At 61.3% G+C, this 57,671-nt stretch carries 47 protein-coding genes, 6 tRNA genes and 3 rRNA genes (1 of these 56 only partly in view); 9 read left to right on the top strand and 47 right to left on the bottom strand.

Annotated elements, in window-relative coordinates; all coding sequences use genetic code 11:
• The 28 genes from rplC to tyrS form a co-directional block, all read right to left on the bottom strand.
• On the bottom strand, positions 1-127 hold the start of the coding sequence (gene rplC, locus ACY8GK_RS18165) for a 50S ribosomal protein L3 (protein ID WP_196178309.1). Its footprint begins 509 nt before the window's first position; only the first 127 of its 636 coding nucleotides appear in the window; its start codon is at positions 125-127; its stop codon lies off the left edge, out of view.
• A gap of 80 nt (positions 128-207) precedes the next feature.
• Positions 208-519 (bottom strand): 30S ribosomal protein S10, encoded by a 312-nt coding sequence (gene rpsJ / locus ACY8GK_RS18160; protein ID WP_003186070.1) that lies wholly within the window; start codon positions 517-519, stop codon positions 208-210.
• Positions 520-660: 141 nt separating this feature from the next.
• Positions 661-1,854, bottom strand: a complete 1,194-nt coding sequence (gene tuf, locus ACY8GK_RS18155; protein WP_462401758.1) for an elongation factor Tu — start codon at positions 1,852-1,854, stop codon at positions 661-663.
• Between the two features lie 30 nt (positions 1,855-1,884).
• Entirely contained in the window at positions 1,885-4,029 is a 2,145-nt protein-coding gene (fusA, locus tag ACY8GK_RS18150) for an elongation factor G (RefSeq protein ID WP_196178313.1), read from the bottom strand.
• Positions 4,030-4,059: 30 nt separating this feature from the next.
• On the bottom strand, positions 4,060-4,530 hold the full coding sequence (gene rpsG / locus ACY8GK_RS18145; protein WP_003246741.1) for a 30S ribosomal protein S7: 471 nt from the start codon (positions 4,528-4,530) through the stop codon (positions 4,060-4,062).
• Between the two features lie 106 nt (positions 4,531-4,636).
• The gene (gene rpsL / locus ACY8GK_RS18140; protein ID WP_003186084.1) at positions 4,637-5,008 is read right to left on the bottom strand and encodes a 30S ribosomal protein S12; all 372 of its coding nucleotides are present in this window, start codon (positions 5,006-5,008) and stop codon (positions 4,637-4,639) included.
• 211 nt (positions 5,009-5,219) lie between these two features.
• Complete coding sequence (gene rpoC / locus ACY8GK_RS18135; protein WP_196178315.1) at positions 5,220-9,419, bottom strand: DNA-directed RNA polymerase subunit beta'; 4,200 nt, start codon at positions 9,417-9,419, stop codon at positions 5,220-5,222.
• 64 nt (positions 9,420-9,483) lie between these two features.
• On the bottom strand, positions 9,484-13,557 hold the full coding sequence (gene rpoB / locus ACY8GK_RS18130; RefSeq protein ID WP_196178317.1) for a DNA-directed RNA polymerase subunit beta: 4,074 nt from the start codon (positions 13,555-13,557) through the stop codon (positions 9,484-9,486).
• 220 nt (positions 13,558-13,777) lie between these two features.
• On the bottom strand, positions 13,778-14,149 hold the full coding sequence (gene rplL, locus ACY8GK_RS18125; RefSeq protein ID WP_196178319.1) for a 50S ribosomal protein L7/L12: 372 nt from the start codon (positions 14,147-14,149) through the stop codon (positions 13,778-13,780).
• Positions 14,150-14,229: 80 nt separating this feature from the next.
• Positions 14,230-14,730, bottom strand: coding sequence for a 50S ribosomal protein L10 (gene rplJ / locus ACY8GK_RS18120; protein ID WP_196178320.1), 501 nt, complete (start codon positions 14,728-14,730; stop codon positions 14,230-14,232).
• 199 nt (positions 14,731-14,929) lie between these two features.
• Positions 14,930-15,625 (bottom strand): 50S ribosomal protein L1, encoded by a 696-nt coding sequence (rplA, locus tag ACY8GK_RS18115; protein WP_196178322.1) that lies wholly within the window; start codon positions 15,623-15,625, stop codon positions 14,930-14,932.
• On the bottom strand, positions 15,626-16,057 hold the full coding sequence (gene rplK / locus ACY8GK_RS18110) for a 50S ribosomal protein L11 (RefSeq protein ID WP_196178324.1): 432 nt from the start codon (positions 16,055-16,057) through the stop codon (positions 15,626-15,628).
• Positions 16,058-16,177: 120 nt separating this feature from the next.
• The gene (gene nusG / locus ACY8GK_RS18105; RefSeq protein WP_012316525.1) at positions 16,178-16,711 is read right to left on the bottom strand and encodes a transcription termination/antitermination protein NusG; all 534 of its coding nucleotides are present in this window, start codon (positions 16,709-16,711) and stop codon (positions 16,178-16,180) included.
• 9 nt (positions 16,712-16,720) lie between these two features.
• Positions 16,721-17,089 carry a preprotein translocase subunit SecE gene (secE, locus tag ACY8GK_RS18100; RefSeq protein ID WP_196178326.1) on the bottom strand — a complete coding sequence of 123 codons (369 nt, stop codon included), beginning with the start codon at positions 17,087-17,089 and terminating at the stop codon, positions 16,721-16,723.
• Positions 17,090-17,133: 44 nt separating this feature from the next.
• Positions 17,134-17,209: transfer RNA gene (locus ACY8GK_RS18095), tRNA-Trp, on the bottom strand.
• A 55-nt stretch (positions 17,210-17,264) separates the two neighbouring features.
• Positions 17,265-18,458, bottom strand: coding sequence for an elongation factor Tu (gene tuf, locus ACY8GK_RS18090; protein WP_462401758.1), 1,194 nt, complete (start codon positions 18,456-18,458; stop codon positions 17,265-17,267).
• An 84-nt stretch (positions 18,459-18,542) separates the two neighbouring features.
• Positions 18,543-18,618 (bottom strand) — tRNA-Thr (locus ACY8GK_RS18085).
• Positions 18,619-18,644: 26 nt separating this feature from the next.
• Positions 18,645-18,718, bottom strand: a tRNA-Gly gene (locus ACY8GK_RS18080).
• A 23-nt stretch (positions 18,719-18,741) separates the two neighbouring features.
• A tRNA-Tyr gene (locus tag ACY8GK_RS18075) sits at positions 18,742-18,826 on the bottom strand.
• A 144-nt stretch (positions 18,827-18,970) separates the two neighbouring features.
• On the bottom strand, positions 18,971-19,393 hold the full coding sequence (locus ACY8GK_RS18070) for a hypothetical protein (RefSeq protein ID WP_196178328.1): 423 nt from the start codon (positions 19,391-19,393) through the stop codon (positions 18,971-18,973).
• A gap of 7 nt (positions 19,394-19,400) precedes the next feature.
• Entirely contained in the window at positions 19,401-20,147 is a 747-nt protein-coding gene (locus tag ACY8GK_RS18065; RefSeq protein ID WP_462401757.1) for a pantothenate kinase, read from the bottom strand.
• Positions 20,137-21,096 carry a bifunctional biotin--[acetyl-CoA-carboxylase] ligase/biotin operon repressor BirA gene (gene birA, locus ACY8GK_RS18060; RefSeq protein ID WP_462401756.1) on the bottom strand — a complete coding sequence of 320 codons (960 nt, stop codon included), beginning with the start codon at positions 21,094-21,096 and terminating at the stop codon, positions 20,137-20,139. The genes ACY8GK_RS18065 and birA overlap by 11 nt, the downstream gene beginning before the upstream one ends.
• 232 nt (positions 21,097-21,328) lie before the next feature.
• Positions 21,329-21,444, bottom strand: a 5S ribosomal RNA gene (gene rrf / locus ACY8GK_RS18055).
• 123 nt (positions 21,445-21,567) lie between these two features.
• Positions 21,568-24,459: ribosomal RNA gene (locus ACY8GK_RS18050) — 23S ribosomal RNA — on the bottom strand.
• 227 nt (positions 24,460-24,686) lie between these two features.
• Positions 24,687-24,762: transfer RNA gene (locus ACY8GK_RS18045), tRNA-Ala, on the bottom strand.
• A gap of 6 nt (positions 24,763-24,768) precedes the next feature.
• Positions 24,769-24,845: transfer RNA gene (locus tag ACY8GK_RS18040), tRNA-Ile, on the bottom strand.
• A 79-nt stretch (positions 24,846-24,924) separates the two neighbouring features.
• A 16S ribosomal RNA gene (locus ACY8GK_RS18035) occupies positions 24,925-26,460 on the bottom strand.
• The 16S, 23S and 5S rRNA genes sit together here with 2 tRNA genes alongside, the layout of an rRNA operon.
• Positions 26,461-27,024: 564 nt before the next feature.
• Complete coding sequence (gene tyrS, locus ACY8GK_RS18030; protein ID WP_196179197.1) at positions 27,025-28,224, bottom strand: tyrosine--tRNA ligase; 1,200 nt, start codon at positions 28,222-28,224, stop codon at positions 27,025-27,027.
• Positions 28,225-28,431: 207 nt separating this feature from the next.
• Between tyrS and ACY8GK_RS18025 the strand changes: the two genes are divergently transcribed.
• Entirely contained in the window at positions 28,432-29,838 is a 1,407-nt protein-coding gene (locus ACY8GK_RS18025) for a peptidoglycan DD-metalloendopeptidase family protein (protein ID WP_462401755.1), read from the top strand.
• Positions 29,839-29,841: 3 nt separating this feature from the next.
• Entirely contained in the window at positions 29,842-30,933 is a 1,092-nt protein-coding gene (locus ACY8GK_RS18020; protein ID WP_196179201.1) for an anhydro-N-acetylmuramic acid kinase, read from the top strand.
• A gap of 60 nt (positions 30,934-30,993) precedes the next feature.
• On the opposite strand, the gene erpA is transcribed toward ACY8GK_RS18020, so the two are convergent.
• Positions 30,994-31,344, bottom strand: coding sequence for an iron-sulfur cluster insertion protein ErpA (gene erpA, locus ACY8GK_RS18015; protein ID WP_196179202.1), 351 nt, complete (start codon positions 31,342-31,344; stop codon positions 30,994-30,996).
• 149 nt (positions 31,345-31,493) lie between these two features.
• Entirely contained in the window at positions 31,494-32,528 is a 1,035-nt protein-coding gene (gene argC, locus ACY8GK_RS18010; RefSeq protein WP_196179205.1) for an N-acetyl-gamma-glutamyl-phosphate reductase, read from the bottom strand.
• 143 nt (positions 32,529-32,671) lie between these two features.
• On the opposite strand from argC, the gene hemJ reads away from it, so the two are divergent.
• From hemJ to coq7, 4 genes are all read left to right on the top strand, one after another.
• A complete protein-coding gene (gene hemJ / locus ACY8GK_RS18005) occupies positions 32,672-33,097 on the top strand; it encodes a protoporphyrinogen oxidase HemJ (RefSeq protein WP_196179207.1) in 426 nt (141 codons plus the stop codon).
• Positions 33,098-33,230: 133 nt separating this feature from the next.
• Positions 33,231-34,055 carry an SDR family NAD(P)-dependent oxidoreductase gene (locus ACY8GK_RS18000; protein ID WP_196179209.1) on the top strand — a complete coding sequence of 275 codons (825 nt, stop codon included), beginning with the start codon at positions 33,231-33,233 and terminating at the stop codon, positions 34,053-34,055.
• Between the two features lie 21 nt (positions 34,056-34,076).
• Entirely contained in the window at positions 34,077-34,415 is a 339-nt protein-coding gene (locus ACY8GK_RS17995; protein WP_196179211.1) for a histidine triad nucleotide-binding protein, read from the top strand.
• 66 nt (positions 34,416-34,481) lie between these two features.
• Positions 34,482-35,129, top strand: coding sequence for a 2-polyprenyl-3-methyl-6-methoxy-1,4-benzoquinone monooxygenase (gene coq7 / locus ACY8GK_RS17990; protein WP_196179213.1), 648 nt, complete (start codon positions 34,482-34,484; stop codon positions 35,127-35,129).
• A gap of 42 nt (positions 35,130-35,171) precedes the next feature.
• Here the strand turns inward: coq7 and ACY8GK_RS17985 are convergent, their stop codons facing one another.
• A complete protein-coding gene (locus tag ACY8GK_RS17985; RefSeq protein ID WP_462401754.1) occupies positions 35,172-35,594 on the bottom strand; it encodes an OsmC family protein in 423 nt (140 codons plus the stop codon).
• A gap of 187 nt (positions 35,595-35,781) precedes the next feature.
• Between ACY8GK_RS17985 and crp the strand changes: the two genes are divergently transcribed.
• Positions 35,782-36,426: a cAMP-activated global transcriptional regulator CRP gene (gene crp / locus ACY8GK_RS17980; protein ID WP_196179218.1), complete on the top strand. Its 645-nt coding sequence runs from the start codon at positions 35,782-35,784 to the stop codon at positions 36,424-36,426.
• A 38-nt stretch (positions 36,427-36,464) separates the two neighbouring features.
• Here crp and ACY8GK_RS17975 read toward each other — a convergent pair whose 3' ends face one another.
• From ACY8GK_RS17975 to ACY8GK_RS17960, 4 genes are read right to left on the bottom strand one after another with little or no spacing between them, the layout of a single operon-like run.
• Positions 36,465-37,169 (bottom strand): lipoate--protein ligase family protein, encoded by a 705-nt coding sequence (locus ACY8GK_RS17975; protein WP_196179220.1) that lies wholly within the window; start codon positions 37,167-37,169, stop codon positions 36,465-36,467.
• 52 nt (positions 37,170-37,221) lie between these two features.
• On the bottom strand, positions 37,222-38,058 hold the full coding sequence (gene trpC / locus ACY8GK_RS17970) for an indole-3-glycerol phosphate synthase TrpC (protein ID WP_462401753.1): 837 nt from the start codon (positions 38,056-38,058) through the stop codon (positions 37,222-37,224).
• A complete protein-coding gene (gene trpD / locus ACY8GK_RS17965) occupies positions 38,055-39,104 on the bottom strand; it encodes an anthranilate phosphoribosyltransferase (protein ID WP_196179223.1) in 1,050 nt (349 codons plus the stop codon). Before trpD ends, trpC begins: the two co-directional genes overlap by 4 nt.
• Positions 39,105-39,113: 9 nt before the next feature.
• Positions 39,114-39,707 (bottom strand): aminodeoxychorismate/anthranilate synthase component II, encoded by a 594-nt coding sequence (locus tag ACY8GK_RS17960; RefSeq protein WP_196179225.1) that lies wholly within the window; start codon positions 39,705-39,707, stop codon positions 39,114-39,116.
• Positions 39,708-41,239: 1,532 nt separating this feature from the next.
• Here ACY8GK_RS17960 and estP point away from each other — a divergent pair.
• Positions 41,240-43,126, top strand: a complete 1,887-nt coding sequence (gene estP, locus ACY8GK_RS17955; RefSeq protein ID WP_462401752.1) for an esterase EstP — start codon at positions 41,240-41,242, stop codon at positions 43,124-43,126.
• An 80-nt stretch (positions 43,127-43,206) separates the two neighbouring features.
• On the opposite strand, the gene trpE is transcribed toward estP, so the two are convergent.
• The 9 genes from trpE to ACY8GK_RS17910 all read right to left on the bottom strand — a co-directional run bounded on the left by trpE (position 43,207) and on the right by ACY8GK_RS17910 (position 54,017).
• Positions 43,207-44,691: an anthranilate synthase component I gene (gene trpE, locus ACY8GK_RS17950; RefSeq protein WP_196179228.1), complete on the bottom strand. Its 1,485-nt coding sequence runs from the start codon at positions 44,689-44,691 to the stop codon at positions 43,207-43,209.
• A 69-nt stretch (positions 44,692-44,760) separates the two neighbouring features.
• On the bottom strand, positions 44,761-45,579 hold the full coding sequence (locus tag ACY8GK_RS17945; protein ID WP_196179230.1) for a phosphoglycolate phosphatase: 819 nt from the start codon (positions 45,577-45,579) through the stop codon (positions 44,761-44,763).
• A complete protein-coding gene (rpe, locus tag ACY8GK_RS17940; protein ID WP_196179232.1) occupies positions 45,576-46,250 on the bottom strand; it encodes a ribulose-phosphate 3-epimerase in 675 nt (224 codons plus the stop codon). The genes ACY8GK_RS17945 and rpe overlap by 4 nt, the downstream gene beginning before the upstream one ends.
• A gap of 131 nt (positions 46,251-46,381) precedes the next feature.
• Positions 46,382-47,209 (bottom strand): ABC transporter permease, encoded by an 828-nt coding sequence (locus tag ACY8GK_RS17935; protein ID WP_196179234.1) that lies wholly within the window; start codon positions 47,207-47,209, stop codon positions 46,382-46,384.
• Positions 47,210-47,221: 12 nt separating this feature from the next.
• Complete coding sequence (locus ACY8GK_RS17930; protein WP_462401751.1) at positions 47,222-48,469, bottom strand: ABC transporter permease; 1,248 nt, start codon at positions 48,467-48,469, stop codon at positions 47,222-47,224.
• A 76-nt stretch (positions 48,470-48,545) separates the two neighbouring features.
• Positions 48,546-49,580, bottom strand: coding sequence for an ABC transporter substrate-binding protein (locus ACY8GK_RS17925; protein WP_196179238.1), 1,035 nt, complete (start codon positions 49,578-49,580; stop codon positions 48,546-48,548).
• A 41-nt stretch (positions 49,581-49,621) separates the two neighbouring features.
• Positions 49,622-50,746, bottom strand: coding sequence for an ABC transporter ATP-binding protein (locus ACY8GK_RS17920; protein WP_230375965.1), 1,125 nt, complete (start codon positions 50,744-50,746; stop codon positions 49,622-49,624).
• Positions 50,747-50,988: 242 nt separating this feature from the next.
• Positions 50,989-51,621, bottom strand: a complete 633-nt coding sequence (locus tag ACY8GK_RS17915) for a response regulator (protein ID WP_196179478.1) — start codon at positions 51,619-51,621, stop codon at positions 50,989-50,991.
• A complete protein-coding gene (locus tag ACY8GK_RS17910) occupies positions 51,615-54,017 on the bottom strand; it encodes a PAS domain-containing sensor histidine kinase (protein ID WP_196179240.1) in 2,403 nt (800 codons plus the stop codon). Before ACY8GK_RS17910 ends, ACY8GK_RS17915 begins: the two co-directional genes overlap by 7 nt.
• Before the next feature lie 95 nt (positions 54,018-54,112).
• Between ACY8GK_RS17910 and ACY8GK_RS17905 the strand changes: the two genes are divergently transcribed.
• Positions 54,113-55,108, top strand: coding sequence for an alpha/beta hydrolase family protein (locus ACY8GK_RS17905; protein WP_462401750.1), 996 nt, complete (start codon positions 54,113-54,115; stop codon positions 55,106-55,108).
• 9 nt (positions 55,109-55,117) lie between these two features.
• Here ACY8GK_RS17905 and ACY8GK_RS17900 read toward each other — a convergent pair whose 3' ends face one another.
• Genes ACY8GK_RS17900 through ACY8GK_RS17890 form a run of 3 tightly spaced genes read right to left on the bottom strand, consistent with a single transcriptional unit; the run spans position 55,118 to position 57,580 of the window.
• On the bottom strand, positions 55,118-55,885 hold the full coding sequence (locus tag ACY8GK_RS17900; RefSeq protein WP_462401749.1) for a TerB family tellurite resistance protein: 768 nt from the start codon (positions 55,883-55,885) through the stop codon (positions 55,118-55,120).
• A 1-nt stretch (position 55,886) separates the two neighbouring features.
• Positions 55,887-56,558: an N-acetylmuramate alpha-1-phosphate uridylyltransferase MurU gene (gene murU / locus ACY8GK_RS17895; RefSeq protein ID WP_462401748.1), complete on the bottom strand. Its 672-nt coding sequence runs from the start codon at positions 56,556-56,558 to the stop codon at positions 55,887-55,889.
• Positions 56,555-57,580 (bottom strand): aminoglycoside phosphotransferase family protein, encoded by a 1,026-nt coding sequence (locus ACY8GK_RS17890; RefSeq protein WP_462401747.1) that lies wholly within the window; start codon positions 57,578-57,580, stop codon positions 56,555-56,557. Before ACY8GK_RS17890 ends, murU begins: the two co-directional genes overlap by 4 nt.
• Positions 57,581-57,671: the final 91 nt, after the last annotated feature.

Genomic DNA, 57,671 nt, shown 5'->3' with positions numbered 1-57,671 from the left:
TTTCTTCAGTTTTGAACTGGGTGACGCGATTCGGCTCGATCTCGATGACCGTGACCGGAACGGAGACACCTTCTTCGGTGAAAATGCGGGTCATACCGCACTTGCGACCGATTACACCAATAGTCATGTTATAAACCTCATGAGTGTACGGGGCTTTCACCCGCTATGGCCGCCCATTTCAGAGCGTTACACGACTAGACCGAAGTCTTAGCCGAGGCTGATCTGTACTTCCACGCCGGCCGCGAGGTCGAGCTTCATCAGCGCGTCAACGGTTTTGTCCGTTGGCTGGACGATGTCCAGAACACGCTTGTGAGTGCGGATCTCGTACTGGTCACGCGCGTCCTTGTTGACGTGCGGGGAAACCAGAACGGTAAAGCGCTCTTTGCGGGTAGGCAGTGGAATAGGACCACGCACTTGTGCCCCAGTACGTTTCGCGGTTTCCACGATTTCCTGGGTGGATTGGTCGATCAGGCGATGGTCGAAAGCCTTCAACCTGATACGGATTTGCTGATTTTGCATTGGATTTCAGACTCCAGGCTGTTCCCATCGGGCGCACTACGCCCGTTAAAAGGAGGCGTGATTCTATAGACGGCCCTATTGGGTGTCAACCCAATAAAAAAAGCCCCCGCTGAGCGGGGGCCTTTTCAATCAAGCGAGAAATTACTCGATGATTTTGGCTACGACGCCGGCGCCGACGGTACGACCGCCTTCACGGATGGCGAAGCGCAGACCGTCTTCCATGGCGATGGTCTTGATCAGGGTGACTTCCATCTGGATGTTGTCACCTGGCATTACCATTTCCACGCCTTCCGGCAGTTCGCACGAACCGGTCACGTCAGTGGTACGGAAGTAGAACTGAGGACGGTAGCCCTTGAAGAACGGAGTGTGACGGCCGCCTTCTTCCTTGGACAGTACGTAGACTTCCGCGGTGAACTTGGTGTGCGGCTTGACCGAGCCCGGCTTGGCCAGAACCTGACCACGCTCGACGTCGTCACGCTTGGTGCCACGCAGCAGCACGCCGCAGTTCTCGCCAGCACGACCTTCGTCCAGCAGCTTGCGGAACATCTCGACACCGGTGCAGGTAGTCTTGGTGGTCGGACGCAGGCCGACGATCTCGACTTCTTCCTGGATACGGACGATGCCACGCTCGACACGACCGGTTACCACGGTACCGCGACCGGAGATCGAGAACACGTCTTCGATCGGCATCAGGAACGGCTTGTCGATCGCGCGCTCTGGCTCGGGGATGTAGCTGTCCAGGGTCTCGACCAGCTTCTTGACGGCAGTGGTGCCCATCTCGTTGTCGTCCTGGCCGTTCAGGGCCATCAGAGCCGAACCAACGATGATCGGGGTGTCGTCGCCTGGGAAGTCGTAAGTCGACAGCAGGTCGCGAACTTCCATCTCGACCAGTTCCAGCAGCTCGGCGTCGTCAACCATGTCAGCCTTGTTCAGGAAGACAACGATGTACGGAACGCCAACCTGACGGGACAGCAGGATGTGCTCGCGAGTCTGAGGCATCGGACCATCGGCGGCCGAGCAGACCAGGATCGCGCCGTCCATCTGGGCAGCACCGGTGATCATGTTCTTGACGTAGTCGGCGTGGCCTGGGCAGTCAACGTGCGCGTAGTGACGAATGTCGGAATCGTACTCTACGTGCGCGGTGTTGATGGTGATACCACGAGCCTTCTCTTCCGGAGCGGAGTCGATCTTGTCGAAGTCGACCTTGGCCGAACCGAAGACTTCGGAGCAGACGCGAGTCAGAGCTGCGGTCAGAGTGGTTTTACCGTGGTCAACGTGACCGATGGTGCCGACGTTGACGTGCGGTTTGTTACGTTCGAATTTTTCTTTAGCCACGACAGTGAACCTCTTGCCTAAAGGGCTGGATTAGCCTTGTTTTTTAACGAGTGCTTCGACGATGTTCGACGGAGCTTCGGAGTATTTGGAGAATTCCATGGAGTAGCTCGCGCGACCCTGGGACATGGAACGAACGTCGGTTGCGTAACCGAACATTTCTCCGAGCGGAACTTCTGCACGGATAACCTTGCCGGAAACCGAGTCATCCATACCCTGGATCAGACCACGACGACGGTTCAGGTCACCCATCACATCGCCCATGTAGTCCTCAGGGGTCACTACCTCTACCTTCATGATCGGCTCAAGCACGACACCACCGCCCTTCTGGGCCAGCTGCTTGGTCGCCATGGAGGCAGCGATCTTGAACGCCATCTCGTTGGAGTCGACGTCGTGGTACGAACCATCGAACACGGTAGCCTTCAGACCGATCAGCGGATAGCCGGCAACGACGCCGTTCTTCATCTGCTCTTCGATGCCCTTCTGGATCGCCGGGATGTATTCCTTCGGAACCACACCACCCACGACTTCGTTGGTGAAGACCAGCCCTTCGGTGATGTTGCCCTTTTCGTCCTGATCCGGCTCGGAGAAGCGGATCCAGCAGTGACCGAACTGACCACGGCCGCCCGACTGACGAACGAACTTGCCTTCGATCTCGACGTTGGACTTGGTGATCTTCTCGCGGTACGAAACCTGCGGCTTGCCGATGTTGGCCTCGACGTTGAACTCGCGCTTCATGCGGTCAACGATGATGTCCAGGTGCAGCTCGCCCATGCCCGAGATGATAGTCTGGCCAGTCTCTTCGTCGGTCTTGACGCGGAACGACGGGTCTTCCTGGGCCAGCTTGCCCAGGGCGATGCCCATCTTTTCCTGGTCCTGCTTGGTCTTCGGCTCGACGGACAGGGAGATGACCGGCTCGGGGAAGTCCATGCGCTCGAGGATGATTGGCTTGTCGCCGTCGCACAGGGTTTCGCCGGTGGTGACGTCCTTCATGCCGATCAGGGCTGCGATGTCGCCAGCGCGAACTTCCTTGATCTCTTCACGCTGGTTGGCGTGCATCTGCACCATACGACCAACGCGCTCTTTCTTGCCCTTCACCGAGTTGATGACCGAGTCACCGGAGCTCAGCACGCCCGAGTAGACGCGAACGAAGGTCAGGGTACCGACGAACGGGTCGGTAGCGATCTTGAACGCCAGAGCCGAGAACGGCTCGTTGTCGTCGGCGTGACGCTCGTCGTGACGAACAGCCGGATCGTCCTTGGCCAGGTCCTTGTCGTCCGGGTTGATGCCCTGGATCGCAGGGATCTCGGTCGGAGCCGGCAGGAAGTCGATGACGGCATCGAGAACCAGGGGAACGCCCTTGTTCTTGAACGAGGAGCCGCAGACGGCAGGCACGATCTCGCTCGCCAGGGTACGGGCGCGCAGACCAGCCTTGATGTCTTCGACGGACAGGTCACCTTCTTCGAGGTACTTGTTCATCAGCTCTTCGTTGGCTTCGGCAGCGGCCTCGACCATGTTGCTGCGCCATTCGTTGGCTTGGTCGACGAGCTCGGCAGGAATCTCTTCCTCGCGATAGCTGGTGCCCTTGTCGTCTTCGTTCCAGTAGATGGCTTTCATCTTGATCAGGTCGACCTGACCCTGGAAGTTGTCCTCGGCACCGATGGCCAGCTGGATCGGAACCGGGGTGTGACCCAGGCGGTTCTTGATCTGGCCGACGACGCGCAGGAAGTTGGCACCGGCGCGGTCCATCTTGTTCACGTAGACGATACGCGGAACGCCGTACTTGTTGGCCTGACGCCATACGGTCTCGGACTGCGGCTCGACGCCGGAGGTACCGCAGAACACGACGACCGCGCCGTCGAGTACGCGCAGCGAACGTTCCACTTCGATGGTGAAGTCAACGTGGCCGGGAGTATCGATGACGTTTACGCGGTAGTTGTCGTACTGACCACGGGAGCCTTTCCAGAAGGTGGTAACGGCAGCGGAGGTAATGGTGATACCGCGCTCCTGCTCCTGCACCATCCAGTCGGTGGTCGCGGCGCCATCATGCACCTCGCCCATCTTGTGGCTCAGACCTGTGTAGAACAGGATCCGCTCGGTAGTGGTAGTCTTGCCCGCGTCAACGTGAGCACAGATACCGATATTACGGTAGCGGTTGATTGCTGTAGTACGAGCCATAAAGCCCTCGCAAAAAGATTGTTGCCTGATTTAGAAGCGGTAGTGCGAGAAGGCCTTGTTGGCTTCGGCCATACGGTGCACGTCTTCACGCTTCTTGACTGCAGCACCCTTGCCTTCAGCAGCATCCAGCAGCTCGCCAGCCAGGCGCAGCGCCATGGACTTCTCGCCGCGCTTGCGGGCGTAGTCTACGAGCCAGCGCATTGCCAGCGCATTACGACGGGACGGACGAACTTCGACCGGAACCTGGTAGGTAGCACCGCCTACACGGCGGGACTTGACTTCGACCAGCGGAGCGATGGCGTCGAGAGCTTTCTCGAAGATTTCCAGGGGGTCGCTGTTCTTGCGTGCTTTGACGGTATCCAGTGCGCCGTAGACGATGCGCTCTGCCACGGCCTTCTTGCCGCTTTCCATCACGTGGTTCATGAACTTGGCGAGAATCTGGGATCCGTACTTAGGATCGTCCAGGATCTCACGCTTTGCTGCTACACGACGTCTTGGCATGATAAGCCCTCAAACGGTCTTCAGGTTAGCCCGGGACCAGGTCTCTCGACCGCTGCCCGACCTTACTCTTATCGACTCAAATAAATGGATGTCTGCAAACGGCCGATTACTTCGGACGCTTGGTACCGTACTTGGAACGGCCCTGGTTACGGCCCTTGACGCCGGAGGTATCCAGAGAACCGCGAACGGTGTGGTAACGAACACCTGGCAAGTCCTTTACACGACCGCCACGGATCAGGACGACGCTGTGCTCTTGCAGGTTGTGGCCTTCACCACCGATGTACGAGGAAACCTCGAAACCGTTGGTCAGACGCACACGGCACACCTTACGCAGTGCCGAGTTAGGTTTCTTCGGCGTGGTGGTGTACACGCGGGTGCACACGCCACGACGCTGCGGGCAGTTCTGCAGCGCAGGAACGTCGGATTTCTCGACGATACGCTTGCGCGGCTGACGTACCAGCTGGTTGATAGTTGCCATCTACTAGCTCCACTGTTTGTCTTGCGACGCTATTGTCTTGCAAGAAAAGCCAAAAAATGGCGAGACAGAGCCTCACCAAATTTAAGGGTACAAAAGTCTAAAGAGGATCTTGCACCCAGTCAAGACGAGGCCCCGGCCCTCACTGCCCGGTCATCGACAACATTTCATGTCGCCAATGGCCACGCAGCTGCGCCGGGGCCTGCCCTGTTCCTTAGTTGCCGCTGGAGTTCAGCGCTTCGGTCAGTGCAGCTTCGACCTCGCTCGCGCTCACGCGCAGCGGCTTGTCGGCATCACGGCGACGCTTGCGCTCGCTGTGGTAGGCCAGACCGGTACCCGCCGGGATCAGACGACCGACGACCACGTTCTCCTTCAGGCCACGCAGGTAGTCGCGCTTGCCGGTCACGGCTGCCTCGGTCAGGACACGGGTGGTTTCCTGGAACGAGGCCGCGGAGATGAACGACTCGGTCGACAGCGAGGCCTTGGTGATACCCAGCAGCACACGCGAGAACTTCGAGACGAACTTGTCTTCGGCGGCCAGACGCTCGTTTTCTACCAGCACCTGGGTCAACTCCATCTGGTCGCCCTTGATGAAGCTCGAATCGCCCGCTTCGGTGATCTCGACCTTGCGCAGCATCTGACGCAGGATGGTCTCGATGTGCTTGTCGTTGATCTTCACGCCTTGCAGACGATAGACGTCCTGGATCTCGTTGACGATGTACTTGGCCAGCGCGCTGACGCCCAGCAGGCGCAGGATATCGTGCGGATCGCTCGGACCGTCCGAGATCACTTCGCCGCGGTTGACCTGCTCGCCTTCGAAGACGTTCAGGTGACGCCACTTCGGAATCAGCTCCTCGTACGGCTCGCTACCATCGTTCGGCGTGATCACCAGACGGCGCTTGCCCTTGGTTTCCTTGCCGAAGGCGATGGTACCGCTGACTTCCGCCAGGATCGAAGCTTCCTTCGGACGACGGGCTTCGAACAGGTCGGCAACCCGAGGCAGACCACCGGTGATGTCACGGGTCTTCGAAGTTTCCTGCGGAATACGCGCGATGACGTCACCGACACCGATCTGCGCACCATCAGCCACACCCACCAGGGCGTTCGCCGGCAGGAAGTACTGTGCAGGCACGTCGGTACCCGGCAGCATCAGATCCTTGCCATTGGCGTCGACCATCTTGATCGCCGGACGGATTTCCTTGCCCGCGGCAGGACGATCCTTGACGTCCATCACTTCGATGTTGGTCAGCCCGGTCAATTCGTCGGTCTGACGCTTGATGGTGATGTTTTCCTCCATGCCCACGAAGGTCACGGTACCCTTGAGCTCGGTGACGATCGGGTGAGTGTGCGGGTCCCACTTGGCGACGATTGCGCCGGCATCGACCTTATCACCTTCCTTGACCGAGATCACCGCACCATACGGCAGCTTGTAGCGCTCGCGCTCGCGACCGAACTCGTCGGCAATCGCCAGCTCGCCGGAACGCGATACCGCGACCAGATTGCCATCGGCACGCTCGACCTGCTTCAGGTTGTGCAGGCGAACCATGCCGCCGTTCTTCACCTGGACGCTGTCGGCTGCCGAGGTCCGGCTAGCCGCGCCACCGATGTGGAACGTACGCATGGTCAACTGGGTACCAGGCTCACCGATCGACTGGGCGGCGATGACACCGACTGCCTCACCGATGTTGACCTGATGACCACGGGCCAGATCGCGGCCGTAGCACTTGGCGCAGATGCCGTAGCGGGTTTCGCAGCTGATCGGCGAACGCACGACGACTTCGTCGATGCTGTTGAGCTCGATGAATTCGACCCACTTCTCGTCGACCAGGGTACCGGCCGGAACGGCCACCTCGTCGGTGCCCGGCTTGAACACGTCGCGGGCGACCACACGGCCCAGCACGCGCTCGCCGAGCGGCTCGACCACGTCACCGCCTTCGATGTGCGGGGTCATCAGCAGACCCTGGTCGGTACCGCAGTCGATCTCGGTCACAACCAGGTCCTGGGCGACGTCGACCAGACGACGCGTCAGGTAACCGGAGTTCGCGGTTTTCAACGCGGTATCCGCCAGACCCTTACGAGCACCGTGGGTCGAGATGAAGTACTGCAGTACGCTCAAGCCTTCACGGAAGTTCGCGGTGATCGGCGTCTCGATGATCGAGCCGTCCGGCTTGGCCATCAGGCCACGCATACCGGCCAGCTGACGAATCTGCGCAGCGGAACCTCGCGCGCCCGAGTCCGCCATCATGTACATGGAGTTGAAGGACTCCTGGTCGACCTCGTTGCCCTCGCGATCGATGACCTTCTCTTTCGAGAGGTTTGCCATCATCGCCTTGGACACTTCGTCGTTGGCCTTGGACCAGAGGTCGATCACCTTGTTGTACTTCTCGCCCTGGGTTACCAGGCCCGAAGCATACTGGCTCTCGATTTCCTTCACTTCCTCGGTAGCGGTACCGATAATGCGGGCCTTCTCTTCCGGAATGACGAAGTCGTTCACGCCGATGGAGACACCGGAAATGGTGGAATAGGCGAAGCCGGTGTACATCAGCTGGTCGGCGAAGATGACGGTTTCCTTCAGACCCACCACGCGATAGCACTGGTTGATCAGCTTGGAGATGGCCTTCTTCTTCATCGGCTGGTTGACGACGTCGAACGGCAGACCTGCCGGCACGACCTGGAACAGCAGCGCACGACCGACAGTGGTGTCGACGATGCGAGTGTTCTCGGTGATGCCGCCGTCACGATCCTTCACGGTCTCGCTGATACGAACCTTGATCTTGGCGTGCAGCGCAGCCTCGCCCGCGCGGAACACGCGGTCGACTTCCTGCAGGTCGGCGAACACGCGACCTTCACCCTTGGCATTGATGGCTTCGCGGGTCATGTAGTACAGACCCAGTACCACGTCCTGCGACGGCACGATGATCGGCTCACCGTTGGCTGGCGACAGGATGTTGTTGGTCGACATCATCAGCGCACGCGCTTCGAGCTGGGCTTCGAGGGTCAGCGGCACGTGAACGGCCATCTGGTCACCGTCGAAGTCGGCGTTGTACGCGGCACAGACCAGCGGGTGCAGCTGGATCGCCTTGCCTTCGATCAGCACGGGCTCGAACGCCTGGATGCCCAGACGGTGCAGGGTCGGGGCGCGGTTGAGCAGCACGGGGTGTTCGCGGATCACCTCGGCGAGAACGTCCCAGACCTCCGGCAGCTCGCGCTCGACCATCTTCTTGGCGGCCTTGATGGTGGTCGCCAGACCACGCATTTCCAGCTTGCCGAAAATGAACGGCTTGAACAGTTCCAGAGCCATCTTCTTCGGCAGACCGCACTGGTGCAGGCGCAGGGTCGGGCCCACGGTGATCACCGAACGACCGGAGTAGTCCACACGCTTGCCGAGCAGGTTCTGACGGAAGCGACCCTGCTTGCCCTTGATCATGTCGGCCAGCGATTTCAGCGGGCGCTTGTTCGAGCCGGTGATGGCGCGACCGCGACGGCCGTTGTCCAGCAGGGCATCGACCGCTTCCTGCAGCATGCGCTTTTCGTTGCGCACGATGATGTCCGGCGCCGACAGATCGAGCAGGCGCTTGAGACGGTTGTTACGGTTGATCACCCGACGATACAGGTCGTTCAGGTCGGAGGTCGCGAAGCGGCCACCGTCCAGCGGGACGAGCGGACGCAGGTCTGGCGGCAGAACCGGCAGAACGGTCAGGACCATCCACTCCGGCAGGTTGCCGGAGCCCTGGAAGGCTTCCATCAGCTTCAGGCGCTTGGACAGCTTCTTGATCTTGGTTTCCGAATTGGTCTGCGGAATCTCTTCGCGCAGGCGACCGATCTCGTGCTCCAGGTCAATGGCGTGCAGCAGTTCGCGAACGGCCTCGGCACCCATGCGGGCGTCGAAGTCGTCACCGAACTCTTCGAGCGCTTCGAAGTATTGCTCATCGTTGAGCAGCTGACCTTTCTCGAGCGTGGTCATGCCCGGATCGATCACGACGTAGCTCTCGAAATAGAGCACACGCTCGATGTCGCGCAGGGTCATGTCCATCAGCAGGCCGATACGGGACGGCAGCGACTTCAGGAACCAGATATGGGCGACTGGCGAAGCCAGTTCGATGTGCGCCATGCGCTCACGACGAACTTTCGCCAGGGCGACTTCGACGCCGCACTTCTCGCAGATCACGCCACGGTGCTTGAGGCGCTTGTACTTGCCGCACAGGCACTCGTAGTCCTTGACTGGACCAAAGATCTTGGCGCAGAACAGGCCGTCGCGCTCGGGCTTGAACGTACGGTAGTTGATGGTTTCCGGTTTCTTGACTTCACCGAACGACCACGAACGGATCATTTCAGGCGACGCCAGACCGATGCGGATGGCGTCGAACTCTTCGACTTGACCCTGGTTTTTCAGCAGATTCAGTAGGTCTTTCAAGGCCTTTCCTCCTGGCGGAGCAGGAAGCGGGCAGTACCTGCCCCGCTCCCCTTCGCGTCACGTGTTATTCGGTTTCCAGATCGATATCGATACCGAGCGAACGGATCTCTTTGATCAACACGTTGAAGGACTCGGGCATGCCCGGCTCCATACGGTGATCGCCATCCACGATGTTCTTGTACATCTTGGTACGGCCGTTCACGTCGTCCGACTTCACTGTGAGCATTTCTTGCAGGGTGTAAGCCGCGCCGTATGCTTCCAGCGCCCACACTTCCATCTCCCCGAAACGCTGACCACCGAACTGCGCCTTGCCACCCAGCGGCTGCTGGGTGACCAGGCTGTAGGAACCAGTGGAACGCGCGTGCATCTTGTCGTCCACCAAGTGGTTCAGCTTGAGCATGTACATGTAACCAACGGTCACAGGACGCTCGAACTTGTTGCCGGTACGGCCATCGAACAGCTCCATCTGGCCGCTCTCGGGCATGTCGGCCAGCTTGAGCATGGCCTTGATCTCGCGCTCCTTGGCACCGTCGAAGACCGGAGTGGCCATCGGCACGCCTTTCTTCAGGTTGTGCGCCAGGGCGAGGATCTCCGCGTCGGAGAACTCGTCCAGGTTTTCCTGGCGTCCGCCGATCTCGTTGTAGATCTCGGTCAGGAAGGCACGCAGTTCGGCTGCCTTGCGCTGCTCCTCGATCATGCGGTCGATCTTCTCGCCCAGACCCTTGGCCGCGAGGCCCAGGTGGGTTTCGAGAATCTGCCCGACGTTCATGCGCGAAGGTACGCCCAGCGGGTTGAGGACCACGTCGACCGGAGTACCGTTGGCATCGTGCGGCATGTCTTCGACCGGCATGATCACCGAGACCACACCCTTGTTACCGTGACGACCCGCCATCTTGTCACCCGGCTGGATGCGACGACGGATGGCCAGGTACACCTTGACGATCTTCAGTACGCCAGGTGCCAGGTCATCGCCCTGCTGCAGCTTGCGCTTCTTGTCTTCGAACTTGTCGTCCAGCAGACGACGGCGATCGACGATGTACTGCTGAGCCTTTTCCAGCTGCTCGTTGAGCGCATCTTCAGCCATGCGCAGCTTGAACCACTGGCCGTGCTCGAGGCCGTCCAGAACTTCATCGCTGATCACGGTGCCTTTCTTCAGGCCCGCGCCGCCGTCGACCACCTGGCCATTGAGGGCCACGCGCAGACGCTCGAAGGTCGCCCCTTCGACGATACGGAACTCTTCGTTGAGGTCCTTGCGGATCTCGTCGAGCTGCATCTTCTCGATGGACAGCGCACGGCTGTCGCGCTCCACTCCGTCACGGGTGAAGACCTGAACGTCGATGACGGTACCCTTGGTACCGGTCGGCACGCGCAGGGAAGTATCCTTCACGTCGCTGGCCTTCTCGCCGAAGATGGCGCGCAGCAGCTTCTCCTCCGGGGTCAGCTGGGTTTCGCCTTTCGGCGTGACCTTGCCGACCAGGATGTCGCCAGCGCCCACTTCGGCACCTACATAGACGATACCGGCTTCGTCCAGCTTGTTCAGCGCGGCCTCACCCACGTTCGGGATGTCCGCGGTGATTTCCTCTGGACCGAGCTTGGTGTCACGGGCCACGCAGGTCAGTTCCTGGATGTGGATCGTGGTGAAGCGATCTTCCTGGACCACGCGCTCGGACAGGCAGATGGAGTCTTCGAAGTTGAAGCCGTTCCACGCCATGAAAGCGATACGCATGTTCTGGCCCAGCGCCAGCTCACCCATGTCGGTGGATGGACCATCGGCCATGATGTCGCCGCGACGAACCACGTCACCCTTGCTGACCAGCGGGCGCTGGTTGATGCAGGTGTTCTGGTTGGAGCGGGTGTACTTGGTCAGGTTGTAGATATCCACACCTGCCTCGCCGGTCTCGACCTCGTCGTCCGCCACGCGGACCACGATACGGCTGGCATCGACCGAGTCGATCACGCCACCGCGACGAGCGACCACGCAGACGCCAGAGTCACGGGCGACGTTGCGCTCCATGCCGGTACCCACCAGCGGCTTGTCGGCACGCAGGGTCGGGACCGCCTGACGCTGCATGTTCGAGCCCATCAGTGCACGGTTGGCGTCGTCGTGCTCGAGGAACGGAATCAGCGAGGCAGCGACGGAAACGACCTGCTTCGGCGATACGTCCATCAGGGTCACGTCTTCTGGTGCCTTGACGGTGAATTCGTTCAGGTGGCGCACGGCTACCAGTTCGTCGACCAGCTGGTTCTGCTCGTTCATCGCGGCCGAAGCCTGGGCGATGACGTGGTCGGCTTCCTCGATCGCCGACAGGAACACGATCTCGTCGCTGACCACGCCTTCCTTCACCACACGGTACGGGCTTTCCAGGAAGCCGTACTGGTTGGTGCGGGCGTAGGCCGCCAACGAGTTGATCAGGCCGATGTTCGGACCTTCAGGCGTCTCGATCGGGCACACGCGGCCATAGTGGGTCGGGTGTACGTCACGGACTTCGAAACCGGCGCGCTCGCGGGTCAGGCCGCCTGGGCCGAGCGCCGAGACACGACGCTTGTGGGTGATCTCGGACAGCGGGTTGTTCTGGTCCATGAACTGGGAAAGCTGGCTGGAGCCGAAGAACTCCTTCACCGCCGCCGCCACCGGCTTGGCGTTGATCAGGTCCTGTGGCATCAGGCCTTCGCTCTCGGCCATCGACAGGCGTTCCTTGACGGCACGCTCGACACGCACGAGACCGACACGGAACTGGTTTTCCGCCATTTCGCCGACGCAACGCACGCGACGGTTGCCCAGGTGGTCGATGTCGTCGACGATGCCCTTGCCGTTACGGATGTCGACCAGGGTCTTGAGGACCTCGACGATGTCTTCCTTGCTCAGCACGCCCGAACCTTCGATCTCGGTACGACCGATACGACGGTTGAACTTCATGCGGCCGACCGCAGACAGGTCGTAGCGCTCGGCGCTGAAGAACAGGTTGTTGAACAGGGTCTCGGCGGCATCCTTGGTTGGCGGCTCGCCCGGACGCATCATGCGATAGATCTCGACCAGGGCTTCCAGCTGGTTGCTGGTGGTATCGATCTTCAGGGTATCGGAAATGAACGGGCCGCAGTCGATGTCGTTGGTGTACAGGGTCTCGATGCGGACGACCTGTGCCTTGGCGATCTTGATCAGCAGCTCGGTGGTCAGCTCGGTGTTGCACTCGGCCAGGATCTCGCCGGTCGCCGGGTGTACGATGGCCTTGGCGGTGGTCCGGCCCAGGACGTACTCCATGGGCACGTCCAGCTCGCGCACGCCAGCCTTCTCGATCTGGTTGATGTGACGAGCGGTGATGCGACGGCCTTGCTCGACGATGACCTTGCCGCTGTCGTCGAGGATGTCCATGACCGCGACTTCGCCACGCAGGCGCTGCGGTACCAACTCCAGGCTGAGCTTCTCGCCGGAGATGTGGAATACGTTGGTGGTGTAGAAGGCATCGAGGACTTCCTCGGTGCTGTAGCCCAGCGCACGCAGGAGCACCGAGGCCGGCAGCTTGCGGCGACGGTCGATACGCACGAACACGCAGTCCTTCGGGTCGAACTCGAAGTCCAGCCAGGAGCCGCGGTAGGGAATGATGCGAGCGGAGTACAGCAGCTTGCCGGAGCTGTGCGTCTTGCCACGATCGTGGTCGAAGAACACGCCTGGCGAACGGTGCAGCTGGGAAACGATCACACGCTCGGTACCGTTGATAACGAAGGTACCGTTTTCAGTCATCAGGGGGATTTCACCCATGTAGACTTCTTGCTCTTTGATGTCCTTGATCGCTTTGTTCGACGATTCCTTGTCGAAGATGATCAGCCGGACTTTTACCCGCAGCGGGACGGCGAAGGTCACGCCACGCAGGACGCATTCCTTCACGTCGAAGGCCGGCTCGCCCAGACGATAGCCAACGTACTCCAGGGCAGCATTGCCGGAGTAGCTGATGATCGGAAATACCGACTTGAAGGCCGCATGCAGACCGATGTCGCGGAATTGGTCCTTGGACGCTCCCGCCTGCAGGAATTCACGATAGGAATCCAGCTGGATGGCCAGGAGGTATGGCACATCCATGACGTCCGGCAACTTGCTAAAGTCCTTGCGGATACGTTTTTTCTCAGTGTATGAGTAAGCCATCAGCGTTCCCCAGCTTGGTCACCTGCTTATTTGGCTTCTCCCGGCGGGAGCAGCCAGAAAATCGTGCAAACCCCTTGGTTTGCGCCACCCTTGTGGTGGTTGGAGCTCGTCATCGGGGCCGACTGGATCGGCCAACCAATAACGGAAAAAGGCCGGTGGCAAAAGCCACCAGCCATCAGCCGTCTGCTCGACGCTCGGGCTGGAGACGCAAAGTCGATAGTTACTTGACTTCGACTTCAGCGCCTGCTTCTTCCAGCTTCTTCTTCGCGTCTTCAGCAGCTTCTTTCGAAACGCCTTCCAGCAGGGTCTGAGGAGCGCCGTCGACTTTCTCTTTGGCTTCCTTCAGGCCCAGGCCGGTCAGTTCGCGAACAGCCTTGATCACGTTGACCTTCTTGTCGCCAGCGGCTTTCAGGACAACGTTGAACTCGGTCTGCTCTTCGGCAGCGGCAGCAGCGCCAGCAGCTGGGCCAGCGGCAACGGCGGCGGCAGCGGTAACGCCGAAGGTTTCTTCCATCGCCTTGATCAGCTCGACGATTTCCATGACGGATTTCTGGCCGATCGCTTCGATGATTTGCTCGTTAGTCAGAGACATGACTATGAATTCCTGTATTGGGGTGACAGCCTACGCAGCCATCAAATTAAACATGTGATTTCGAAAGTGCTTACGCCGCCTCAGGCAGCAGCAGCTTCTTTCTGGTCGCGAATAGCTGCCAGGGTGCGAGCGAGCTTGCTGGTGGCGCCTTGGATAACGCTCATCAGCTGGGCGATGCCCTCTTCGCGAGTCGGCAGGCTTGCCAGTACGTCGATCTGGTTGGCTGCGAGGAACTTGCCCTCGAACGCAGCTGCCTTGATCTCGAACTTGTCCTGACCCTTGGCGAACTCCTTGAACAGACGGGCGGCGGCGCCCGGGTGCTGGTTAGAGAAGGCGATCAGGGTCGGGCCTTTGAAGGCGTCGTTGAGGACCGAGTAATCGGTGCCTTCAACGGCGCGCTTGAGCAGGGTGTTACGTACGACACGTACGTAAACGCCAGCTTCGCGGGCCTCTTTACGGAGTCCGGTCATTGCGCCTACAGTCACACCACGGGCATCGGCCACGACAGCGGACAGAGCGACTTTGGCAGCCTCGTTGACTTCAGCGACGATGGCCTTCTTGTCTTCGAGTTTAATTGCCACGGGTTTACTCCTGGTTTCTACCGTTTCATCTGGCCGAAGCCGGATGTCGTTTTGGTGTCTGATTCGGTAACGAATCGGGAGCACCATCTGCGTAGGCTGAAGGTTTAAGGCTTGCGCCGCCTACGGTCTTGGACAGCCCCCGCCAGGCAGGGACCCCAATCTCTTGCTACCGGCGCGAACACATCGCGCCAGCATGGTGTTACACGTTCAGCGAGCTCTGATCGATGACCAGACCTGGGCCCATGGTGGTGCTCAGGGTGACGCGCTTGACGTAGATACCTTTCGAGGAAGCCGGCTTGATACGCTTCAGATCGGCGATCAGGGCCTCGACGTTTTCCTTCAGCTTGTCGGCTTCGAAGCCAACCTTGCCGACGGAGGTGTGGATGATACCGTTCTTGTCGGTACGGTAGCGAACCTGACCGGCCTTGGCGTTCTTGACGGCGTTGGCGACGTCAGGCGTAACGGTACCGACCTTCGGGTTCGGCATCAGGCCACGAGGACCCAGTACCTGGCCCAGCTGGCCGACGACGCGCATGGCATCCGGAGAGGCGATGACGACGTCATAGTTCAGGTCGCCACCTTTCATTTCGGCAGCCAGGTCGTCCATGCCCACGCGGTCGGCGCCAGCAGCCAGAGCGGCCTCGGCAGCCGGGCCCTGGGTGAAGACGGCAACGCGCACGGTCTTGCCAGTGCCATGCGGCAGCACGGTAGCGCTACGTACGACCTGGTCGGATTTACGCGGGTCAACGCCGAGGTTGACGGCAACGTCGAAGGATTCGGTGAACTTCACGGCGGACAGTTCAGCCAGCAGGTTCGCTGCCTCTTCGAAGTTGTAAGCCTTGCCTGCTTCGACTTTCGAAGCGATGGCCTTTTGGCGCTTGGTCAGCTTAGCCATTTACACACCCTCCACGTTGAGGCCCATGCTGCGAGCGGAACCGGCGATGGTACGCACGGCCGCTTCCAGGTCAGCGGAAGTCAGATCGGCCTGCTTGGTCTTGGCGATCTCTTCCAGCTGCGCACGGGTCACGGTACCGACCTTGACAGTGTTCGGACGCGCCGAACCGCTGCTCAGGCCAGCTGCTTTCTTCAGCAGAACCGAGGCAGGGGTGCTCTTGGTCTCGAAGGTGAAGCTGCGGTCGCTGTAGACGGTGATGATCACTGGAGTCGGCAGGCCTGGTTCCTGGCCCTGGGTACGGGCGTTGAAGGCCTTGCAGAATTCCATGATGTTCACGCCGTGCTGACCCAGTGCTGGGCCGACGGGTGGGCTTGGGTTGGCCTGGCCGGCCTTAACTTGCAGCTTGATGTAAGCCTGAATCTTCTTAGCCATGAGCTACTCCAATATCGGGTACGAACGCCTGATGGCTCCCCGGATGACTTGCGTTTTATCCCGGTGACGACAAAACCCCGCAGCACTATGGGCTGCGGGGTAATGGGATACTGCGTTCGGCTAGACCTTTTCGACCTGGCTGAACTCGAGCTCCACCGGAGTGGAGCGTCCGAAAATGAGCACTGCCACCTGGAGCCGGCTCTTTTCGTAGTTGACCTCTTCGACATTGCCATTGAAGTCCGCGAACGGACCGTCGATGACGCGGACCACTTCGCCCGGCTCGAACAATGTCTTCGGCTTTGGCTTATCGCTGCCGTCGGCAACGCGACGCAGGATGGCCTCGGCTTCCTTGTCGGTGATCGGCGCAGGTTTGTCTGCGGTACCACCAATGAAACCCATGACGCGAGGAGTATCCTTGACCAGGTGCCAAGTACCCTCGTTCATTTCCATTTGAACCAGGACATAGCCAGGGAAGAACTTGCGTTCGCTCTTGCGCTTCTGGCCATTACGCATCTCGACCACTTCTTCGGTCGGGACCAGAATTTCGCCAAAGCCATCTTCCATGCCAGCCAGCTTAACGCGCTCGATCAGCGAGCGCATGACATGCTTCTCGTAACCCGAGTAAGCATGCACAACGTACCAACGCTTAGCCACGGGACACCCTTAGCCAACAATCAAGGAAACCAACCAGCCGAGCAGGGAATCCAGACCCCACAACAGCAACGCCATGACCAACACGACAACCACGACGATGAGCGTGGTCTGGGTTGTTTCCTGGCGGGTTGGCCACACGACTTTACGGATCTCGGCACGAGCTTCCTTCGCCAGCGTGAAGAACGACCTACCCTTCGCGGTCTGCAGGGCAACGAAGCCAGCGACAGCAGCAAGGGCCAACAGGGCGAGCACACGATACAGGATCGGAGCGGTAGAGTAATACTGATTGCCTACGACGCCTACGACGACCAACGCAACAACAGCCAGCCACTTGAAAAGATCAAAACGCGATTCTTGGGCTTCAGTCTTGGGAGTCATCGGGGAGGATCCTGTGAGAAGAAAGCCAATCACACCGAGGTGAATGGCAGGTCAGGAGGGAATCGAACCCCCAACCTACGGTTTTGGAGACCGTCGCTCTGCCAATTGAGCTACTGACCTTTAACGCTGTATCAGGCCGGCCATTATGCCGGCCTGATCGAGATAAATCAACTACTTATTCAATAATTTTTGCTACGACGCCGGCGCCGACGGTACGACCGCCTTCACGGATGGCGAAGCGCAGACCGTCTTCCATGGCGATGGTCTTGATCAGGGTGACTTCCATCTGGATGTTGTCACCTGGCATTACCATTTCCACGCCTTCCGGCAGTTCGCACGAACCGGTCACGTCAGTGGTACGGAAGTAGAACTGAGGACGGTAGCCCTTGAAGAACGGAGTGTGACGGCCGCCTTCTTCCTTGGACAGTACGTAGACTTCCGCGGTGAACTTGGTGTGCGGCTTGACCGAGCCCGGCTTGGCCAGAACCTGACCACGCTCGACGTCGTCACGCTTGGTGCCACGCAGCAGCACGCCGCAGTTCTCGCCAGCACGACCTTCGTCCAGCAGCTTGCGGAACATCTCGACACCGGTGCAGGTAGTCTTGGTGGTCGGACGCAGGCCGACGATCTCGACTTCTTCCTGGATACGGACGATGCCACGCTCGACACGACCGGTTACCACGGTACCGCGACCGGAGATCGAGAACACGTCTTCGATCGGCATCAGGAACGGCTTGTCGATCGCGCGCTCTGGCTCGGGGATGTAGCTGTCCAGGGTCTCGACCAGCTTCTTGACGGCAGTGGTGCCCATCTCGTTGTCGTCCTGGCCGTTCAGGGCCATCAGAGCCGAACCAACGATGATCGGGGTGTCGTCGCCTGGGAAGTCGTAAGTCGACAGCAGGTCGCGAACTTCCATCTCGACCAGTTCCAGCAGCTCGGCGTCGTCAACCATGTCAGCCTTGTTCAGGAAGACAACGATGTACGGAACGCCAACCTGACGGGACAGCAGGATGTGCTCGCGAGTCTGAGGCATCGGACCATCGGCGGCCGAGCAGACCAGGATCGCGCCGTCCATCTGGGCAGCACCGGTGATCATGTTCTTGACGTAGTCGGCGTGGCCTGGGCAGTCAACGTGCGCGTAGTGACGAATGTCGGAATCGTACTCTACGTGCGCGGTGTTGATGGTGATACCACGAGCCTTCTCTTCCGGAGCGGAGTCGATCTTGTCGAAGTCGACCTTGGCCGAACCGAAGACTTCGGAGCAGACGCGAGTCAGAGCTGCGGTCAGCGTGGTCTTGCCATGGTCGACGTGACCGATGGTGCCGACGTTGACGTGCGGCTTGTTACGTTCGAACTTTTCCTTAGCCATCGAGACAATCCTCCGCAGAAGAAATGAGCAAGTCACTACCGCCATTAAAACAAAGGCAGATATTTTCATATCTGCCTTGTCATATGGAGCTCTTGAGCGGACTTGAACCGCTGACCTCACCCTTACCAAGGGTGTGCTCTACCAACTGAGCTACAAGAGCGTAACACCTTGCAAAAACAGCAAACTTGGAGCGGGTAGCGGGAATCGAACCCGCATCATCAGCTTGGAAGGCTGAGGTTCTACCACTAAACTATACCCGCGGAGCCTGCAGCTCTCGCTAAAATGGTGGAGGGGGAAGGATTCGAACCTTCGAAGTCGAAGACGTCAGATTTACAGTCTGATCCCTTTGGCCGCTCGGGAACCCCTCCTGAGCGTGGGCGGCATTTTCAACTCTTGCCGTCCTGCTGTCAAGCTTTTTCTCATTAAAATCTTGAGGTTAGCTTAGTTCGACAGCTGCTTCTGGGTTGCCACCTAAGTGATGTTCCCTGTGAAGCGGGCGCCATTCTATCAAGCTATTCGCCAGTTGCAATACCCTCGCATAAAATAATTTTGTGTTTTAAGTCTTTGAAATCTCTCGAAAGACTTGCTAGCACGGCTTCATCCAACAGGCGCTCGCTGTCGCGCGCCACTAACAGCCACGCCCCCTCTGCATCCAGCTGGGAAAGCACGGCCGCAGAGGCATTGATATCCAGCGCCAGTAATCGTTGCCTGAGCGCCTCAAGACGCTCAGGCTGCTGCAAACCACCAAGCACCAGGCACTCGTCACCACGCCGCTTGGGAGTGCCGCCCAGCTCACGCAGCAGTCGGATCTCTTGCTGGCTTCCCTTGTACAAGGACAGGGAGGCCACTTCCTTTGCTTTCACCGGCGCCTGCTGCTGGCTCCATATGTAGTAGACGACATTCAGCACGAGCAAAAGCAGGAACAACCAACGCATAATCACCTCAATCCAACGGGCAGGCGATGGCCAGACCAACGAAGACCAGATCAGGCACGACTCGCGCAGGCACAGTTGCATCGCGCACAAGCGGCGCATCCCCGCCGGTCAGGAAGACCGTGAAGTCGTCCCCAAGCAGGCGGCGCGCCTGCTCCACCTGCACAGCTGCAAACCCCTGCATCATCAGCACGCAACCACGCTCTACCGCTTCGACCGTCGAACGCCCCGGGGCCAGGCTTGCCAGGGCCCGCTCGGCAGAGTCATCGTCATAGCGGATTCGCCGGGTATGCGTTCGCAGCTGCCTGCGCATCAATGGCATGCCGGGACAGATATAACCACCGAGATGCTCACCCTCCGCCGACACGAAGTCAGCCTTGGCGGCCGTTCCGAAATCCAGCACAAGGCATGCCCCGCCGGCCAGATGATACGCCCCAATGGCAGCCAGCCAGCGATCCATGCCCAGGCGCTGGAAGTCGTCATAGCCGTTGCGCACTCCGCCCATTTCGAGCGAAGGCTGCGCCACGTGCGCTGTCACTTGAAATGCTTCTTTCAACAAGCCGCACAACGACTCGGTTTCTTCCTCGCTACGCACGCTGACCAGGCGGCACGCCTTCAGCTCGACCTCCAGCTCCCTCACTGCATCCAGAAGCGCCTGGTCCGAATCGACGAAGCCGCCTGCTTCGACGAGCGCATGCTTGACGCTGATGACGCGCCACTTGATGAAGCTGTTGCCGCAATCGAGCTCAAGTATCATTTCGCAACCTCAGACTGAGCTCACCACCGCTAAAGCTCTTTTCAACGCCATCGATATCCAGGCGCAGCCCGCCTTGCCCATCGACGCCCAGCACGATTCCGTCGATACGGTTGCTTCCCGCAATGAGCGTGACCGCCTGATCCTGCCAGAGATTGGCTTGCTCCCACTCTTCCTGGAAAGCTGCGAAGCCATAGCGGCGATGGCGCTCCAGCTCGTGTCGCAACTGTTGATTGAGCATGGCGACCAGCCGATTGCGATCCACTGTCATGCTGGCTTCGCGTTTCATGGAGGTCCATTGCTGGTTGACCTGGTCGTTGTGCTGCATATTCACGTTGATACCGATTCCCAGCACTACATGACATACATCAGCCGGATCGCCTACCAACTCGAGGAGAATGCCGGCTATCTTGCGCTGGCCGACCAGCACATCGTTAGGCCATTTGAGCCCAGCATGCGACACACCCAAGGCCTGAAGGACACGCATCACCGCAAGGCCCACCACCAGGCTCAGACCCTCCAGCTGGCGCATCCCACCATCGATACGCAGTACCAGACTGTAATAGAGATTTTCACCGAACGGACTTATCCAATGGCGACCACGACGCCCGCGCCCTGCACTCTGACGCTCGGCCAGCACCAGGAACGGAGCCAGCTCGCCCCGGGCCACGTCTCGCAGTGCCTGGGCATTGGTCGAATCGATCGTGTCGTGGATGAAAATTGGCCAGGCTTCGCCTTGCGCATATCGATCTATCGCTTCCCGCTCAAGCAAGCTCAATGGAGCCGCGAGCTGATAGCCGCGCCCTCGTACCTTGTGAACGGTTAGATTCAACTCGCTTTCCAGGTGCTGCAGCTGCTTCCAGACAGCGCTGCGACTCACCCCTAGAGCAGCCCCCAGAGCCTGCCCGGAATGAAACCGGCCATCCTTGAGGAGATTCAACAACTTCAGCATGCCAGTCTCGACTTGGAATAAGGCTGGCATCATAGCCATGCACCAGGGGATTGCATAGGCAAAGACAGGAGTTCGCTGCCCTAGGCCGCAACGGACCAAGGCGCTGGCCCAGGCGTTCGAAGCCTTCCAGGCCAGCGCCGGATGCCCCGAGGCCACGCCCGGCTTGCCGCCTGAACCCCAGAAAGGACAAAACCCCTGGCTGCGGTCGCAGTCAGGGGTTTTGCGGAATGAATCTTGGCGATGACCTACTCTCACATGGGGAAACCCCACACTACCATCGGCGATGCATCGTTTCACTGCTGAGTTCGGGATGGGATCAGGTGGTGCCAATGCTCTATGGTCGCCAAGAAAAACGGTGCCGATCCGTCCAGGGGACGTGTCGGCCAACTCGGATGTGTGATGCAAGGTGCGAATTTTCGGTGCTGCGTCTTCACTCACCGCAACCTGCGCTGCAGATTGCTTGGGTGTTATATGGTCAAGCCTCACGGGCCATTAGTATCGGTTAGCTCAACGCCTCACAGCGCTTACACACCCGACCTATCAACGTCGTAGTCTTCGACGGCCCTTCAGGGAGCTCGAGGCTCCAGTGAGATCTCATCTTGAGGCAAGTTTCCCGCTTAGATGCTTTCAGCGGTTATCTCTTCCGAACATAGCTACCCGGCAATGCCACTGGCGTGACAACCGGAACACCAGAGGTTCGTCCACTCCGGTCCTCTCGTACTAGGAGCAGCCCCTCTCAAATCTCAAACGTCCACGGCAGATAGGGACCGAACTGTCTCACGACGTTCTAAACCCAGCTCGCGTACCACTTTAAATGGCGAACAGCCATACCCTTGGGACCGGCTTCAGCCCCAGGATGTGATGAGCCGACATCGAGGTGCCAAACACCGCCGTCGATATGAACTCTTGGGCGGTATCAGCCTGTTATCCCCGGAGTACCTTTTATCCGTTGAGCGATGGCCCTTCCATACAGAACCACCGGATCACTAAGACCTACTTTCGTACCTGCTCGACGTGTGGGTCTCGCAGTCAAGCGCGCTTTTGCCTTTATACTCTGCGACCGATTTCCGACCGGTCTGAGCGCACCTTCGTACTCCTCCGTTACTCTTTGGGAGGAGACCGCCCCAGTCAAACTACCCACCATACACTGTCCTCGATCCGGATGACGGACCTGAGTTAGAACCTCAAAGTTGCCAGGGTGGTATTTCAAGGATGGCTCCACGCAGACTGGCGTCCACGCTTCATAGCCTCCCACCTATCCTACACAAGCAAGTTCAAAGTCCAGTGCAAAGCTATAGTAAAGGTTCACGGGGTCTTTCCGTCTAGCCGCGGATACACTGCATCTTCACAGCGATTTCAATTTCACTGAGTCTCGGGTGGAGACAGCGCCGCCATCGTTACGCCATTCGTGCAGGTCGGAACTTACCCGACAAGGAATTTCGCTACCTTAGGACCGTTATAGTTACGGCCGCCGTTTACCGGGGCTTCGATCAAGAGCTTCGCTTGCGCTAACCCCATCAATTAACCTTCCGGCACCGGGCAGGCGTCACACCCTATACGTCCACTTTCGTGTTTGCAGAGTGCTGTGTTTTTAATAAACAGTCGCAGCGGCCTGGTATCTTCGACCGGCATGGGCTTACGGAGCAAGTCCTTGACCCTCGCCGGCGCACCTTCTCCCGAAGTTACGGTGCCATTTTGCCTAGTTCCTTCACCCGAGTTCTCTCAAGCGCCTTGGTATTCTCTACCTAACCACCTGTGTCGGTTTGGGGTACGGTTCCCGATTATCTGAAGCTTAGGAGCTTTTCCTGGAAGCCTGGCATCAACCACTTCGTCGCCTAGTGGCAACTCGTCATCAGCTCTCGGCCTAGGGATCCCGGATTTGCCTAAGATCCCAGCCTACCACCTTAAACTTGGACAACCAACGCCAAGCTGGCCTAGCCTTCTCCGTCCCTCCATCGCAATAACCGGAAGTACAGGAATATTAACCTGTTTTCCATCGACTACGCTCTTCAGCCTCGCCTTAGGGACCGACTAACCCTGCGTCGATTAACGTTGCGCAGGAAACCTTGGTCTTTCGGCGTGCGAGTTTTTCACTCGCATTGTCGTTACTCATGTCAGCATTCGCACTTCTGATACCTCCAGCCAGCCTCTCGACTGACCTTCACAGGCTTACAGAACGCTCCTCTACCGCGTCACCTGGTGGTGACACCCGTAGCTTCGGTGCATGGTTTGAGCCCCGTTACATCTTCCGCGCAGGCCGACTCGACTAGTGAGCTATTACGCTTTCTTTAAAGGATGGCTGCTTCTAAGCCAACCTCCTAGCTGTCTAAGCCTTCCCACATCGTTTCCCACTTAACCATGACTTTGGGACCTTAGCTGACGGTCTGGGTTGTTTCCCTTTTCACGACGGACGTTAGCACCCGCCGTGTGTCTCCCATGCTCGGCACTTGCTGGTATTCGGAGTTTGCATCGGTTTGGTAAGTCGGGATGACCCCCTAGCCGAAACAGTGCTCTACCCCCAGCAGTGATACATGAGGCGCTACCTAAATAGCTTTCGAGGAGAACCAGCTATCTCCGAGCTTGATTAGCCTTTCACTCCGATCCACAGGTCATCCGCTAACTTTTCAACGGTAGTCGGTTCGGTCCTCCAGTCAGTGTTACCTAACCTTCAACCTGCCCATGGATAGATCGCCCGGTTTCGGGTCTATACCCAGCGACTTGACGCCCTATTAAGACTCGCTTTCGCTACGCCTCCCCTATACGGTTAAGCTTGCCACTGAATATAAGTCGCTGACCCATTATACAAAAGGTACGCAGTCACAGCACGAAGCTGCTCCCACTGCTTGTACGCATACGGTTTCAGGTTCTATTTCACTCCCCTCTCCGGGGTTCTTTTCGCCTTTCCCTCACGGTACTGGTTCACTATCGGTCAGTCAGTAGTATTTAGCCTTGGAGGATGGTCCCCCCATGTTCAGACAAAGTTTCTCGTGCTCCGTCCTACTCGATTTCACCGGCAAGAGATTTTCGTGTACGGGGCTATCACCCACTATGGCCGCACTTTCCAGAGCGTTCCACTAATCTCAAACCGGCTTAAGGGCTGGTCCCCGTTCGCTCGCCACTACTAAGGGAATCTCGGTTGATTTCTATTCCTCAGGGTACTTAGATGTTTCAGTTCCCCTGGTTCGCCTCTTGCACCTATGTATTCAGTGCAAGATAACCAGCTTGTGCTGGCTGGGTTCCCCCATTCAGAGATCTCTGGATCACAGTCTGTTTGCCGACTCCCCAAAGCTTATCGCAGGCTACCACGTCTTTCATCGCCTCTGACTGCCAAGGCATCCACCGTATGCGCTTCTTCACTTGACCATATAACCCCAAGCAATCTGGTTATACTGTGAAGACGACATTCGCCGAAAATTCGCATGGCTCGCATGAGCCACTTACAAATTTTACCTTAGCCTGATCACCCCCAGTGAAAGGGATCATCAGTCTATATCTATCACACATCCGAATTTTTAAAGAACGATCTGACAAAAGCCAGACATCAATCTTCACGAGGAAGACTCATGTCTAGGTTCTGACGACAGGCAAGGTGGTGGAGCCAAGCGGGATCGAACCGCTGACCTCCTGCGTGCAAGGCAGGCGCTCTCCCAGCTGAGCTATGGCCCCAGAAACTGGTAGGTCTGGGCAGATTTGAACTGCCGACCTCACCCTTATCAGGGGTGCGCTCTAACCAACTGAGCTACAGACCTATATGCAGGGTCTTGATCGTCTTCTACAAGGAATCAAGCAATTCGTGTGGGGGCTCATCAGCTGGCTGATGTCGTCGATTAAGGAGGTGATCCAGCCGCAGGTTCCCCTACGGCTACCTTGTTACGACTTCACCCCAGTCATGAATCACACCGTGGTAACCGTCCTCCCGAAGGTTAGACTAGCTACTTCTGGTGCAACCCACTCCCATGGTGTGACGGGCGGTGTGTACAAGGCCCGGGAACGTATTCACCGCGACGTTCTGATTCGCGATTACTAGCGATTCCGACTTCACGCAGTCGAGTTGCAGACTGCGATCCGGACTACGATCGGTTTTGTGAGATTGGCTCCACCTCGCGGCTTGGCAACCCTCTGTACCGACCATTGTAGCACGTGTGTAGCCCAGGCCGTAAGGGCCATGATGACTTGACGTCATCCCCACCTTCCTCCGGTTTGTCACCGGCAGTCTCCTTAGAGTGCCCACCCGAGGTGCTGGTAACTAAGGACAAGGGTTGCGCTCGTTACGGGACTTAACCCAACATCTCACGACACGAGCTGACGACAGCCATGCAGCACCTGTGTCAGAGTTCCCGAAGGCACCGCTCCATCTCTGGGGCGTTCTCTGCATGTCAAGGCCTGGTAAGGTTCTTCGCGTTGCTTCGAATTAAACCACATGCTCCACCGCTTGTGCGGGCCCCCGTCAATTCATTTGAGTTTTAACCTTGCGGCCGTACTCCCCAGGCGGTCAACTTAATGCGTTAGCTGCGCCACTAAGATCTCAAGGATCCCAACGGCTAGTTGACATCGTTTACGGCGTGGACTACCAGGGTATCTAATCCTGTTTGCTCCCCACGCTTTCGCACCTCAGTGTCAGTATCAGTCCAGGTGGTCGCCTTCGCCACTGGTGTTCCTTCCTATATCTACGCATTTCACCGCTACACAGGAAATTCCACCACCCTCTACCGTACTCTAGCCGACCAGTTTTGGATGCAGTTCCCAGGTTGAGCCCGGGGCTTTCACATCCAACTTGATCAACCACCTACGCGCGCTTTACGCCCAGTAATTCCGATTAACGCTTGCACCCTCTGTATTACCGCGGCTGCTGGCACAGAGTTAGCCGGTGCTTATTCTGCCGGTAACGTCAAAACTGCAGGATATTAGCCTACAGCCCTTCCTCCCGGCTTAAAGTGCTTTACAATCCGAAGACCTTCTTCACACACGCGGCATGGCTGGATCAGGCTTTCGCCCATTGTCCAATATTCCCCACTGCTGCCTCCCGTAGGAGTCTGGACCGTGTCTCAGTTCCAGTGTGACTGATCATCCTCTCAGACCAGTTACGGATCGTCGCCTTGGTGAGCCGTTACCTCACCAACCAGCTAATCCGACCTAGGCTCATCTGATAGCGCAAGGCCCGAAGGTCCCCTGCTTTCTCCCGTAGGACGTATGCGGTATTAGCGTTCCTTTCGAAACGTTGTCCCCCACTACCAGGCAGATTCCTAGGCATTACTCACCCGTCCGCCGCTGAATCCGGGAGCAAGCTCCCGTCATCCGCTCGACTTGCATGTGTTAGGCCTGCCGCCAGCGTTCAATCTGAGCCATGATCAAACTCTTCAGTTCAATACTGCTTGGGTTTTTAAGAAACCCTAAACTTGGCTCAGCAATCTCAAATGACTACTATGATTGCTCATGTGTCACTTGTGATGCTGATAATCTTGGTGACTATCAGTCCAAACTCACAAGCACCCACACGAATTGCTTGATTCGATTTGTTAAAGAGCGTTTGGCCAAGAGCGTTTCGTCTCAACCGAGGCCGCGCATTCTACGCTGTCCTCATCGTCTGTCAAGCGTTTATTTCGAAGTATTTGCCGAGAATCTCGTTCAACTTCAACCACTTGACTCGCTGGCGATTGCTCGTAGCGGGAGGCGAATCATACAGCGTTGAAACCTGCTGTCAACCACCTTGTTCACCGCTGCCGATCAGTCGACCGAAGCCCTCCCGAGCCTGCCTGATCCGTCCAACCCTTTGATTCTCAAGGAGTTTTCCGTTTCGACTGCGTCGGAAGTGGTGCGCATTATAAGGGGATTCGAAAGGCCGTCAAGCTTTTATTTCAAGAAGGTTTCATATCGTCGAACTGAAGGGAAAAGGCAACACCTCTCCCCGTCAGATCAACCGCGCCAGACTCAGGATCGCTTCAGGGCGATGCGCGCAAAGGCTTTCTTGCCAGCCTGGCACACATGAGTCTTGCCGAGCGCAAAGATGAAACCGCGATCGACCACTTCGCCATCTACCTTGACGCTGCCCGCACCGAGCAGATCGCGGGCCGCGGCGGAGTTCTTGACCAGGCCCGCCTTGTTAAGCACGGCGGCGATCGGCATGTCCTCGTCCGCCACCAACTCTACTTCGGGCAGGTCCTCGGGCAGCTCGCCGTCCTTCATGCGGTTCCCGGCAGCACGATGAGCGTTGGCCGCAGCCTCCTCACCATGAAAACGTGCGACGATCTCTTCGGCAAGCTTGATCTTGATGTCCCGAGGATTGGCGCCCTTCTCGACATCCGCGCGCAGCTCGTCGATCTCTTCCATCGAGCGGAAGCTGAGCAGCTCGAAATAACGCCACATCAAGGTATCGGGGATGGAGACCAGCTTGCCATACATCACGCCCGGCGCTTCCTGGATGCCTACGTAGTTACCCAGCGACTTGGACATCTTCTTCACGCCATCGAGCCCCTCGAGCAAGGGCATGGTGACGATATTCTGCGCCTGCTGCCCATAGGCACGCTGCAGTTCGCGCCCCATCAGCAGGTTGAACTTCTGGTCGGTACCGCCGAGCTCGACGTCCGCCTTCAGCGCAACGGAGTCGTAACCCTGGACCAGCGGGTAGAGAAACTCATGAATCGCGATCGGCTGATTGCTGCCGTAGCGCTTGTTGAAATCATCGCGCTCGAGCATCCGAGCCACGGTGTACTGGGAAGCCAGGCGGATGAAGTCCGCTGGCGAAAGCTGGTCCATCCAGGTGGAGTTGAACGCCACTTCGGTCCTGGCCGGGTCGAGAATCTTGAACACCTGCTGCTTGTAGGTCTCAGCATTCTCCAGCACCTGCTCGCGAGTCAGCGGCGGACGGGTGGCGCTCTTGCCACTCGGATCACCAATCATCCCGGTGAAGTCACCGATCAGGAAAACCACCTGGTGACCCAGCTCCTGGAACTGGCGCAGCTTGTTGATCAGTACCGTGTGTCCCAGGTGCAGGTCAGGGGCCGTCGGGTCGAAGCCCGCCTTGATGCGCAGCGGCTGGCCACGCTTGAGTTTCTCTGCCAGCTCCGACTCGACCAGCACCTCTTCCGCACCGCGCTTGATAAGCGCCAGCTGCTCTTCAACCGACTTCATACAAAGACCCGCAAGGCTCAGATTCAAAGGGAGCCAACCATACAAGATCGGCCATCAAAAACAAGTTTGGCAGGGCATGTGACTCGCAGGCCACCTGCGAGCGTCTGTCGCCCTTGCGCCGAAACGGATTTGGTTATATTTTATACAGTTATTTCATCTTCATCATGTCATTCATCTATTCCATTTCACCTTTTCAAAGTCATTCCCATGCCCAACGACACGCCTAAAGCGCCGCCGTTCTATCCCAAGAGCCATATCCTGGCCGCCAGCGGTATCGCCGCGCTGCTCAGCCTCGCCTTGCTGGTCTTCCCTTCCAGCGATGTCGAGGCCAAGCGCACCAACCTCAGCCTCGAACTCGAAAGTCCTGCCTCCCAGCTCACGGACGAATCTCGCGCCGCCCCGCTGACCCGGGGCCAGGACCAGGCTGGCTCACCCTTCGCCCAGGTCGAGGAACCGACCCCGGCCGTCGAGCAGCAAAACGCTGCCGCTGTCGACAAGACCGAGACGCCGTCGGGCCATCGGCAAGTGACTGTCGCCAAGGGCGATACGCTTTCCACGCTCTTCGCCAAGGTCGGATTGCCGGCCAATGCGGTCCACGAAGTCCTGGCGAGCAACAAGCAGGCCAGCCAGTTCGCCCAGCTCAAGCATGGCCAGGTGTTGCAGTTCGAACTGGACGACCAGGGCCGACTGGCCAGCCTGCATTCGAAGGTGAGCAGCCTGGAAAGCATTCGCCTGACGCGCACGGACAAGGGCTACACCTTCGATCGTGAAATCAGCAAGCCGGTCGTGCGCACTGCCTACGCCCACGGCGTCATCAAGAGTTCGCTGTCGGCCTCGGCGCAGCGCGCCGGCCTGTCCCACAGCCTGACCATGGACCTGGCGCGCGTGCTGGGCTACGACATCGACTTCGCTCAGGACATCCGCCCAGGCGATGAATTCGATGTGGTCTTCGAGCAGAAGGTCATGGACGGCAAGGTGGTCGGTACCGGCAATATCCTGTCGGCCCGTTTCACCAACCGTGGCAAGACCTATACCGCCGTGCGCTATACCAACAAGCAGGGCAATACCAGTTACTACACCGCCGACGGCAACAGTCTGCGCAAGGCCTTCATTCGCACCCCGGTCGATTTCGCGCGCATCAGCTCGCGCTTCTCGGCTGGACGCAAGCACCCGATCCTGAACAAGATCCGGGCGCACAAAGGCGTGGACTACGCCGCGCCGCGCGGCACGCCGATCAAGGCCGCCGGTGATGGCAAGGTACTGCTGGCCGGTCGTCGCGGCGGCTACGGCAACACCGTGATCATCAAGCACGGCAATACCTATCAGACCCTCTATGGACACATGCAGGGCTTCGCCAAGGGCATCAAGACCGGCAGCAACGTCAAGCAAGGGCAGATCATCGGCTATATCGGCACCACCGGACTGTCCACCGGGCCACACCTGCATTACGAGTTCCAGGTCAACGGGGTGCATGTCGATCCACTTAGCCAGAAGGTGCCCATGGCCGACCCGATCGCCAAGAGCGAGCGCCAGCGCTTCCTGCAGCAGAGCAAGCCACTGATCGCCCGCATGGATCAGGAAAAGGCCACCCTGCTCGCCTCGAACAAGCGCTGACGCATGGCGCTCTACCTTGGGGTGATGTCAGGCACCAGCCTCGACGGCCTGGACATTGCCCTGATCGAGCAAGGCGAGCAGCTTCGGCTGCTCGCTACCCACTACGTTCCCATGCCCGCCGACCTGCGCCGGGAGCTTTTGCAACTCTGCGCGAGCGGTCCCGACGAGATCGCCCGCGCGGCCTTGGCGGAAAACCGCTGGGCGAGCCTTGCCGCCGAAGGCATCGATGCGCTGCTGACGCGCGAGCAGGTGGCGGCGCAGGCGGTACGAGCCATCGGCAGTCATGGGCAGACCGTGCGTCATGAGCCTGCTCGCGGCTTCACCGTGCAGATCGGCAACCCGGCCCTGTTGGCCGAGCGGACCGGGATCGACGTGGTGAGCGACTTCAGGCGCAGGGACGTCGCTGCCGGCGGCCAAGGGGCTCCCTTGGTTCCTGCCTTCCACGAAGCGCTGTTCGCTCATGTGGGCCTGCGCGTGGCCGTGCTCAACATTGGCGGCTTCAGCAATCTCAGCCTGATCGAACGGGACCTGCCGGTTCGCGGGTTCGATTGCGGTCCGGGCAATGTGTTGCTCGATGCCTGGATCGAACGCAAGCTGGGGCGTCGGTATGACGATGGAGGCGCCTGGGCAGCTAGCGGCGAGGTCTGCACGAGCCTGCTTGCCGCCCTGCTGGGCGACCCGTTTTTCGCCGGAAGCGGCCCCAAGAGCACGGGGCGCGAAGTCTTCAACCTCGCCTGGCTGGACCGTCACTTGGGCAACCTGCCGAACTGCCGGGACGAAGATGTACAAGCCACGCTGCTCGAGCTGAGCGCCCGGAGCATCGTCGACTCGCTGCTCAAGGCCCAGCGAACCGCCGAATGCTTGCTGGTATGTGGTGGCGGCGCGCACAATACCGTGTTGATGCGCCGCCTGGCGGCCTTGCTGCCTGGCATCAGTGTCCAGAGCACGGCGGCCTACGGTATCGACCCTGACTGGATCGAGGCCATGGCCTTCGCCTGGCTCGCCCACTGCTGCCTGGAAGGCATCGCGGCCAATCGCCCTAGCGTGACCGCCGCCAGTGGCTTGCGCATCCTTGGTGCCATCTACCCGGCCTGAGCAGGCTGCGCAATGTAAGACGCCGCGCTATATGCGCGGCGTCCCGTTTCGCTCGACGACTCAGATCGAGAAGGAAGAACCACAACCACAGGTGGTGGTGGCGTTAGGGTTCTTGATGACGAATCGCGAGCCCTCCAGACCCTCCTGGTAATCCACCTCGGCGCCAGCCAGATACTGGAAGCTCATCGGATCGACCACCAGGGCCACGCCTTCGCGCTCGACCACGGTATCGTCCTCGGCCACGTCCTCATCGAACGTGAAGCCATACTGGAAACCCGAACAGCCGCCCCCGGTCACGAACACCCGCAGCTTGAGGCGGTCATTGCCTTCTTCGGTGACCAGGGTCTTGACCTTTTTCGCTGCCCCTGGGGTGAACTCCAGCATCGTGGGGATGAAGGTTTCGACGCTCATGCAGACTCTCCCGGCGCAATGCCGTTGTAAACCGTGATGGCGCGTATTATCCGCTTCACCTAGAAAATTGGTCAACTATGGGAGTGGCAAGCTGCAAGCTGATCGCCATTGGTTTTGAGCTTGCGGCTTGCGCTTGCCAGTCTTTCCTCTCAGGGCAGCAGACCCGCGTGGGACAAGCCCATGCGTTCGTCCAGGCCGAAGAGGATGTTGAGGTTCTGGACCGCCTGCCCGGACGCGCCCTTGACCAGGTTGTCGATCACCGACAGGACCACGACCAGGTCACCGCCCTCTGGCCGGTGCACAGCAAGGCGGCAGACGTTGGCGCCACGCACGCTGCGGGTTTCCGGGTGGCTGCCGGCCGGCATGACATCGACGAACGGCTCGTTCGCGTAACGCTTCTCGAACAGCGCCTGAAGGTCTACCGATCTGTCGGCGACAGTGGCGTACAAGGTCGCATGGATCCCGCGGATCATGGGGGTGAGGTGCGGCACGAAGGTCAGGCCGATCTCGCCTCCGGCAGCCAGGCGCAGCCCCTGGCTGATTTCTGGCAAATGCCGGTGCCCCTTGACCGCATAGGCCTTCATGCTTTCGCCGGCCTCGCAGAACAGCGAGCCGACCGAAGCGCCGCGACCGGCGCCGCTGACCCCGGACTTGCAGTCGGCGATCAGTCGTGCCGGATCAGCCACGCCAGCCTCCAGCAAAGGCAGCAAGCCCAGCTGGGTGGCGGTCGGATAGCAACCCGGTACGGCAATCAGCCGCGCCTGACGGATTTTCTCGCGGTTGACTTCCGGCAGCCCATAGACCGCATCCTTGAGCAGTTCCGGGGCGCCGTGAGGCTGGCCGTACCACTTGCCCCACTCGATCGCATCCTGCAGCCGGAAGTCGGCGGAAAGATCGATGATCCTGGTGCCGGCCGCCAGTAGCTCGCCGGCCAAGGCATGGGCCACACCATGCGGCGTGGCGAAGAACACCACGTCGCAGGCACCAAGCGCTTGGCTGTCAGGCACGCTGAACTTCAGGCCGTCATAGTGCCCGCGCAGGTTGGGGTACATGTCGTCGACAGCCACGCCGGCTTCGGAGCGCGAAGTGATGACTGCCACCTCGGCCTGTGGATGCTGTGCCAGCAGACGCAACAGCTCGACCCCGGTATAACCCGTGCCGCCGACGATACCGACCTTGATCATGACGCATGCCCCCTATCAACGAAGCGACTGGTAAACCGACGATGATAGGGACGCCGGCCGCCCGTCACAACTGTTGTGATAGCCGCGCGGGCGCCTGGTCTCTACTATCTGACGACCGTGAAAAACCTGAAGGAAGCAACCCGATGCTCTACCTATGGATCAAGGCCCTGCATATCGTCAGCCTGGTGTGCTGGTTCGCCGGCCTGTTCTACCTCCCCCGGCTGTTCGTCTACCACGCCCAGAGCCAGGACAGCGTGAGCCATGAGCGCTTCGTGATCATGGAGCGCAAGCTGTATCGCGGCATCATGAACCCGGCCATGATCGCCACCTATGTGTTCGGCATCTGGCTGGTCACCCTCAGTCCCGGCTTTCTCAGCCAGGGCTGGCTGCACGCCAAGCTGGCCCTGGTCATCCTGCTGACCGGCTACCACCACGTATGTGGCGCGCAGCGCAAGCGCTTTGCCAATGGCCAGAACAAGCGCAGCCACGTGTACTACCGCTGGTTCAACGAGATTCCGGTGGTCATCCTGCTGGCCATCGTGATCCTGGTGGTGGTCAAGCCTTTCTGAGCCTATCGGTGCCTGCCTCGCCGGACGGCTGCGCACAGCCGTCGCGGCAATGGCGCCCGCTCGTGCGAAGGGCGCCAGGACGTCCGGCCTCGCTGTACACTAGGCGCCCACCTTTGCCGCCCAGGAGCAGCGCATGACCCGTTACGCCTTGATCACCGGTGCGTCCAGCGGCCTGGGCCTGGCTCTGGCCGAAGCACTGGCGCGACGGGGACGCAGCCTGATCCTGGTGGCACGGCGGCGCGAGGCACTCGAACCCATCGCCCTGGAGCTCGCCCAGCGATTCGGCGTCGAGGTGTTGTTGCGCGCCTGCGACCTCAGCGAACCCCTGCGGGTTTCCGGTTTCGTGCTCGAGCTCGAGGAAGGCGAGCGGCAGATCGACCTGCTGGTCAACTGTGCAGGCCTGCGTTCTCATGGCCCCTTCCTGGCCCAGGAATGGGCCGACGAGCAGGACCTGCTCGAAGTCAACATCATGACCTTGTCACGCCTGTGTCATGCCATCGGCAACCTGATGGCCGTCCAGGGAGGTGGGCAGATCCTCAACGTGGCCGCTCTGGCCGCTTGTGCCCCTGGCCCCTGGATGGCCAGCTACGCCGCCAGCAAGGCTTATGTGGTCAGCTTTTCCGAGGCGTTGCGCGAAGAACTCAAGCGCGCGGGAATCAAGGTTTCAGTGCTGTGTCCGGGCCCGATCCGCTCCAGCAGGCGTCGTATTCCCAGGCTCGAGGCCAGCCGCTACTGCATGAGCGCCGAGGAAGTGGCGCTGTACACAGTCCGCGCGCTCGAGAAGGGCCACGCCCTGATCCAGCCCGGGTGGCGCAATCGCTGGCTGGCCGCGGCGCCGCGCTGGTTGCCGCGCTGGCTGACGCGCAAGCTTGCCGGCGCGATCCACCGCCGTTACATGCCCGTGACTACCGACCAGGCACTGGGCGAGCGCGACCACGCTGGGTACACTCGGTCCTGACCCTCACATGGAGCAAGTACTGTGGAGACTATCTTCACCAAGATCATCAACCGGGAGATTCCGGCGAAGATCATCTACGAGGACGATCAGGTCCTGGCCTTTCACGATATCGCCCCCCAGGCACCCGTGCACTTCCTGGTCATCCCGAAAAAGCCGATCCGTACCCTCAATGACCTGACCGAAGAAGACAAGGGGCTGGCCGGCCACATCCTCTTCACTGCCCAGCGCCTGGCCAAGGAACTCGGTTGCGAGGATGGCTTCCGGGTGGTCATGAACTGCAACGACCTAGGCGGCCAGACTGTCTATCACATCCACATGCACGTGCTCGGCCAGCGCCAGATGCACTGGCCTCCGGGCTGATCCAGGGCAGCCCGGCGCCGGACCGATTGGGTTACACTGTCGGGCACACTCTTGCGGAGGTGCCCGATGGCAACCGAACGTCACTACTCGCCGCTCGACCGCTTGTTGCTGCAGGCCGATACTGCCCTGCGCACCTTGCTGCCCTTCAGCGGCCAACCGTCCCGTCCCTCGCCCGCGATCGTCCAGCCGGACGTCGAGCTCGACGAGCCGCAGGCCCGCCATGTAGCCGGTCTGATGCGCATCAACCATACCGGCGAGGTCTGTGCCCAGGCGCTCTACCAAGGGCAAGCCCTGACCGCCAGGCTGCCCCAAGTGCGCAAGGCCATGGAACATGCCGCCGAGGAAGAAGTCGACCACCTGGCTTGGTGCGAACAGCGCATTCGCCAGTTGGGCAGCCATACGAGCGTGCTCAACCCACTGTTCTACGGCATGTCGTTCGGCATCGGCGCCTTCGCCGGGCTGGTCAGCGACAAGGTCAGCCTGGGCTTCGTCGCGGCGACCGAGCGGCAGGTCTGCAAGCACCTCGACGAACATCTCCAGCAGCTTCCGGTCGAGGACGAGAAGTCACGCGCCATCCTCGAGCAGATGCGCACGGACGAAGCACAGCATGCCGAGTCGGCCCTGGATGCCGGTGGCTATCGCTTCCCGGCGCCGGTGCGCCTGGGAATGAGCCTGCTGGCCAAGGTCATGACCAAGAGTACCTATCGGATCTGACACCCGGCAGGAGCGGCCATCGGCTGCTCCTGCGCCAATCGCTCAGCCGAGTTCGACGATCTCGTAGCCGTGGGTGATCTCCACACCTGCGCGGTCGAGCATGATCGAGGCAGAGCAATATTTCTCGGCTGACAGTTCCACGGCGCGCTTGACCTGGGGCTCCTTCAGACCACGGCCCTTGACCACGAAGTTCAGATGGATCCGGGTGAACACCTTGGGATCCTCCCCGGCGCGCTCGGCCTCGAGGAACGCTTCACAGCTTTCCACCGCCTGGCGCGACTTCCTGAGAATGCTCACGACGTCGAAGCTGCTGCACCCGCCCAGCCCCAGCAGTAGCATTTCCATCGGACGCACGCCCAGGTTGCGGCCGCCGGCCTCGGGCGGGCCGTCCATGACCACGACATGACCGCTTCCCGACTCGCCGAGAAACATGGCTTCACCGGCCCACTGGATGCGTGCCTTCATTATCCGGACTCCTAACTGGCAAAAGACTGCCAGCTTAGACGTTGTGCGTCCGGCGGAAAAGCTAAAGACATGTCGCCTGCATGCCGATAGAGCCGAAAGTGTCTGATAAGCTGACGCCAATTCACTGGCGCTCGACGCCAGGCTGCCCATGACAACGCCAAGTGCATCGCCTGAACAGGATTTCATGATGGTTGCTTCCGCTCTCGCCCCCAGGATCAAGAACATCGAAAAGCTGCTGGTTCATTGCCAACGTCGTCGCTACACGGCCAGGAGCAACATTCTTTGCGCTGGCGATCCGGCCGAGACCCTGTCGTTCATCGTCAAAGGTTCGGTGACCATCCTGATCGAACATGAGGACGGCGACGAGATGATCATCGCCTACCTCAACGAAGGGGATTTCCTCGGCGAGCTGGGCCTGTTCGAACATCCTGGCCAGGCACGTCACCGCAGCGCCTGGGTGCGGGCCAAGACCGACTGCGAAGTGGCGGAAATCGGCTACGACAAGTTTCGCGAGCTGGTCAGCCAGGACCCGGACATTCTCTATGCCTTGGGTGGCCAGATGGCCCGGCGCCTGCGTGATACCACGCGCAAGGTCGGTGACCTGGCCTTCTTCGATGTCACTGGGCGAGTGGCGCGATGCCTGCTGGAGCTGTGCAAGCAGCCTGACGCCATGACTCACCCCGACGGCATGCAGATCAAGATCACCCGGCAGGAAATCGGCCGTATCGTTGGCTGCTCGCGGGAAATGGTCGGCCGGGTGCTCAAGGACCTGGAGCAACGCAGCCTGGTACAGGTCAGGGGCAAGACCATGGTGGTGTTCGGCACCCGCTGAGGAGGCTCGGCCGTAGTTCTCATGCCGCCTGCACGCCTTCAGTGCCGTGGCAGCGCTTCGAGCACCTGTTCGTAGACCTGTCCGAGGCGAACCTGCCACGGCGCCTGGGGCGCCAGTTCGTGCAAGGCGACATGGCTGTCGGCACGACAACGCTGCTCAAGGGCGCAGCACTGGTTGAAGCGGTTTACCGCCGCGACCATCGCCTCTCGCTCGTCATCGAGCAGCATTGCGCCATGCACCAGCACCACTGATCGCTTGCCACCCATGGCCTGGCGCCAGCGCTGAGCCGTGCCCACCAGCTTGCGGCCATCGAGGTTGACGTTGTAGCGACCATCACAGAAGGCGCCGTCCACTTCACCGACCGAAGCCAGCCCGCCCCACTCTTCCAGTACCTGGCACAATGGCAGGCAAAGACGTTCGTAAGCTCTCTCGATACGCCCGTGGTCGCCTTCACTACGGGGCGCCACGTAGACCAGCGCCAGGTTGATGGTCGCCGGGGATTGAGGCACCGGCTCGCCGCCTGTTTCGCGTAGCAGTATCGGCCAGCCTGTGGCGGCCAGTTCGGCACATGCCGTCTCGAACCGGGCGAGGCGGCTCATGCGCCTGGGCATGACCAACGCCCGGTCCGTGGGTCGCCAGAACAATACACCGGCGTCGCGCTCGCCCCGGCAGACAGCGGCCAGCAATTCCTGTTCGGCGTGCAACCCGGCCTGCACGCTGAGCGAAAGCACCTGATCGTCCATCCTATCTCCTTGACCATGAAAAAGCCGGCATCGGCCGGCTTGGAAAGCGCATTCAGTCCAGCGATTGCCCAGTGCCGTGTATCGGTCGCCCGGGGAAGAACAGGCGCTGCAATTCCTGCCCCGGTTGCTCGGCGCGCATGAAGGCCTCGCCGACCAGGAACGAATACACGTTGTTGATTTCCATCAGCTCGACATCGGCGCGGTTGAGGATGCCACTCTCGGTGATGGCCAGACGGTCTCGAGGGATGCGTGGCAACAGGTCGAGAGTGGTTTCCAGGCTGACATCGAACGTGTGCAGGTTGCGATTGTTGACGCCCACCAGTGGCGTATCGAGTGTCTTGAGCGCTCGCTCCAGTTCCTCGCCATCGTGGACCTCGACCAGTACGTCGAGGCCGACCTGCTTGGCCGTCGCCGCCAGCTCCGCCATGCGCGCGTCGTCCAGCGCAGCCACGATCAGCAGTACGCAATCGGCACCTAGCGCGCGGGCCTCGACCACCTGGTACGGGTCGATCAGGAAGTCCTTGCGGATCACCGGCAGGTTGCAGGCCGTGCGCGCCTGCTGCAGGTAGGCATCGCCGCCCTGGAAATAATCCACGTCGGTCAGCACCGAAAGGCAGGTGGCGCCTCCCTTCTCGTAGCTGACAGCGATCTGCGCCGGCTCGAAGTGCTCGCGGATCACGCCCTTGCTTGGTGAGGCCTTCTTGATTTCGGCGATCACGGCCGGCTGCTTGCGCGCAGCCTGCTCGATCAGCGCCTTGGCAAAGCCGCGCGGAGCATCGGCCGCCCGGGCCAGGCGCTCCAGTTCATCCAGGCCGATCCGCCCACGACGCTCGGTCACTTCCTCGACCTTGCGGGCAAGAATCTTTTCCAGCACCGTCGGTACGCTCATCCTTCGTTCTCCTGTTTGAATACCGCGGTAAAGGCACCCAGCTCCTGCAGCTTTTCCCAGGCCAGGCCGGTATGCAGGACATCGTGGGCCAGGTCGACGCCAGCCTTCAGGGTCGTGGCATGATCGGCAGCGTACAGCGCAGCGCCGGCATTGAGCACGATCATCTCCGCTGCCTTCTGGCCGTTCTCGGTCTTGCGTCGACCAAGCGCGTCGCGGATCAGCGCCAACGAAGCCTGCGGGTCGTCCACCGCAAGTCCATGCAGGCTCTGGCTCTTGATCCCGAGATCTTCCGGCTCGACCCAGTACTCGCTGATTTCGCCTTTGTTCAGTTCCGCCACGAAAGTGGGCGCGGCCAGGCTGAACTCGTCCAGGCCATCCTTGGAGTGCACCACCAGCACATGTTTGCTACCCAGTCGCTGCAACACCTCGGCCAATGGCCGGCACAGTGCCTGGTTGAAGACCCCGACGACCTGATGCCGTACGCCGGCTGGATTGGTCAGCGGACCAAGCATGTTGAACAAGGTGCGCAGCCCCAGGTCCCGGCGTGGACCGGCGGCATGCTTCATCGCGCGATGATGGCCCTGCGCGAACATGAAGCCGATGCCCAGGCTATCGATACAACGGGCCACCTGCACGGGCGTCAGGTTCAGGTAGATGCCAGCGGCCTCCAGCAGGTCGGCGCTGCCACTCTTGCCGGAAACCGCTCGATTTCCATGCTTGGCCACCGGGCAGCCGGCGGCGGCAAGCACGAACGCCGAGGCAGTGGACACGTTGAAGATGTTGGCGCCATCCCCGCCGGTGCCGACGATATCGACCACCCCGTCGAGACTGTCGAGCTCAACCTTGTCGGCGAGCTCGCGCATCACCGAGACCGCACCGACGATCTCGTCGATGCTTTCGCTTTTCATGCGCATGCCCATCAGGAAGGCACCGATCTGCGCCTCGCTGCATTGCCCGGTCATGATCTGACGCATGACATCGCGCATTTCCTCGGTGGTCAGGTCCAGTTGGCCGACGATCCGGCTCAGCGCGTTCTTGATATCCATGGACTTTCCTTAGCGGCGGCCGCCGGTCTGCTTGAGGAAGTTGGCGAACAGCTCGTGGCCTTGTTCTGTGAGGATCGACTCCGGATGGAACTGCACACCTTCGATATTCAGGGTCTTGTGGCGCAAACCCATGATCTCGTCGACCGCGCCGTCTTCATGGGCAGTCCAGGCAGTGACTTCCAGGCAGTCAGGCAAGGTTTCCCGCTTGACCACCAACGAATGGTAACGAGTGACGGTCACGGGATTGTTGAGTGTGGCGAACACGCCGAGGTCACGGTGGTGGACCGGGCTGGTCTTGCCATGCATGACCTGCCGCGCACGCACCACCTCGCCACCGAAGGCCTGGCCGATGGACTGGTGGCCAAGACACACGCCGAGGATCGGCAGCTTGCCGGCGAAGTGCAGAATGGCCTCGATCGACACCCCTGCCTCGCTCGGCGTGCAAGGACCGGGCGAAACGACGATGCGCTCAGGAGCGAGCGCCTCGATCTGGGCGATGGTCATCTCGTCATTGCGGATGACCTTGACCTCGGCCCCCAGCTCGCCGAGGTACTGCACGACGTTGTAGGTAAAGGAGTCATAATTGTCGATCATCAGCAACATGTTGCACCTGTGCACTCGAGTTCATGGGATGGTAGGCCCGAAGCATCTGCCTGAAGCGCGTGCATGTCTCCCGCGGTAGATCGGGCCGGATGGGCAGGCCCGGTATACCAGCCACTGAAGTAGAGGCAGGTTCCAGGGGTTCTGCAGGACAAGGGGAGATATGTTGGCATGGGGCGTTCTCCTGGGGGTTGGAGCCGCCGCACCGGTGAGCTATCTGAATCCTGAAACCTGCTTGCCGATGACGGCGGCAGGGTCCGGTTTCAAACCGCAACGACTTGCCGCTTCCTATTGGAAGCGCCACCACTGGGGGAAAAAGGTCGTTACGTTACAGGTCATGCTACCTAACCATCGAGGGTGTGCAGACATGGCGGGGTGCCGTGCCTGCTTGATCTCGCCCGAGTATAGCGTTCTGTCGAAGCGAGCGTCGATCACTTTTTTGAAGGTCTGTCGGATCCCTGATGGCCGGATGGACAGGATTTGATATGAGCGCGCTGCTTAAATTTTGCAAGAAAACATTCGATTGGACAACGACTGTGAGCTATTGTATCGACGATAGATCACTTAAAATGGAAAGTTCTCGTAATCTTGAATTTCGAGAAAATCAGAATCCGATTTACCACATGGTAGAAGAACTCACACCTAATAACTCATTTCTCGGTCAAATCATATCATCATGCCCACCGAACAGCGACCGACTGGTATCACTGCCATCTAGAGACATCTAGATGAAGCGGTCATCATTTTTATTTACTCGTGCCATGCCAGATTTGCTCAATAGCAGCGCTACTGAAATAATAGCCTAGCACCGTTGCCGGATGATCACGAAGCATCAGATACACTGGCTTGTAAATTGTCGACTTTGATTCTCAGAAACTCTTGGTAATAATCTTCTCTGATACAGACCCAGTAACAAACCACGCCAATTCGACGTACTCCGGCTCCACCTCGGCCATGAGTCTTCGAATATTACCTACCCGCTCTGAAGAAGCCTTTCGATTACTTATCTCATATATTTTGCTCACTTGACTCGCCACCCTAGCAGACATAGCAGCATGATAAGCCTCCTCTGTATAAAGCTGCAGACCCGAAAGCCTCAATTAAGAAGACAGGCCAAATTCCATTCGATCATGAGCAATGGTAAATGTGAGAATTTTTCTTTTATTATCATAAGAAAGATCTGAGCTATCGTTCGCAACACAATTTGTTTCTCAGCTATCCACCCACAGCATGTACTGTATGTGAGTCAATTAAGGGCCAGAAGAGCACAGACTCGCTTACCCCCGCATTCAGCAGGAACTTTCTTGATCGGCTTGGGAAATTTTCCCTATCCAACCCCACGCACCTGCCTCACTCTCAAGCGGCAAGTGGCTGGCTCATGACGAGGTTCGCATACGGCGCTTTCAGCGTATCGACATGACCGAGCGCCAGGATGCTGGACAAATGTCACGGCCGTTCCCAGCCGGCAAGGCATCCAGCCACCAGCTAATGTCTTCCAAGGATTTCTATAAGACCGACAAAAGGATCTGCCTCCTATGCGCAAGCCACCCTTCCTGCGCGCCTTACTGGGCGTACTGACGCTGTCCATCGGCCAGGCCATCGCCGCCCCCTCCCCCTACTCGACCATGATCGTTTTCGGCGACAGCCTGAGCGATGCTGGCCAGTTCCCGGACCCGGCGAACTTCCCGGATGGCACCCGCTTCACCAATCGGGACGCCAGCGGCACCTATGCGCCCGTTTCGCCGATGATCCTCGGCGCGCGGCTAGGAGTCGGGGCTGGCGAACTGGGGCCCTCGACTTCACCGAGCAATGCCCTGCTCGGCTTGCCGGACGGCAACAACTGGGCAGTCGGTGGTTACCGCACCGATCAGATCCTCGATTCGATCACTGGCACTTCTGCGGTGGATTTGCCCAATGGCCAGCGGCTGCGCGAGCGTTCCGGCTATCTCGCCGATGGCCGACTCGCCGATCCCAATGCCCTCTACTACCTCACCGGCGGTGGCAACGACTTTCTCCAGGGCCGGGTCAACAGCCCTGGCGATGCAGCTGCGGCAGGCGCGCGCCTGGCGTCGAGCGCCCAGGCGCTGCAACAGGGCGGGGCGCGCTATATCATGGTCTGGCTGTTGCCGGACCTGGGTCAGACGCCCAACTTCAGCGGCTCGCCGCTGCAAGGCACGGTGTCGCGCCTGTCCAGCGTGTTCAATCAGTCTCTGCTGAACCAGCTGGGCCAGATCGACGCCCAGATCATCCCGCTGAACGTGCCGGCGCTGTTCCAGGAAGCCGTGGCCAGCCCGGCGCAATTCGGCCTGGCGACCGATCAGGACCTGGTAGGTACCTGCTACAGCGGTACCAACTGTGCAAGCAATCCGGTGTTCGGGATCGCAGGCAGCTCACCCGACCCGAGCCGTCTACTGTTCAACGATGCGGTGCATCCGACCATCGCCGGGCAGCAGCTGATCGCCGACTATGCCTACTCGATCCTGTCCGCGCCATGGGAACTCACACTCCTTCCGGAAATGGCCCAGGCGAGCCTGCGCGCCCATCAGGATGAACTGCGCAATCAGTGGCAGGCACCTTGGCAGCCAGTCGGCCAATGGCAGGCGATCGTCGCGGCAGGCGGCCAGAGGCTCGATTTCGATAGCCAGGCCGGCGCGGCCGCAGGCGATGGACACGGCTACAACCTGACCCTGGGCACCAGCTACCGGATCAACCAGTCATGGCGGCTCGGTGCGGCGGCCAGTGCTGCCCGGCAGAAACTGGAAATGGGCGAGCACGATTCGCGCTACACGCTCGACAGCTACCTGGCCACGCTGTTCGCCCAGTATCGCCAGGGACGCTGGTGGGCTGACGCGGCGCTGACTGGCGGGCATCTGGCTTATGACGATCTCAAGCGGACCTTCGCCCTTGGGGTCGGCGAGCGTATGGAAAAAGGCGATACCGATGGTCAAGCCTGGGCCGCTTCTGGTCGGCTGGGGTTCGACCTGGCCTCGGACGATAGTGCTTGGCAGCTTTCGCCGTTCATCAGCGCCGATTACGCCAGGATCGAAGTCGATGGCTACCGCGAGGACAGCGAACGCTCGACCGCGCTGCGGGTCGATGAGCAGAAGCGCACTTCCCGGCGCGCTGGGGTTGGCCTGCAAGCCAGCATGATGTTGCAACCTAAGACGAAGCTGTTTGCCGAAGTGGCTCGCGAGCACGAGTTCGAGGATGAACGTCGGGACCTCACGCTCAACCTGGCGGCCTTGCCCGACAACCGCTTCACCCTCGTCGGCTACACCCCCGACAGCAACCTGACGCGGGCGAGCCTCGGGCTCAGCCATGAGCTTGCACAACGGCTGCACCTGCGCGCCAACTACACGTGGCGCAACAGCGGCGACTTCACCCAACAGGGTGTGAACCTGGCGCTTGGCCTGGATTTCTGATGCCAGGCCACGACTGACGAGCGCCGCTCCGGCCAGGCCCGGCCCGCTTGGTCGGCAGCCTGACCTGGGCAGCACAGCGATCAGGGCTTGCGCAAGCTCTGTTCGGCGAGGGCCACGGCACGGAACATGGCACGGCGCTTGTTGATGGTTTCCTCCCACTCCAGCGCCGGCACCGAGTCGGCGACGATGCCGCCGCCCGCCTGCACGTGCAGCTCGCCATCCTTGATCACCGCGGTACGGATGGCGATGGCGGTGTCCATGTTGCCATTCCACGCCAGGTAGCCGACCGCGCCGCCATAGACGCCACGCTTGACCGGCTCGAGCTCGTCGATGATCTCCATGGCGCGGATCTTCGGCGCCCCGGACAGCGTGCCGGCCGGCAGGATCGCCCGCAACGCGTCCATGGCAGTCAGTCCGTGGCGCAACTGGCCGGTGACGTTGGACACGATGTGCATCACGTTGGAATAACGCTCGATTACCATCTTCTCGGTCAGACGCACGCTGCCGGTCTCGGAAACCCGGCCGGTGTCGTTGCGGCCCAGGTCGATGAGCATCAGGTGCTCAGCGATTTCCTTCTGGTCCGACAGCAGGTCCTGCTCCAGGGCGCGGTCGGCTTCTTCGGTCGCGCCACGTGGGCGAGTGCCGGCGATCGGTCGCACGGTGACCAGGTTGTCCTCGACCCGCACCAGCACTTCCGGCGAGCTGCCGACCACATGGAAGTCACCGAAGTTGAAGAAGTACATGTACGGCGTCGGATTGAAACAGCGCAGCGCCCGGTACAGGTCGATCGGCGCGGCCTCGAAGTCGATCGACATGCGCTGGGATGGCACCACCTGCATGCAGTCGCCGGCCAGGATGTACTCCTTGATGGTGTCGACTGCCCGCTCGTAGTCGTCGCGAGTATAGCTGGAGCGGAAGGCTGGCTCGGCAGCCTGCGGCCCGCCCAGCTCCAGGCCGGGGCGCGCTGCGATCGGCTCGCGCAGCTGGGCCAGCAGGCCCTGCAGCCGCGCCTGTCCCTGCTCGAACGCCTGTGCCTGGCTCGGGTCGACCAGCACGATGGCGTGCATCTTGCCCGCCAGGTTGTCGAACACTACCACGGCGTCGGAAACCATCAGCAGGATGTCCGGTACGCCCAGCGGATCCGGATTCGGGCACTTGCCCAGACGGGTCTCGACATAGCGCACGCAGTCATAGCCGAAATAGCCCACCAGGCCACCGTTGAAGCGTGGCAGGCCGGGGATGTCGGCGACCTTGTAGCGGTCCTTGAAGCTTTCGACGAAGGCCAGCGGGTCTTCCACGTCGTGGCTCTCGATCTGCTCGCCATCCTGCAGGATGCTGACGTGATGGTCATGCACGCGCAGCACGGTACGCGACGGCAGGCCGATCATCGAGTAACGACCCCACTTCTCGCCACCCTGGACGGATTCGAGCAGGTAGGTGTTGGGCTGGTCGGCCAGCTTGAGGTAGATCGACAGCGGCGTGTCGAAATCGGCCAGGATTTCGCAGGCGAGGGGAATGCGGTTGTAGCCGGCAGCGGCCAGGCGCAGGAATTCTTCGCGGGTCATGGGTAGCCTCGTGGCAAGCAGTAGAAGTCGGGCAAACGGACGGGCCGGCTCGGCGCCGGCGGGCAGGAGTCAGGCTCGCCAGCGCCAACGGGCCAGGGCCTTGATGACCTTCATCCAGAATTTGCCGGTGACCGCCACGTTGGACTCTCTGTCTTGTGAGGCTTGAAGATGCGCCAACGTTATCCCAGTGTCGGTGACTAAGCAACCGGGCACCAGCGCGCGCAGGTCGTCGATGACCAGGCTGGGCGATTCTTCGTCGATCGGCCGGCCATGGTTGTAGCCATAGCTCAGGCCCACGCATTTCACTCCAGCGGCCTTGGCAGCCAGCACGTCGCTGCGCGAGTCACCGACGAACAGCGACTGCGAGGCGTCGACACCAGCCATCTTCATCACCAGCAGCAAGGCGGCCGGGTCGGGCTTCTTCTGCGCCAGGGTGTCCCCGCCGATGATCCAGCGAAAATATCGGCCGATCTTCATCTGGTCGAGCAAAGGCCCGACGAAGCGCTCGGGCTTGTTGGTGATCAGGGCCATTTCCACGCCCTGCTCGCCCAGCCAGCGCAGCGTATCGGCCACGCCGGGATAGAGAGTAGTCAGCTCATGGTGCTCGGCATAGGCCTGCATGAACAGCTCCAGGCCCTGCTCGGCAAGGGCATCGTCGACTTGCGCGTGCTCCAGGCCACCGGCCAGCGCGCGACGCACCAGCACCAGGGCACCGTTGCCGACCCAGTGACGCACCGCGTCCAGGCCGGCGGCAGGACGCCCCATGGCGAGCAGCATCTTGTCCACCGCGGCGGCCAGATCCGGCACCGAGTCGATCAAGGTACCGTCCAGGTCGAACATCACCAGCTTCGGCAGCGTCCCCGGGAACAGCTGCTCGAAGCCGCTCATGGACGGGCCTGGGCCAGTTCGTCGCGCATCTGGGCAATCACGGCCTGGTAGTCCGGGGCATTGAAGATCGCCGAGCCGGCCACGAAGGTATCGGCACCGGCAGCGGCGATCTTGCGGATGTTGTGAACGTTGACCCCGCCGTCGATTTCCAGGCGGATGTCACGTCCGCTGGCATCGATCAACGCACGGGCCTCGCGCAGCTTGTCCAGGGTACCGGGAATGAACTTCTGTCCGCCGAAGCCTGGGTTGACGCTCATCAGCAGGACCATGTCGACCTTGTCCATGACGTACTTGAGCACGTCCAGGCCGGTCGCCGGGTTGAAGACCAGGCCCGCCTTGCAGCCACCGTCGCGGATCAGCTGCAAGGAGCGATCGACATGCTGGGTCGCTTCCGGATGGAAGGTGATGTAGGTGGCGCCTGCCTCGACGAAGTCGCCGATGATGCGATCGACCGGGCTGACCATCAGGTGCACGTCGATCGGCGCGGTGACTCCGTACTTGCGCAGCGCGCTGCAGACCATCGGGCCGATGGTCAGGTTGGGCACGTAGTGGTTGTCCATCACGTCGAAATGGACGATGTCGGCCCCGGCGGCCAGTACCTTGTCGACGTCCTCGCCCAGGCGGGCGAAGTCGGCGGAGAGGATGGAGGGGGCAATAGCGTAGGGCTGCATGGCGCACCTTTGGAAATCACGGTGAGGCGCATTGTACCCCAGCCGAATGGATCCGGGCTGATTGGCATCAACCCATTGCAATAGGGCATGGGCCCGCGCCGCCTTGGCGGCACGGGCCCCTTCCATCGCCTTCAGCCAGGCTGCTGCGTGCGCAGTTTCTCGCTGCGCCCGCGCAGCCACTCCAGGGTCAGCAGCAGCACTACCGAGAACGCGATCAACAAGGTCGCCGCCGCGGCGATGGTCGGGCTGAGGTTCTCGCGAATTCCGCTGAACATCTGCCGTGGCAAGGTAGCCTGCTCGGGGCCGGCGAGGAACAGCGTCACCACCACTTCGTCGAAGGACGTGGCGAAGGCGAACAGCGCCCCGGAGATCACCCCAGGCGCGATCAGTGGCAAGGTCACCCGGCGAAACGCCAGCAACGGCGAAGCACCGAGGCTGGCCGCCGCGCGCACCAGGTTGTAGTTGAAGCCCTGCAAGGTGGCCGACACGGTGATGATGACGAATGGCACGCCGAGCACGGCATGCACCAGGATCAGCGAAGCGAAGCTGTTGCCCAGCCCCAGCGGCGCGAAGAACAGGTAGCTGGCCACCCCGATGATCACCACCGGGACCACCATCGGCGAGATGACCAGCGCCATCACCAACGACTTGCCGGGGAACTCGCCGCGGGTCAGGCCGATGGCGGCCAGGGTGCCGAACACCATGGCCAGCACGGTGGCCGCCGGGGCGACGATGATGCTGTTCTTCAATGCCCGCATCCATTCCGCGGAGCCGAAGAAGTCCTGGTACCACTGCAGCGAGAAGCCTTGCAGTGGATAGACCAGGAAGCTGCCGCTGTTGAACGACAGCGGCACGATCACCAGCACCGGCAGTACCAGGAACAGCAGTACCAGGCCGCAGAGGATGCGCAGGCCGTAGAACCAGGCCCGCTCGATGGGCGACATGTATGGACTGGACATGGCGACGGCTCCTCAGCTCAGGCGCAGGCGGCTGGCACCGACCAGCCAGCTATAGATCAGGTAAAGCAGCACGGTCGCCAGCAGCAGCAGCCCACCCAAGGCAGTGGCCATGCCCCAGTTGATGCTGGTGTTGGTGTAGAAGGCGACGAAGTAGCTGACCATCTGGTCGTTCGGGCTGCCGAGCAGCGCCGGGGTGATGTAGTAGCCGATGGCCAGGATGAACACCAGCAGGCAACCGGCGCCGATGCCGGCGTAGGTCTGCGGGAAGTAGACCCGCCAGAAGCTGGCGAACGGGTGGCAGCCCAGCGAGATGGCCGCGCGCATGTAGCTTGGCGAGATGCCCTTCATGACGCTGTACAGCGGCAGGATCATGAACGGCAGAAGGATATGCACCATCGAGATATAGACACCGGTACGGTTGAACACCAGCTCCAGCGGCTGGTCGATGATGCCCAGGGCCAGCAGGGCGCTGTTGATCAGGCCGCCCGACTGCAGCAACACGATCCAGGCTGCCACCCGTACCAGGATCGAAGTCCAGAACGGTAGCAATACCAGGATCATCAGCAGGTTGCCCTGGCGGGTCGGCAGGTTGGCCAGCAGGTACGCCAGCGGGTAGGCCAGCAGCAGGCAGATTCCGGTGATCACCGCGCCCATCCACAGGGTGCGGGTGAAGATGTCCAGGTAGATGGCCTGGTCGGGCGTGGCCCTGGCCAACTCGCCCAGGTCATCGATGCGATGGTCGAGCGACGCCAGCAGGTAGAACGGGGTGACGCTGCTGGTATTGCGGCGGATGGCCTGCCAGTAGGCAGGATCGCCCCAGCGCTCGTCCAGCGTCTGCAGAGCTTCCTTGTAGGCGCTCGGCTCGCTCTTGAACGGCAGTGCCCGCGCGGTCTTGGCCAGCAGGCTGCGATAGCCGGCCAGCTCCATGTTCAGGCGCTTGGAAAGATCGCCCAGGGTCTGGTTGCGGCGAGCCTCGGCCAGGTCCTGGCCGAGGGCCCGGTAGGCCTGCTCGTCGGGCAGGCCCTTGCCATCCCACTGCGCCAGGATTTCGACCGTGCGTGGCAGGCCGGCGACCACTTCCGGGTTGCCGACGCTCTTGTACAACAGCGCGGCGATCGGCACCAGGAATACCAGCAACAGGAACAGCGCCAGGGGCGCGATAAGGGCCTGGGCCTTCCAGCGGTTGACCCGCTCGGCGCGCTTGAGCCGCTGCTTGAGGTTGGGACCTGCGCCTTCGTTGAGGGGCACTGCGATGGCCATGGCGAACTCCGAATGCTGAAGAACAGAAGGCCCCGGCCCGGTCGCCTGACACGGGCCGAGGCTCCCTCGGGACGGCTTACTTGCGCGCGGCCCAGGCGTTGAAGCGTTGTTCCAGCTGCTCGCTGTTGTCAGCCCAGAACGTCACGTCGATCTGTACCTGGTTGGCGATGTTCTGCGGCGTGGTCGGCATGTCCTGCTTGACCTGGTCGGACAACAGCGCCACCGCCTTGGTGTTGGCCGGCCCATAGGCGATGTTCTCGGAGTAGACCTTCTGCTGCTGCGGCTCGACCGTGTAGGCGATGAACTTGCGCGCCTGCTCGGCCTGCTTGGCGCCCTTGGGAATGGCCCAGGCATCGAAGTCATAGATGCCACCGTTCCACACCACCTTGAGATTGCTCTCCTTCTGCACGGCAGCGATGCGGCCGTTGTACGCCGAGCTCATGACCACATCCCCCGAGGCCAGGTATTGCGGCGGCTGGGCGCCGGCCTCCCACCACTGGATGTTCGGCTTGAGCTCGTCGAGTTTCTTGAAGGCGCGATCCTGCCCCTCCTTGGTCGCCAGCACCTTGTAGACTTCCTTCGGGGCCACGCCATCGGCCATCAGGGCGAACTCCAGGGTGTACTTGGCGCCCTTGCGCAGGCCACGCTTGCCAGGGAATTTCTGCGTATCCCAGAAATCCGCCCAGCTGGTGGGCGCGCTCTTGAGCTTGTCGGCGTTGTAGGCCAGCACCGTCGACCAGACGAAGAAGCCGACCCCGCAAGGCTGGATGGCACCAGGCACATAGTCGGCTTCATCGCCGAAGAGGGCTGGATCGAGCTCTTCGAACAAGCCCTCGTCACATCCCCGCGCCAGCTCCGGCGATTCGACTTCCACCAGGTTCCAGGACACGCTGTTGGTGTCGACCATGGCCTTGATCCTGGCCATTTCGCCGTTGTATTCGCCGGCGACGATCTTGCCATTACCGGCCTTTTCCCAAGGTTCGTAGAAGGCCTTGACCTGGGCTGCCTTGTTCGCCCCACCGAACGACACCACGGTGAGGTCCGCCGCCACGGCTTGGCCGGCGGCGAGCAGGCCGAGGGCCAGGGCGGTCATTTTCAGCTGCTTGTGCATTATTGTTTTCTCCACGCTACAGGGGTTGGTGAAGCAGGCCTTCAGTGGGCCTCGGCGATCGGATCGAGCGCGCGGGCATGCTCCACCTCCCAGCCAAGCGGTACCACGTCGCCCACGGCCAATGCCGGGTCCAGCTCGGCGATCGGCTGCTTCACGAAGAAGTCGGCCTTGCCACAGACTTCCAGGCGCACACGTACGTGGTCGCCCAGATAGATGAATTCGGCTACCCGTCCCGAGAAACGGTTGGCGCAGTGCTCGCCGTGACCGTTGAGGCGTACCCGTTCGGGCCTGATCGAAACCGTCACCGGGTCACCGGCCTCGCCGACGTTGATGGCCAGGGCCTCGACCCGCTCGCCACGGGCCAGCTGCACCTGACAGCGGTCGCCGGCCTGGGCCAGCAAGGTGCCGTTGAGGCGGTTGTTCTCGCCGATGAAGTTGGCGACGAAGGTGTTGCCCGGCTCTTCATACAAGGTGCGGGGGTCGGCGATCTGCTGTATCTCGCCCTGGTGGAATACCGCGACCCGGTCGGACATGGTCAGCGCCTCGCCCTGGTCATGGGTCACGTAGACCACCGTCACGCCCAGTCGCTGATGGATATGCTTGATCTCCATCTGCATGTGCTCGCGCAGCTGCTTGTCGAGCGCACCCAGTGGCTCGTCCATCAGTACCAGCTGCGGTTCGAAGACCAGCGCCCGGGCCAGGGCGACGCGCTGCTGCTGGCCACCGGACAGCTGCCCGGGATAGCGCCTGGCGAAGGCGTCGAGCTGGACCATGCCCAGCACCCGCTTGACCCGCTCGTCGATATCGGCCTTGCCCAAGCCACGGACGGTCAGGGGAAACGCCAGGTTTTCCGCGACCGTCATGTGCGGAAACAAGGCATAGTTCTGGAACACCATGCCAATGTCGCGCTTGTGCGGCGGCACGTTGTTGATCGAGCGGCCGGCCAACTGGATCTCGCCGGCGGTCGGCGTCTCGAAGCCGGCCAGCATCATCAGGCTGGTGGTCTTGCCGGACCCCGAAGGTCCGAGCAAGGTCAGGAACTCACCCTTGCGGATGTCCAGGTTGAGGTCCTTGACGATCAGCGATTCGCCATCATAGCTCTTCTGCACACCACGAAAGCTGACCAGCGTCTCGCCGCCCGCGGCCTTGGAAATCGCCTCGCTCATACCTGTACCTTCTTGTTGGGTGACTGCGGTAGGCAAAGACTAGAGAAGCTGCTGGGAAGGGAAAATCGGTGCGCCTGAGAGAATACCCTCATCCCGCTGGAAGATTTTCTGTAGGAATCGCCCTACAGCCATGTCGCTTTCAGGCAAGCGCGGCAGGCCGCAAGCAAGATCGTGCAAAGCGACACAGTCCCGCTTGCAGCTTGCAGCTTGCAGCTTGCAGCTTGCCGCTTGCCGCTTGCAGCTCAGACCAGCCTGTTCTCCATGGCATACTTGACCAGTTCCGCCAGCGAGTTGACCTTCAGCTTCTGCATCAGCCGCGCCTTGTGGGTGCTGATGGTCTTGCTGCTCAGCGCCAGTTGCTGGGCGATGTCGTTGACGTTGGCGCCCTGGGCAAGACGCTCGAAGACCGAGAATTCGCGCTCCGAAAGCAACGTGTGCAAAGGCCGGGTCTCGGTCAGCCCGACTTCGAAGACCATGCGGTCCGCCAGGGCCGGATCGATGTAGCGCCCGCCGCCGGCCACGCGGCGGATCGCCGTGAGCAGCAGCGCCGGGTCGCTGTCTTTCGTCGCATAACCTGCCGCTCCGGCCTTGAGCGCCCGCGCCGCCATCTGCGCCTCGTCGTGCATGGACAGCATCAAGATCGCTGGCGGATGGTTCAGCGCGCGGATGCGCGGGATTGCTTCCAGGCCGCTCACACCGGGCATGGAGATGTCCAGCAGCACCACTTCGCAGGCTGTATGGCGCAAGGCTTCGAGCACCTGCTCGCCATTGCCCGCCTCACCCACCACCTGCATGTCCTTCGCCAGGCCGATCAATTGCTTGATGCCTTCGCGAACGATCGTATGGTCTTCGGCCACCAGCACTCGAATCAAGATCCTTTCTCCTGTTCCAGGGGTATCGCCACGCTCAGGCTGGTGCCCTCGCCCGGCTCGCTTTCCAGCAGCATGCTGCCACCGAGCATCAGCACCCGCTCACGCACGCCAACCAGGCCGAAGGAGGTCGGTCGCGCCTGGGTGGCGCTGAAGCCCACGCCATCGTCGATCACCGTCATCCGCAGAAGACCGTCCCGGCGTGCCAGTTCGATCTGCACCGTATGCGCCCGAGCATGGCGCATGACATTGGTCAGCGCCTCCTGCAGGATCCGGAACAGCCCGGTGGCCTTGGCATCGCTCAATGCTGGCAGATTGTCAGGTACTTGCACCAGACAAGGGATCTGCGTGCGCGCCTCGAATTGCCGCGCCTGCCATTCGATGGCCGAGGCGATGCCGGCATCCAGGATAGGTGGGCGCAAGGCCGTCGCCACATCGCGCACCAGCTGGAACAGCTGGGCGATCAGCCGCTTCATGCTGCCCAGCCGCTCGTGCAGCCCCGGATCGAGCCCGGCATAGGCCAGCTCGCACATCGAGACTTCGAGCTTGAGCACGGTCAGCATCTGCCCCAGCTCGTCATGCACTTCCCGGGCGATCCGCGCCTTTTCTTCCTCGCGCACGCTCTCCAGGTGCGCCGACAGCTCGCGCAGCTGTTCCTGGGAACGCGCCAACGCCAACTCCGCGCGCTTGCCTTGGGTGATGTCCCAGACGATCCCGTCCCAGACCACCCGGCCGTCGGCCAGTCGGCGGCTGCTGGCCTTGATGTCGGCCCAGCGCTGTTCGCCCTGGCGGGTCAGGATGCGCCCCTGCCAGGCCCAGTCCTGGCCAGTGGCCAAGGCAAGATCCTGGACCTTGTGGTAGTCCGCCCGGTCCTGGGGGTGGACCAGGTTGCGCAGGCCCATGTCCGGATGCTGGATGGCTGCTGGCGCATAGCCGACCAGCGCTTCGCTGCCGGCACTGACGTAGGAGAACTCCAGGTCGCCTTCGACCGGGGACGGCTCCAGCCGGAACACCAGCCCCGGCACGTTGCCAGCGATGCCCTTGAGCCTTGCCTCGCTTTCCCGCACGGCTTCCATCGCCTGGCGCCGTTCGCTGACATCGGTCATGAACACCACCAGGTATTCGGCGTCGCGAAAGCGCAGGAAACTCAACGACAGGTCGACTGGCAGGCGCTGGCCGTCGATCCGGCGACACTGACTTTCGAAATGTTCGGCGCGCCCACTCTCGCTGCGCGCCCGATTCCACAATTCGACCCAGCGGTCCATGTCCAGGCCGGCATCGAAGTCCCTGAACGGCCGGTCCAGCAGCTCTCCTTCGGCATAGCCGAGCATGTGTTCGGCCGCCCGGTTGGCATAGCGCACATGGCTGTCCCAGTTGACCCAGAAGATACCGACCGTGTTCTGGTCGATGGAAAACTGGCTCAGGCGCAGCGCTTGCTCGCGTGCTTGCCGCTCGACCAGCTGCTCGCGCGTGGCCAGCAGATGCCGCTCGACCTGGCGAAGCTGCCGGCGTTGCCAGGACAGCGTGACCAACGCGCCTAGCAGCAGCATGCCCAGCAGCAACGCCAGGTTCCGCCACAGGCCGCTCGATTCTCCTGGTCGCGGATGTTGCGGCCGCAGCCAGCGCTGGTGAATCTGCTCAAGCACTTTGCTGGGCATGGCTTGCAAACCCCGCTCCAGAACCTCGGCCAGTACCGGCCAGTCGCGCCGTGAACCCAGGCGCAACAACCGGGGCAATCCCAGATCGCCGACCACTGCCAGGTCGGCGAAGTCGTTCTCGCGTGACAATCGACCCAGCTGGGCTTCGTCGAGCACGGCATAGCTCGCCTGCCCACTTGATACCGATTGCAGGGCTTGGCGCTCGTCGGCCACGCCGTGCAGGTGGAGGTTGGGGTAATTGCCATGGAGATGGTCGGCCAGCGTGCCGGGCGTGCGCACGGCCACGCGCTGATCGGCGCCGAGCCTTTCCAGATCCACCGTCAGCGTGCCGCTGCGCCGTGTGACCACCAATCGCGGCACGCGCATGTAAGGATCGCTGAACGACCAGAGCCGCAGGCTGGCCGGAGTCTGCGTCAAGCCAGGCGCGAAGTCGATCTCGCCCGCCTGCAAGGCGCGCTCCAGCGCCGCCTGGTCGGGGAAGTTGCGCCAGCTCAGGTCCAGCCGCAGCGCTTGCGCAAGCCAGCTGACCAGTTCCACGTTGGCGCCATACAACTGCTGCAGGCGACGGTCGAGCTGGGCATAGGGTGCTTGCAGCACCAACCCGACGCGCAGGTGACGGTGCGCGTCGAGCCATCGCTGCTGCGCAGGTTCCAGCGCCACCGAAGGTGGCGCCTCGGTCTTGGCCAAGGCGGCCAGGGGCAGGCACAACCAGCCGATGAGCCACAGGCAACGCACTCGCTTCATCTATATGCTCATCCTGGCAAACGCGGCCATCCAGCGTGGCCGACGATGGGAAATACGATTAGGCTGCCGGTAACATTCCGGCTCTGGGGAGCTCCATGTCCACACTCTATCGCACGGCGCAGGCTTTCTTCTGCCTCTGCGCAATGATTTCTCCGCCGCTCCAGGCTGCCCAGGAGCAACCGCCAGCAGCCGAGGCGCCTCCTGCCCCGCAGGCGCTCCAGCCACCTCTGCCCGAGCGCAGCCAGACGCAGGCCCAGGCACTGGAGCGCCTGCTGCCCAAGGCCGAGCAGCAGATGCTCCAGGCGGGCGAGGAAAGCTTCCTTGCCCTGTGGAAACCTGCCAATACCAGCGAGCCACAAGGGGTGCTGGTTATCGTGCCAGGTGCCGGGGAAACGGCCGACTGGCCAACCACCGTCGGTCCGTTGCGACGCAAGTTTCCCGATGTCGGCTGGCATACCTTGAGCCTGTCGCTGCCCGACCTGCTGACTGACGCGCCCCAGGCACGCGCGCCGACGCCCACCACGCCGGCCGCCGCGCCCGGGGAAAGCGCTCCGGCCAAGGACACGCCCGCCGATGCCAATGCCAATGTCGCCCAGGCGACCGCCGCGCAGGCCGACGTCGCCGACAGCACCGATGCGGTGGACGCCAGCGATAGCAGTGACCAGGCCGATGCCGCGCGCATCTTCGCCCGTCTCGATGCGGCGCTGGCGTTCGCCGAGCAACAAGGCACACGCAGTATCGTGCTGCTGGGCCATGGCAGCGGGGCATACTGGGCGGCCCGCTACCTGAGCGAACGACAGCCGGCGCAGGTGCGCAAGCTGGTGATGATCTCGGCCCAGACACCGGCCCGGGTCGAACATGACCTCGAAGCCCTGGCGCCGACGCTCAAGGTGCCGACCGCCGATATCTACTATGCCACCCGCGAGCAGGACCGCCGCGCCGCCCAGCAGCGCCTGCAGGCCAGCAAGCGGCAGAAGGACAGTCAGTATCGTCAACTGCTGCTGATCGCCATGCCAGGCAACACGGCAGCCGAGCAGGAACAGCTGCTGCGTCGCGTGCGCGGCTGGCTGAGCCCGCAGGGCAGCAACTGAAGGCAGCGCTCAGAAGCCGCGCCGCGTACGCACCAGCGCGTAGGCCTGGTGCAGGTCCCGCGTGCGCTCTGTCGCCTCGCGCACGCGGGCCTCGCTGGCACCGCTACCGACCAGTTTGTCCGGATGATGCTGGCTGAGCAGGCGTCGATAGGCTTGTTTGACCTGCAGGGCGCTGGACTCTTCCGATATGCCTAGCAGGCGCAGCGCTGTCACATAGGTCAGGCTGGTGCCCGGCTTCAGCTCGGGCCTGTGGGGCTCGTACTCGCGCGCCAGCCGCTGCACCTGGACCCGCTGCAGGCCCAGCTGCTGCCCCCAGTCGAGCAGCAGGTCGCGCTCGCGCTGGCCAGCCGAGCCATCAGCCCAGATCATCCGCCAGCAGGCACGCACCGTGCCCTCGGCCGCATGCGGCTGCTGGCGCAGGTGGCGCAGGTGATGGGCTAGACGGTCCTTGCCCTGCTTGCCACGGTTGAAGGCCGCGATCGCCTTGCGGCGGCCCGGCTCGTCCATGTCCAGCCGGGCCATCTCCTGGCGAGCCTGGCGGATGTGCGCTTCGCTGATCCGTCCATCACTCTTGGCGAGGCGTCCGAGCAGCACGAACAGCAGCTCATCGTCAGCCAGTGGGGCGCGCCCGGCCAGGCGCTCGCGCAGGTCGTCCCAACCCTGCACGCGCAGACGCCGGTCCAGGGCCTGGCCAAGCAAGGCCCCGAGCAACGCGCCAGGGATGCTGGCGATGGCGAAGCCGGCCCCAGCGCCAAGCAGCGTGCCTGGCCACCACATGCTAGGCGCTCCCCGTCAGCAAGCGCTCGGCCTCGGCCAGGCGCTCCAGGGTGCCGACATCCACCCAGCGGCCATCGTGGCGCTCGCCGCTCACCTTGCCTTCGGCCATCGCCGCGCGCAGCAGTGGCGCCAGCTTGAACGCACCGGCCGTGCACTGCCCGAACAGCCCCGGATCAAGCAACGACAGGCCACTGAAGGTCAGGCTGCCGGCCTGCCCGGCGGCATCGACGACCTTGCCCTCGCGCAGGTGGAAGTCGCCTTGGGCGTGATGCGCCGGATTATCCACCAGGACCAGATGCGCCAGCCCCGACAGCGGCCTGCGCAGACGGTTGAAGTCGTAATCAGTCCAGACATCGCCGTTGACCAGCAGGAACGGCGCCTGGCCGAGCAATGGCAGGGCCTGGAAGATGCCGCCGCCGGTTTCCAGCGGTTCGCTCTCCCGCGAATAGCGGATCCGCAACCCCCAACGTCTACCGTCACCGAGATGATCCTCGATCTGCTGGCCGAGCCATGCGTGGTTGATCACCACTTCGTCGAAGCCCGCCGCAGCCAGGCCGCGCAGGTGATACTCGATCAGCGGCACGCCTGCCACCGGCACCAGCGGCTTGGGCGTGTGCAAGGTCAGCGGCCGCATGCGCTCGCCCTTGCCGGCGGCGAGGATCATCGCCCTCATGGGCGCTTCCCCGCCGCCGCGTGCAGTTCGGCGATCAGCTGGCCGAGCTCGGCCAGATCGGCGTGCCGGCCCAGCACCTCCTCGATATAGGCGAAGAAGCGCGGCACGTCGCCCAGGTAGCGCGGCTTGCCGTCACGATGACAGATCCGGGCGAAGATGCCGATCACCTTGAGATGGCGTTGCACGCCCATTAGGTCGCTGGCGCGCAGGAATGTCTCGAACTCGGCCTGCACCGGGATGCCGGCGGCCTGGGCCTTGGTCCAGTAGTCGCGCAGCCAGCCTTCGACCCGCGCCTGCGGCCAGCTGAGGAAGGCGTCCTTGAACAGGCAGGTGATGTCGTAGGTGACTGGCCCGTAGACCGCATCCTGGAAGTCCAGCACACCAGGATTGGGGCTGCCATGCATCAGGTTACGTGGCATGAAATCGCGATGAACCAGCACCTTGGGCTGGGCCAGGGCGCTGTCGATCAGCAGTGCGCTGATGCGGCGCCAGGCAACCTGCTGCGACGCATCCAGCACCAGGCCCAGTTCGCGGCCCACATACCACTCGGGGAACAGCTCGAGCTCGCGCCGCAGCAATGCCACGTCGTAGCTTGGCAGCGGCCCATCGAGGGGCAGCCGCTGAAATGCCAGCAGGGCATCGATGGCATCGGCGAACAGCGCGTCGGCGTTGTCCGGGTCGATGACTTCCAGGTAAGTCTGGCGCCCCAGGTCGCCCAGCAGCAGGAAGCCGCGTTCCAGGTCCTGGGCATGAATGGCCGGCACGTTCACCCCGGCACTGGCCAGCAGATGATCGATCTCGACGAACGGTCGGCAATTCTCCTGCGGTGGCGGCGCGTCCATGACCACGAAGCTGCGCCCCTCGGCGTGCCAGCGGAAGTAGCGACGGAAACTGGCGTCGCTGCTGGCCGGGCTCAGCTCGCCCCGGGGCACCGCGCCCCAGCCTTGCCGTACGTACAGCAGGCGCAGTTGGTCGTCGAGCCAGTGAGTCAGTTGTTGCAGGCGTACATCATGATCGGGCATTGCGTGGGTCTCCGACGGCCCTAGCCGTCAAGCGGGTCATGCTTTATTATCCAGCATCTTTTTCAGACCATCGAGAGGCGTGCGGCCCCAC

The organism is Pseudomonas sp. Marseille-QA0332, assembly GCF_054950175.1.
This window is presented reverse-complemented; position numbering and strand designations above follow the sequence as displayed.

Bases quoted from the DNA above. Each gene is read 5' to 3' on its own strand.
- rpsJ (WP_003186070.1), bottom strand. From the start codon at position 519: ATGCAAAATCAGCAAATCCGTATCAGGTTGAAGGCTTTCGACCATCGC.
- fusA (WP_196178313.1), bottom strand. From the start codon at position 4,029: ATGGCTCGTACTACAGCAATCAACCGCTACCGTAATATCGGTATCTGT.
- rpsG (WP_003246741.1), bottom strand. From the start codon at position 4,530: ATGCCAAGACGTCGTGTAGCAGCAAAGCGTGAGATCCTGGACGATCCT.
- rpsL (WP_003186084.1), bottom strand. From the start codon at position 5,008: ATGGCAACTATCAACCAGCTGGTACGTCAGCCGCGCAAGCGTATCGTC.
- rpoB (WP_196178317.1), bottom strand. From the start codon at position 13,557: ATGGCTTACTCATACACTGAGAAAAAACGTATCCGCAAGGACTTTAGC.
- rplL (WP_196178319.1), bottom strand. From the start codon at position 14,149: ATGTCTCTGACTAACGAGCAAATCATCGAAGCGATCGGCCAGAAATCC.
- rplA (WP_196178322.1), bottom strand. From the start codon at position 15,625: ATGGCTAAGCTGACCAAGCGCCAAAAGGCCATCGCTTCGAAAGTCGAA.
- rplK (WP_196178324.1), bottom strand. From the start codon at position 16,057: ATGGCTAAGAAGATTCAGGCTTACATCAAGCTGCAAGTTAAGGCCGGC.
- secE (WP_196178326.1), bottom strand. From the start codon at position 17,089: ATGACTCCCAAGACTGAAGCCCAAGAATCGCGTTTTGATCTTTTCAAG.
- tuf (WP_462401758.1), bottom strand. From the start codon at position 18,458: ATGGCTAAGGAAAAGTTCGAACGTAACAAGCCGCACGTCAACGTCGGC.
- ACY8GK_RS18070 (WP_196178328.1), bottom strand. From the start codon at position 19,393: ATGCGTTGGTTGTTCCTGCTTTTGCTCGTGCTGAATGTCGTCTACTAC.
- ACY8GK_RS18065 (WP_462401757.1), bottom strand. From the start codon at position 20,147: ATGATACTTGAGCTCGATTGCGGCAACAGCTTCATCAAGTGGCGCGTC.
- birA (WP_462401756.1), bottom strand. From the start codon at position 21,096: ATGCTGAAGTTGTTGAATCTCCTCAAGGATGGCCGGTTTCATTCCGGG.
- tyrS (WP_196179197.1), bottom strand. From the start codon at position 28,224: ATGAAGTCGGTTGAAGAGCAGCTGGCGCTTATCAAGCGCGGTGCGGAA.
- ACY8GK_RS18025 (WP_462401755.1), top strand. From the start codon at position 28,432: ATGCCCAACGACACGCCTAAAGCGCCGCCGTTCTATCCCAAGAGCCAT.
- ACY8GK_RS18020 (WP_196179201.1), top strand. From the start codon at position 29,842: ATGGCGCTCTACCTTGGGGTGATGTCAGGCACCAGCCTCGACGGCCTG.
- erpA (WP_196179202.1), bottom strand. From the start codon at position 31,344: ATGAGCGTCGAAACCTTCATCCCCACGATGCTGGAGTTCACCCCAGGG.
- argC (WP_196179205.1), bottom strand. From the start codon at position 32,528: ATGATCAAGGTCGGTATCGTCGGCGGCACGGGTTATACCGGGGTCGAG.
- hemJ (WP_196179207.1), top strand. From the start codon at position 32,672: ATGCTCTACCTATGGATCAAGGCCCTGCATATCGTCAGCCTGGTGTGC.
- ACY8GK_RS18000 (WP_196179209.1), top strand. From the start codon at position 33,231: ATGACCCGTTACGCCTTGATCACCGGTGCGTCCAGCGGCCTGGGCCTG.
- coq7 (WP_196179213.1), top strand. From the start codon at position 34,482: ATGGCAACCGAACGTCACTACTCGCCGCTCGACCGCTTGTTGCTGCAG.
- ACY8GK_RS17985 (WP_462401754.1), bottom strand. From the start codon at position 35,594: ATGAAGGCACGCATCCAGTGGGCCGGTGAAGCCATGTTTCTCGGCGAG.
- crp (WP_196179218.1), top strand. From the start codon at position 35,782: ATGGTTGCTTCCGCTCTCGCCCCCAGGATCAAGAACATCGAAAAGCTG.
- ACY8GK_RS17975 (WP_196179220.1), bottom strand. From the start codon at position 37,169: ATGGACGATCAGGTGCTTTCGCTCAGCGTGCAGGCCGGGTTGCACGCC.
- trpC (WP_462401753.1), bottom strand. From the start codon at position 38,058: ATGAGCGTACCGACGGTGCTGGAAAAGATTCTTGCCCGCAAGGTCGAG.
- trpD (WP_196179223.1), bottom strand. From the start codon at position 39,104: ATGGATATCAAGAACGCGCTGAGCCGGATCGTCGGCCAACTGGACCTG.
- ACY8GK_RS17960 (WP_196179225.1), bottom strand. From the start codon at position 39,707: ATGTTGCTGATGATCGACAATTATGACTCCTTTACCTACAACGTCGTG.
- estP (WP_462401752.1), top strand. From the start codon at position 41,240: ATGCGCAAGCCACCCTTCCTGCGCGCCTTACTGGGCGTACTGACGCTG.
- trpE (WP_196179228.1), bottom strand. From the start codon at position 44,691: ATGACCCGCGAAGAATTCCTGCGCCTGGCCGCTGCCGGCTACAACCGC.
- ACY8GK_RS17945 (WP_196179230.1), bottom strand. From the start codon at position 45,579: ATGAGCGGCTTCGAGCAGCTGTTCCCGGGGACGCTGCCGAAGCTGGTG.
- rpe (WP_196179232.1), bottom strand. From the start codon at position 46,250: ATGCAGCCCTACGCTATTGCCCCCTCCATCCTCTCCGCCGACTTCGCC.
- ACY8GK_RS17935 (WP_196179234.1), bottom strand. From the start codon at position 47,209: ATGTCCAGTCCATACATGTCGCCCATCGAGCGGGCCTGGTTCTACGGC.
- ACY8GK_RS17930 (WP_462401751.1), bottom strand. From the start codon at position 48,469: ATGGCCATCGCAGTGCCCCTCAACGAAGGCGCAGGTCCCAACCTCAAG.
- ACY8GK_RS17925 (WP_196179238.1), bottom strand. From the start codon at position 49,580: ATGCACAAGCAGCTGAAAATGACCGCCCTGGCCCTCGGCCTGCTCGCC.
- ACY8GK_RS17920 (WP_230375965.1), bottom strand. From the start codon at position 50,746: ATGAGCGAGGCGATTTCCAAGGCCGCGGGCGGCGAGACGCTGGTCAGC.
- ACY8GK_RS17910 (WP_196179240.1), bottom strand. From the start codon at position 54,017: ATGAAGCGAGTGCGTTGCCTGTGGCTCATCGGCTGGTTGTGCCTGCCC.
- ACY8GK_RS17905 (WP_462401750.1), top strand. From the start codon at position 54,113: ATGTCCACACTCTATCGCACGGCGCAGGCTTTCTTCTGCCTCTGCGCA.
- ACY8GK_RS17900 (WP_462401749.1), bottom strand. From the start codon at position 55,885: ATGTGGTGGCCAGGCACGCTGCTTGGCGCTGGGGCCGGCTTCGCCATC.
- murU (WP_462401748.1), bottom strand. From the start codon at position 56,558: ATGAGGGCGATGATCCTCGCCGCCGGCAAGGGCGAGCGCATGCGGCCG.
- ACY8GK_RS17890 (WP_462401747.1), bottom strand. From the start codon at position 57,580: ATGCCCGATCATGATGTACGCCTGCAACAACTGACTCACTGGCTCGAC.